This is a genomic window from Deltaproteobacteria bacterium PRO3, from assembly GCA_030263375.1.
Classification (GTDB): domain Bacteria; phylum UBA10199; class UBA10199; order DSSB01; family DSSB01; genus DSSB01.
Genome location: SZOV01000057.1, coordinates 1 through 41,915, shown reverse-complemented (window position 1 = coordinate 41,915; position 41,915 = coordinate 1). Strand labels below are relative to the sequence as shown.

The 41,915-nt window shown below is 57.7% G+C and carries 31 protein-coding genes and 1 pseudogene; 18 read left to right on the top strand and 14 right to left on the bottom strand.

Going from position 1 to position 41,915, the window contains the following annotated elements; genetic code table 11:
• The 5 genes from FBR05_09840 to FBR05_09820 form a co-directional block, all read right to left on the bottom strand.
• Positions 1-603 (bottom strand): hypothetical protein (locus FBR05_09840; protein MDL1872497.1); only part of this gene is annotated, 603 nt, incomplete at its 3' end.
• A 178-nt stretch (positions 604-781) separates the two neighbouring features.
• Positions 782-1,153 (bottom strand): hypothetical protein, encoded by a 372-nt coding sequence (locus FBR05_09835; protein MDL1872496.1) that lies wholly within the window; start codon positions 1,151-1,153, stop codon positions 782-784.
• Positions 1,154-1,305: 152 nt separating this feature from the next.
• Positions 1,306-1,701 carry a hypothetical protein gene (locus tag FBR05_09830; protein MDL1872495.1) on the bottom strand — a complete coding sequence of 132 codons (396 nt, stop codon included), beginning with the start codon at positions 1,699-1,701 and terminating at the stop codon, positions 1,306-1,308.
• A gap of 204 nt (positions 1,702-1,905) precedes the next feature.
• Entirely contained in the window at positions 1,906-3,297 is a 1,392-nt protein-coding gene (locus FBR05_09825; protein ID MDL1872494.1) for a hypothetical protein, read from the bottom strand.
• Entirely contained in the window at positions 3,281-3,469 is a 189-nt protein-coding gene (locus tag FBR05_09820; protein ID MDL1872493.1) for a hypothetical protein, read from the bottom strand. Before FBR05_09820 ends, FBR05_09825 begins: the two co-directional genes overlap by 17 nt.
• Before the next feature lie 108 nt (positions 3,470-3,577).
• Between FBR05_09820 and FBR05_09815 the strand changes: the two genes are divergently transcribed.
• The 7 genes from FBR05_09815 to FBR05_09785 all read left to right on the top strand — a co-directional run bounded on the left by FBR05_09815 (position 3,578) and on the right by FBR05_09785 (position 21,277).
• On the top strand, positions 3,578-4,756 hold the full coding sequence (locus FBR05_09815; protein ID MDL1872492.1) for a pyridoxal phosphate-dependent aminotransferase: 1,179 nt from the start codon (positions 3,578-3,580) through the stop codon (positions 4,754-4,756).
• A 315-nt stretch (positions 4,757-5,071) separates the two neighbouring features.
• Complete coding sequence (locus FBR05_09810; protein MDL1872491.1) at positions 5,072-17,944, top strand: hypothetical protein; 12,873 nt, start codon at positions 5,072-5,074, stop codon at positions 17,942-17,944.
• 46 nt (positions 17,945-17,990) lie between these two features.
• Positions 17,991-18,944, top strand: a complete 954-nt coding sequence (locus FBR05_09805) for a hypothetical protein (protein MDL1872490.1) — start codon at positions 17,991-17,993, stop codon at positions 18,942-18,944.
• A gap of 21 nt (positions 18,945-18,965) precedes the next feature.
• On the top strand, positions 18,966-19,232 hold the full coding sequence (locus FBR05_09800) for a hypothetical protein (GenBank protein ID MDL1872489.1): 267 nt from the start codon (positions 18,966-18,968) through the stop codon (positions 19,230-19,232).
• Between the two features lie 76 nt (positions 19,233-19,308).
• Entirely contained in the window at positions 19,309-20,430 is a 1,122-nt protein-coding gene (locus FBR05_09795; GenBank protein ID MDL1872488.1) for an ATP-binding protein, read from the top strand.
• Positions 20,431-20,714: 284 nt separating this feature from the next.
• A complete protein-coding gene (locus tag FBR05_09790) occupies positions 20,715-20,918 on the top strand; it encodes a type II toxin-antitoxin system VapB family antitoxin (protein ID MDL1872487.1) in 204 nt (67 codons plus the stop codon).
• Positions 20,915-21,277 carry a type II toxin-antitoxin system VapC family toxin gene (locus FBR05_09785; protein MDL1872486.1) on the top strand — a complete coding sequence of 121 codons (363 nt, stop codon included), beginning with the start codon at positions 20,915-20,917 and terminating at the stop codon, positions 21,275-21,277. The genes FBR05_09790 and FBR05_09785 overlap by 4 nt, the downstream gene beginning before the upstream one ends.
• Before the next feature lie 64 nt (positions 21,278-21,341).
• Here FBR05_09785 and FBR05_09780 read toward each other — a convergent pair whose 3' ends face one another.
• Both FBR05_09780 and FBR05_09775 read right to left on the bottom strand, forming a co-directional pair.
• Entirely contained in the window at positions 21,342-21,674 is a 333-nt protein-coding gene (locus FBR05_09780; protein ID MDL1872485.1) for a hypothetical protein, read from the bottom strand.
• A 28-nt stretch (positions 21,675-21,702) separates the two neighbouring features.
• The gene (locus tag FBR05_09775; GenBank protein ID MDL1872484.1) at positions 21,703-22,077 is read right to left on the bottom strand and encodes a hypothetical protein; all 375 of its coding nucleotides are present in this window, start codon (positions 22,075-22,077) and stop codon (positions 21,703-21,705) included.
• 320 nt (positions 22,078-22,397) lie between these two features.
• Here FBR05_09775 and FBR05_09770 point away from each other — a divergent pair.
• Positions 22,398-22,755 (top strand): annotated as a pseudogene (locus FBR05_09770) (VapC toxin family PIN domain ribonuclease).
• A 22-nt stretch (positions 22,756-22,777) separates the two neighbouring features.
• Here the strand turns inward: FBR05_09770 and FBR05_09765 are convergent.
• Complete coding sequence (locus FBR05_09765; protein MDL1872483.1) at positions 22,778-23,440, bottom strand: hypothetical protein; 663 nt, start codon at positions 23,438-23,440, stop codon at positions 22,778-22,780.
• Positions 23,441-24,276: 836 nt separating this feature from the next.
• Between FBR05_09765 and FBR05_09760 the strand changes: the two genes are divergently transcribed.
• Together FBR05_09760 and FBR05_09755 are read left to right on the top strand one after the other, a co-directional pair.
• A complete protein-coding gene (locus tag FBR05_09760) occupies positions 24,277-24,798 on the top strand; it encodes a helix-turn-helix transcriptional regulator (GenBank protein ID MDL1872482.1) in 522 nt (173 codons plus the stop codon).
• A gap of 212 nt (positions 24,799-25,010) precedes the next feature.
• Positions 25,011-25,628 carry a response regulator transcription factor gene (locus FBR05_09755; GenBank protein MDL1872481.1) on the top strand — a complete coding sequence of 206 codons (618 nt, stop codon included), beginning with the start codon at positions 25,011-25,013 and terminating at the stop codon, positions 25,626-25,628.
• A gap of 99 nt (positions 25,629-25,727) precedes the next feature.
• Here the strand turns inward: FBR05_09755 and FBR05_09750 are convergent, their stop codons facing one another.
• Positions 25,728-26,117 (bottom strand): hypothetical protein, encoded by a 390-nt coding sequence (locus FBR05_09750; protein MDL1872480.1) that lies wholly within the window; start codon positions 26,115-26,117, stop codon positions 25,728-25,730.
• Between the two features lie 36 nt (positions 26,118-26,153).
• Positions 26,154-28,622, bottom strand: a complete 2,469-nt coding sequence (locus FBR05_09745) for a hypothetical protein (GenBank protein MDL1872479.1) — start codon at positions 28,620-28,622, stop codon at positions 26,154-26,156.
• A gap of 272 nt (positions 28,623-28,894) precedes the next feature.
• Here FBR05_09745 and FBR05_09740 point away from each other — a divergent pair, with 272 nt between their 5' ends.
• Complete coding sequence (locus tag FBR05_09740; GenBank protein MDL1872478.1) at positions 28,895-29,215, top strand: hypothetical protein; 321 nt, start codon at positions 28,895-28,897, stop codon at positions 29,213-29,215.
• A gap of 189 nt (positions 29,216-29,404) precedes the next feature.
• Positions 29,405-29,716 carry a hypothetical protein gene (locus tag FBR05_09735; GenBank protein ID MDL1872477.1) on the top strand — a complete coding sequence of 104 codons (312 nt, stop codon included), beginning with the start codon at positions 29,405-29,407 and terminating at the stop codon, positions 29,714-29,716.
• 37 nt (positions 29,717-29,753) lie between these two features.
• Here the strand turns inward: FBR05_09735 and FBR05_09730 are convergent, their stop codons facing one another.
• Together FBR05_09730 and FBR05_09725 are read right to left on the bottom strand one after the other, a co-directional pair.
• Positions 29,754-30,296: a hypothetical protein gene (locus FBR05_09730; protein ID MDL1872476.1), complete on the bottom strand. Its 543-nt coding sequence runs from the start codon at positions 30,294-30,296 to the stop codon at positions 29,754-29,756.
• A 139-nt stretch (positions 30,297-30,435) separates the two neighbouring features.
• Complete coding sequence (locus FBR05_09725; GenBank protein ID MDL1872475.1) at positions 30,436-30,648, bottom strand: hypothetical protein; 213 nt, start codon at positions 30,646-30,648, stop codon at positions 30,436-30,438.
• A gap of 530 nt (positions 30,649-31,178) precedes the next feature.
• Here FBR05_09725 and FBR05_09720 point away from each other — a divergent pair.
• Positions 31,179-32,744, top strand: a complete 1,566-nt coding sequence (locus FBR05_09720; GenBank protein MDL1872474.1) for a hypothetical protein — start codon at positions 31,179-31,181, stop codon at positions 32,742-32,744.
• Positions 32,745-33,029: 285 nt separating this feature from the next.
• Positions 33,030-34,475, top strand: a complete 1,446-nt coding sequence (locus tag FBR05_09715; GenBank protein ID MDL1872473.1) for a hypothetical protein — start codon at positions 33,030-33,032, stop codon at positions 34,473-34,475.
• Positions 34,476-34,478: 3 nt separating this feature from the next.
• On the opposite strand, the gene murD is transcribed toward FBR05_09715, so the two are convergent.
• The gene (gene murD, locus FBR05_09710; protein ID MDL1872472.1) at positions 34,479-35,888 is read right to left on the bottom strand and encodes a UDP-N-acetylmuramoyl-L-alanine--D-glutamate ligase; all 1,410 of its coding nucleotides are present in this window, start codon (positions 35,886-35,888) and stop codon (positions 34,479-34,481) included.
• 44 nt (positions 35,889-35,932) lie between these two features.
• Here murD and FBR05_09705 point away from each other — a divergent pair, with 44 nt between their 5' ends.
• Positions 35,933-37,624, top strand: a complete 1,692-nt coding sequence (locus tag FBR05_09705; protein ID MDL1872471.1) for a hypothetical protein — start codon at positions 35,933-35,935, stop codon at positions 37,622-37,624.
• Here FBR05_09705 and FBR05_09700 read toward each other — a convergent pair.
• Positions 37,621-38,904, bottom strand: coding sequence for a hypothetical protein (locus tag FBR05_09700; protein ID MDL1872470.1), 1,284 nt, complete (start codon positions 38,902-38,904; stop codon positions 37,621-37,623). The genes FBR05_09705 and FBR05_09700 overlap by 4 nt on opposite strands.
• Before the next feature lie 73 nt (positions 38,905-38,977).
• On the opposite strand from FBR05_09700, the gene FBR05_09695 reads away from it, so the two are divergent.
• From FBR05_09695 to FBR05_09685, 3 genes are all read left to right on the top strand, one after another.
• Positions 38,978-39,487, top strand: a complete 510-nt coding sequence (locus FBR05_09695; protein MDL1872469.1) for a hypothetical protein — start codon at positions 38,978-38,980, stop codon at positions 39,485-39,487.
• Positions 39,488-39,630: 143 nt separating this feature from the next.
• Positions 39,631-40,662, top strand: coding sequence for a hypothetical protein (locus FBR05_09690; protein MDL1872468.1), 1,032 nt, complete (start codon positions 39,631-39,633; stop codon positions 40,660-40,662).
• Between the two features lie 323 nt (positions 40,663-40,985).
• The coding region (locus FBR05_09685) for a serine/threonine protein kinase (GenBank protein MDL1872467.1) at positions 40,986-41,915 on the top strand (930 nt) is incomplete at its 3' end.

Below are 41,915 nucleotides of genomic sequence, written 5' to 3'. Positions count from 1 at the left end.
CAACTTCAACCCTCCCAACACCAAATAGCTCGAGGCCAAATCCCTGCCGACGGCGCCCGGGCCCCAATCCTGCTCCCGGCCCAAGGCCTGGTTGGCCAGGCGCCCGGCGAAGGTGAAGGCCGGGGCCTCGAGGGCAAAGCCGGCCAAGGACGCCGCGGCCCTGGCGCCGAAGCCTCGCGTGAACAGATTCGCCGCCGGACTGGCGCTCAACCGCGCCAGGCTCGCCAGCCGAGCCAATCGAAACACGGTGACGGCCGTGCCCATCGCGAACAAGGCCGCCGGATCGCTCGCTTCGCCCGCCAGGCGCCGGAGCAGGAATTCCGCGCGCGGCCCCGCGGCGCCGCGCCCTACCATCGCGTCCAAGCGGCGCGCGGCACGGCGGGAGAATTCCTCCGGAGCGGCTTCCTGGATACGCGCGTAGACGCGGGCGGCGGCCTCGATCTCGCCGGCGGATTCGCGGCGCAGGCCGTAGGACAGCAAGGACTCGAAAAACAATTCGGGATCCGACTCGCGCGCCAAGGCGCGCAGCTCGGGGTTGGAGCCCAGGCCGGAAAGCCAGGATTGCGGCGCGAAGCCGGTATTTATGGGAACGACCGTCGACATCTTTCACCCGGAACCTAAGACAGGGAATGCCTTAAATTCGGGCCAAGATGGCGGAAGTTGCGCGATTTGCCTAGCGATTCGGGAAACTGAAATAGGAGGCGGCCACCGAAAGTCCGACCAGGACGGCGGCGAAGATCCAAAGGGCGGTCGTGGAAAAGAGGGGAAACATCGTGGCCTCTCAGTTGTTGGACACCAGGTTGGGGACTTTCAAGAGGGACTTCAGGGTGGCGCCGAAGAAATCGAAGACCTGGTTCATCAGGTCGGTGGCGCCGGCGTTCTTGGCCTTCAGGTGGCGGGCCAGCTCGAGGTAGATCGTCTGGATCTCGTGCTTGAGGCCCCGCGAGAAGAACAGGGCCGTGGGGTCCTGTTGCATCGCCGCGTGGTAGCCGCGGAAGGCCTGGCTGAACTTTTTGTGGAATTCGAGGGTAAAGAGCGCCTTGGCCATTTCCTCGGGGCAGAGGTCTTGGAGCCTGCTGACCAAGTCTTCGATTTCGATGGGGTTTTTCGGCTCACTGGAGCCGCGGTTTTCGCCTAATTCCCGTATCGCCATGAAAGGCCTCCCACGATGAATTTATCGGGGCTTTTTGGGAATCGTTGCTCGCTCTTAAACTTGGATAATATCGGAAATAGCCTCAAAACCGCGCTTAGGTCTCGACCGGAAGAAAGTTTTGAGCCAACGTGATGAAAGGACTGTATTTTGAGTCAGCGTATCGAAGAGTGGTGAAACACAAAATATGCCGCGCCAATAGGCCCGATAGAATAAGCCAGAGGGTCGATCCAGCATCCCGCCGCCTCTTCGTCGCTGAAATTGCGGAACCAATCACCGGGCCAAACCAGGGTCCCTCCTCCCTCCTGAATAGTATTTCCGGCCGCGTCGGTGATGTCGTAGCCCATACTATCCTGCCAGGCCTGTTGGGCCCGCAAGCGCATCCCACTGTCTCCGGAATCTCTCCGCAAGGAGTGCAGGATTGCCCGAGCGGCCTCGTAATTCGCGAGGGAGCGCAATTCTTGGGCACAATCGAACATCCGACTCTCGACGCGGGATGGATCTTCCCCACCCTGAATGCTGCAGAGGGACTCCATTTCCTCCCGAGTCATAGAGGGATCGCCCCGATCAGCAAGGTCCACTGCTTCCGGTTCATGGGGCGCAGGAGGGGAAAAATATTCGGAAATAGCTCGTTGAATTTGAGACCAGCTGGGAAAGGGCATGTGGCACTCCCTAAGACGGGTGCCCTTCCCAATATTATCGCTAGCGGCGGATCAAGAGTTGCGCCGTAATGGTTTTATCTCAATAACCTGAAATCATTCGTAATTTAATCGATAGTCGCGCCGCATCAAGTCTTGCACCGTGCTGCCGCCCGAGTTGCCGCTGCGGATCCAGCTGATCGTGAAGACCCCGTCGTCGGAGACGTGGGCCTGGACGTTGGAGTTGGTGTTGCCGGAGGCGATGACCGAGAAATCCGCCGGCGTCGTGAAGCTGCTGGTACCGTTGTAGACCCGCGCGAGGATCTGCCCGCCCTGCTCCCAGGCGAAGAGGAAGTTGCCTCGGTGGTCGTTGGCGATCGACATGGTATTGGCGAGCCCGCTCGAGGTGATGCGGAAGGGGCTCTCGCCGGCCGGGCCGCCGAGGACGGCGCCGAAAATGCCGCCGCCTTGGGCGTTCCAAGCGGTCATGATGGAGCCTTCCTCGTTGATCGCGACGCTCAGGCTGGCGGTGGAGGAGAATCCGGAGGTACTGATGTTTTGGTCGACGTCGCCGGGCGTCACGCCGTGGAAGCTGCGGACGTGAACTTGGTTGGAGCCGCTGATCTCCGCCAGGACCCAGGTATCGCCCTCGCCTCGGGCCACCGCGTAGTGGCTGCGGGAGGCGGGCTCGGAACCCAGATTGAGCGAACCGGTCTGCGTGCCGTCGGCATTGAACGAAGTTGCCACCAGCTGCCCATTGCCGTCGCGGTAGACGGCGACGAAGCCGCTGCCGGTCGAGACAACCTGCGCATCGGGGACGTTGGCGCGGTCGGCCGCGCCGACCAGGGTGATGTCGCCGCCGATCGGGCTGCCCGAGCTGGAGATGCGCCGCGCGACGATGCGGGCGGTGCCGGGATCGCCGTCGGTGCGGGTGTAGACGACGACGGTCTCGCCGTTGTCGAGCATGGCCGCCGAGGTGTTCAGGTGCCGGGCCGTGGCCTCGTTGCTGACCGTCGAGACGCTGCCGCCGGTGCCGCCGCTGCGGACGAAGGCGAAAGTGCCGGTATTGGCGGGCGTCGTCGAATCGAAGACCGACCAGGCCACCGCATTGCGGGCGCCGGCGCCGGTCAAGTCGACGCCGTCGAGGTTGCCCGCCAGGGGCGCGGCGTTCATCGCCGACTCGGGGCCCAAGGGGCTGGCCGAGGAGATGGGATCACCCGGGGGCGGCGGCTCGCTGGGCGCGCCGCAGCCGGTCAGCAGGGACGGAATCGCCAAAAGGGAATACTGATAGGGAGATTCGCTCCACAGGGGGTTCACCCGGCGCGAGGGACCGAAGGCGTCGTTCAGCAGTTGGGAGCGGGAGACGGTCGCCAGCGAGGAGACCTCGCCGCCGAGGGCCGCGGGCTCGGGAGCCGCCGTGCAGACCTGCTCTTCCTCGGGAATCAGGCGGCAGACGCCCTCGACCTCGTCGTAGACTCCGGGAAGGAAAATTTTATTCGGTGGAGACATGTTCGCTGTTTCCTATCAATTGGTGGATGAAGCCGCCCAAGAGTCCGCCGCCCAGGATGAAGACCTCGAGACGCAGGTCGGGCAGAATCGCCCAAGGGGACAGCTTGAGGAACCAGATCGCGATCGTGCTAAAAAGGAGCCCAAAGCAGGCCCCGGATAAAAAGAGCTTCATAATGACCGTCCCTATAAAGATCGGGTGGGAAAGACAAAAGTTGCGGCCGGGGACGGGACGCGTTAGGAAAGTATTTCAAGCACTTAGCCAAAGGAATCGGAAAGCCCCATGCCCGCCAAGGCCGCCCTGCCCTCCTTGTTGTCCCGCCGCTCCCGGCAATTGCGCTCGTTTATCGCGATGGACGTGCTGGAAAAAAGCCAAGGCATGGCACAACTGGGCCACGATGTCATCAGCTTCTCGGTGGGAGAGCCCGACTTCCCGGCGCCGAAGGCGGTGAAAGCGGCCGCCATTCAAGCCTTACGCCGCGATTTCACCAAGTATACTCATTCCTTAGGCCTCCCCGCCCTGCGCGAGGCCATTTGCAAGCACTACCGCAAGCGCTACGGGGTCGCGATCCACCCCGACCAGGTGCTAGTCACCGCCGGCACCTCCCCTGCCATGCTCCTGCTCTTCGGCGCCCTGCTCGAGCCCGGCGAGGAGGTGGTCCTAAGCGATCCCCATTACCCCTGTTACGCCAATTTTTTGCGTTTCGCCGGCGGCAGGCCGGCCTTCGTCCGCGGCCGTGAGGCGGAGGGCTTCCAGCTGAATCCCGAGGCCGTGAAGAAAAAACTGCGGCGCAGGACGAAGGCGATCCTGATCAACTCGCCCGGCAATCCGACCGGGACCTTGCTGGACGCGAAGGCCATGAAGGCGCTGGCCGGGATGGGGAAATACGTGATCAGCGACGAGATCTACCACGGGCTGACCTATGAGGGCGAAGAGCGTTCCATTCTCGAGTTCACCGACCGCGCCTTCGTTTTAAATGGCTTCTCCAAGGCCTACGCGATGACGGGCTTCCGTCTGGGCTGGTGCATCTTCCCGCGGGCCCTCTCGAAGGTCTTCCAGAACATGGCGCAGAACTTTTACATCTCGACCTCGGGCTTCGTGCAGGCCGCGGGGATCGCGGCGCTGACTAAGACGGATAAGGAGCGCGAGGCCATGCGCCGGACCTTTCAAGAGCGACGCCGGGTCATGCTGGAGGGAGTGAAGCGGCTGGGCTTCGGCGTCGCCGCCGAGCCCGGCGGCGCCTTCTACGTCTTCGCAAACGCCAAGCACTACACGCGCGACTCGCACCGCTTCGCCTTCGACATTTTAGAGAAGGCCAAGGTGGGAATCACGCCCGGCATCGACTTCGGTCCCTCCGGCGAGGGCTACGTGCGCTTCTCTTACGCGACCGACGTGAAGAAGATCCGCAAGGGGTTGGGGAGGATCGAGGAATACCTGAGGAAACGGAAACTGCTGGCCTAAAATATCCGACGCCCATCATCCTTTAGGATGATTTTCGCACCTAAGGCCGTTGCAGGACCGTCCAGAACATGATTTTTCTCAACTTATTCGTAGAATAGTCGATACTGATAGCTATCATGAGGGGTCGGCACTGAGGCACAGGTGTCCGAGTCAAAGATCCATGACCTGGGTCTTATCGATGCCCCTTCTTCGTACCCGCAACCTAGAGACGATGAGACCCAACTAGAACAATCTCAAGCGCTTGCGCGGGCGGAAGCCTTTCGCAAGCTGCTGGGCCCCCTTGTCGGCGAGCTCCTACGCGGCCCCGACGGCGGCTTGGATCTCGCCAAGGTTCCCGCCAAAGATTTCAAGGAATTCCAAAAATTCCTCGCCGACCAGGCGGGCCTGAACACCGCGGTCCGGGTCGGCTTCTTAACCATCGACAGCGCTCCTTATCAGCGGCTCTTCTTGGAGGAAAGGTTCCTCCCGCTCTTCAAGCTCCTCTACCGCCAAATCCAAGCCCAGGAATTCGTCAGCCTCCCCGACTCCGAGGCGGAGGCCCTGCTCCAGGATTTCCAAAAAGAGCTCATCGCCATCGACGCCAAGGCCTTCGTCCAGAGCAAGCTCTTTTCGCCGGAGGGCCGGAAGGATCTCTCTTCCCTGCTCGCCGATCCTCGGAAGCTGAGCGACGAGCTGCGGGCCGACCTGATCCGCGGCGTCACTTATGTCATGAAGGACCGGGGGCAACTCAGCGACCTGGAGTATTACCAGGTTTCCCAACTCTCGGCCTTGGGTCCCCTTCAAGCCTTGGACTTTTTCAGCCTCTTCGACTCGAAGGCCGGCCTGGATCCTGCCACGCGCGGGGCCTTGAGCCTGATCGATTCGGTCGCCTTCTTCGAGCGGGAGGCGGAGGCGAAGCGCAAGGCATTCCAATCCAGCCCGGAACGGAAGGCCACCTTGACGATCGAGGGTAAATTTCAAGCCATCGACCCGAAGGAAGTCGAACGCTTCGAAAAGCTCGCCGCTGAAAAGTCCTCCCAGCCAGACCTGGCGAGCCGCGCTCAGGGGGAATTGTCAAGGCTATGGCTGATGGCGGCCGACCGGCAGCCTTGGGACGCCGACCTCCTGGGCACCGCGGAGGCGGACCGGATGCGCCTCCACGTCATGAAGGGGGCGGAGGCCTACCTGGACCGGGCAGCCAAACTGGAGACCCGGAAGGAGTTTGAGCTCTTCGCCCGGGACCTGCGGGCCTTTCTGGAGGCCGAGGTCGACCCGGCGAGGGCGGGCCTGGACTCGCCGCTCCAGAACTTGATTCAGAAGCTCCCCAGCGATCGGCGCTCTTCCTTCGATACCCTAAAGCACCTGGCCGATACCTGGATTCACTCCATCGAGATGGGGGAATGGATCGCGGTGGGCCCCTCCTCCATGAAAATGGGAGATAAGGAGCTGAGGCAAAAAACGGCGCTCATGATCCAAGGCCTGGAGCAGACCAAGCACGAGCTTTGGTACGGCTATAAGCAGCATAAGTTGGCTTCCAGAATCGGATCCGAGGTGGCCGACTGGTTTGGGGGCGGCGATCGCGAAGATATTCGGCGGGCGAATCAAGCGATCAACCAGCTCATCCATCGCTTAAGCGAGGCTGAATCCCAGAAAGACCTCGAAGCGATCGCCGGACAATTGTTCGAATCGCTCAAGGAGGGCGGGGACCTCTTCAAGGGGCTCAAGGCCTCCCGCATGGACTTCAACGAGCAATTGATCGGCCTGGGGCAGACCATCGCCATCATGGCGGCCCTGGGCTTGGCGACGCGGGGCTTGAGCCTCTTGGGCCAAGGCGGGGCGGCCCTGCTGCGCTCGGCGGGGGTGTTGCGCGGCGCCGCCGCGGCGGAGACAGCCTTGGCCACAACTGTGACGACGGCGGAGACCGCCACCATGGCCGAGCGGGTGGTGAACGGATTTAGCTTGGGGGCGAAGATTTCCCTGGCCGAGAACGCCGTCGCCCTGGCCTCCAGCGAGGTCCGACACGGGCCCGAGACCGCGGCAGGCTGGGCCAAGGACGCCTTGGCGACCGGCACCTCGATGGCCTTCACCGGGATGCTGCCGATCTCCCACGCGGCGACGGCGAATCCCCTGAAGAACGTCTGGGCGCGCTACACGGCGGGCACCGTGCAGGGCGCGAAGTTTCTTGCGATGGATACGGCGGTCGAGGCCTTTGAGGAAGGCATCGACGATCTGGCGCGCCGGGCGTTGGACGGAGACTTCATGGCGATCGACCCCACGCAGGCGCGCCACATCTTGGCCCTGACATTGGCGGGCGGCGGCGCCAAGGTCGGCACCGCGGCGGAGATCATTCGTGGGAAAGTTCCGGAGACCAATCCCGAGGCGCGGCAGGAATCCAAGCCGGGCCCGCATCCCTTGACCCATCCCCTCTTGGCGCCGGCGCTGATGCTGCTGGGCGCCGATGGCATGGGCGGGCAGGGAAAACCTCCCGGGAACAGGAACCTCAAGGAAAAAGGGAAACAGCTCATTGAGGAATTGAAGGCTTTCGTCTCCGGAAAAACCGTTCCGACCGTCGAGACTATTTTGGATCTTTATGGGCATCACCTCGACTATGCCAAATTATGTGGGGAATTGAATGCCCTCAATGACGCCACGCTTAAACAAGCGCGTGAGATATTTGAGAGATTCGTCATCCCACGACTGAACCTTCAGGAAGTAGCCCGAGTGGCCGAAATTGCCAAGCAGAGCGGACACAAGCAGGAATGGGACGCCTCGCTATTACTGAGCGAAATAGAAGACGATCACCCGGATCCAAAAATTCGAGCCTTCGCGGAAAAGATCTCACTCTCGGAACAAGAAAGACGGTCGCTTGAGGAAACCTTGCGTGTCTCCGAGCTGATCGATTTAATATTCGAAAAAGAGGGAATGGCCGGAATTCTTTCGGCCATTACCGAGTCCCTTCAACGAGGTCGCTTTGAAGATGCCAAACTCATTGCCTCAAAAATATTCACGAAGGTTACCAGTCATTCCCGATGGGATGTCGTTGGCCAACAGCAATTACTCAATTTTCCCCACCCACTGATTCGCTACGATTTATATGAGCTGGTCATCGACTTCAGCTCCATTCACTCTAACCCTAAATTCTCCGCCATCAGGGAGACTCTATGGCGGAATGAAGAACCCCTGCTCGCCTCCGATTTGACCTCGAAAGATCCGCTGCGGCGCGAATACGCGGACAAGATCACGAAATTGCTCGCTGAAAGACTGCCTCCCCAGGAGAAACCGAAAGGCCAGTTGAACGCCTTCGCCGCTCCCGCCATCGGCCTCATCCATGCCTTCGCCGGGGGCAATCCTTCAACTTCGCTAATGATCGCCGGCCTCGCGACCTTGGCTTCCGCCGGGATGGTATCGGGAGTTTTCTCCAGGATGGCCGAATGGGCGAAAGGCCGGTGGTTGGGAGACGGAAACACGGAGGCCGACGACACCTTCGCCCTGGGCTTCACCTCCGAGTCTCATTCGCAAAGCGATTCTTCCGCTCAGGAAGAGGAGCCGGACCTCACTTCTACCCAAGACCTTTCGGAAACCGGGACCGAAGCGAAGCAGGATCCTTCGAAGTTTATTAAGAAAGGAGATTTGTCCCGCTTGTTAGAAAACCCCTTCCTCGCGCCCTTCTGGATGTCAATGGGGGCGGAAGGTTTGGGAGGCGGCGGAAATTCTAGAATGTCCGCCGCTCAAGAGGTGGAAGAATTGGCAAACGAGGCGTTAAAGATCGTGGATGCCCAATTTCGCTCTTTCGATGATGGTCATGTGTGGAGCCGGATTCGCGCTGAAATTAATACCCTCTTCATTCCGTTAAAACCGAAGGCCCGCCTAAGCTTGGCTCTAAAACTTCTGGAAAAGTCCGGTCAAAGATGGGGTGACGCCCCCGTCTTCCCATTCGCTGAAATCTTCCCTTTGTTGACTCCGAAGGACCGGGTCCGATTCGCCCGGGAGACCGAGATACTGTTGGATCATGACGACTTAGACATCAGGAATTTCGCGCTGCAAGTGCTGAGATGTTTTTTGCCGTATTTAGACCTCGAAGAGTTGCGGCCCCGCCTTGTCCGCCTTGCGGAACTCTCCCTCTACGGAAACCCGGTAGAAGGTCTTAAGGCCAGTCTCATCCTGCCCTATGCCTTGGGGAGAGAAGTCGTTCTGGAAGCGGAATTATCGGATCAGCTGGCGATCCTCGCCATGGCCGATCAGGCAAGAGGAGATGTTTCCGGTAGTTTGTGGGAGGAAATCCAAAATAAGTTTTCTCATTTGGGTTATGACCCCCACGACCTGTCTCAAATCCGGGACCTCGCCAAGCAGGCCAAAATCGATCTCCTCAGCCTGCAGGCCCTGGGACACCTCGGTAAAATCACTTCTCCCAACGAACTCTCGGAATACGCGAGCGCGGCGTTGAAATACTTGGATGTCCGCGAATGGGAGCATCGCGCCTCGGGTCAAGGTGAAGCGGCGGAAGACGCGCAAGTCGCGCTGGACGCTCTGATGGAGGCCGGCAATTCCCGGGCCGCGCAGGCCGCGGCGAGGGTTTTTCGCCGAACCCCTACCGGCGATTCCGACGCCGGAAGCGCCCCGCCAAGCGGCTCGGCCCTGGCTTTCAGCGCCCTGCCCGGCATCCTGGGGATCGATTTCTTGAGCCACCACGGCAACTTCACTCCCGAGGGCCTAGGTCTCGCGGGACTGGTCTCGCTCGCTTCGATGTGGATGGCCTTAGGAATTTTCTCGAAAGACGGCAAGAAAGCGGAGCTGAGCCCTTACCGAGTCGCCGAGAGCCCTCTGGATGCCGCTGAGCTTCGTCTCCTCGACTCAAACCTCAGCAAGAAACAACGGTCCCAAGCCTTAAAAGAGTACCTCCGTCTCCTCGAAGGGCTTCCCAAAGGCTCTGCGAAATTCGACCAGAGTTTTTTGCTGCTGCTGGAGCTTACCCTGCAACGGAAAATCACAGATTCTCCGGAATTTTGCCTATGGTTGGCGCAAGCCAGCCGTGACACTTCCTTTGACCCGGTGCTTCAAGATCGATTGTTTGAGCTGATTACCCACGCATCCTCATGGTCCACCTCTCAACTCTCCGATTGGATGGTGCTGGCCTGCTTACCCGTGGAGATCCTCAGCCTAGCCGCTTTGGTGGTTGCGGGAGCGCCTGCCCTCGTCTTGCTAGGGGGCATGGCGGTATGCGGGATGCTTAACTATAGTGTTCTTCCCCCAACGGTCGCCAATATCATGAAACGACGGCTTGAGGGTCAGCGACTGTGGACCCTGCTGGAGATTTTAAAAAATGACGCCGGACGATCTCTTGCTGCTAGCAAAGTGCAAAGAATCAAAATCTCAGAAAGCGAATCGGAATCGGCTCAGAGACGCGTCCAAATAATAAGTATCCTTAATGCTGAACCCATGGATGCTCTTGAGGTGGAAGCCAAACAGGAGTCGGACGCAGAAAGAAGGCAAAGCGAAGAAGAAACGATTCAACACACCAAGCGGAACGGAGACTCAGGGGAAAATCTCAACGCCCTCGCCGCCCCGGCCCTTTTCGGCCTGGATTTCCTCGTCAACGGCCAGCCTACCGCCACCGGTGCCTTGGTCGCCGGGGTGGCGATGTTAGCTTCGAGCGGGATGCTGTTGGGCGTATTTCGCCGATTGGGGGATTGGCTGGAGGAAAAAAAGGATCGATGGTTCGGCAAAAAGGAAGAAAGTCCAGCCTCCGATCCATCGATCACCGCAACTCTGGGCGCGACACCCAGGCAGCATCCAAACACCCCCTTTCGGAAAAACGCCTCTGAGGACGCGGAGCTCGAGGGCTGGCTCGCTCTATTGAAAAGCGAGAATGAATACGATTGCGAGATCGCCGCGCGGAAACTGGCGGAATCGAAATCTCCCCGTGCGAAGGGAGAGCTAAGGGCCTGGCTTGAATCCGAAACACGGCCCTTCGTTCATTTAGCGATCCTGATGCACCTCGGGGAGAGGGAAGATATCGATGCCATCAAGGGGATGCTGAGAGACGACCAATTGGACGATGCCTGCCGAATGGAGGCCATGCGCCGACTTCCTTACGTGGCTCCAGCAGAGGCTTCCGAAGAGCTGCGGATGCTTTTGAAAAATCCGGGAATCCATTCTTCCCGACTGATTCGGTGCGCCGTGGATTGTCTGCAGAGCCTTGACTTTGGAGACCTCGCAACGATGCGACCCCTTTTGCAAACTTATTATGATTCGGAAGAAGTACTGATCTCCGTGGTGAGAGCCCTGAGAAATATCGGAGACAAGCGGGCGATCAAAGACCTAAGGCCCCTGTTGAAGCACTGGTCCGGGATGGTTCAACATGAGGCCTTCCATGAGCTGATTTTCTTTGGGGAGTCCTCGGAAGCATTGGAGGTTTTGCGAAAACGGTTGAGGGGTGACAATCGAGGCGATCGCTTTTGGGCGCTGGACGAACTCCGCAGGAATTTCTTTTGGAATGGGATGAAGGAGGATCACCGAGAGGCCTTAACAGGAGAACTCCGGAATATCTTAAGGGACGCCGATACGGAAGTCGCGTATCAAGCGGCCGCCGTCTTATCGCGGCGGGGGGATGTCCAGGGAGTCGAGCATTTAACAGAGCTATTAAAGGACCCGGAAATGCGCGCCCGTGCCGCGGCGGAACTCATATCCCAGGGACAAGGGCATTCGATCCCCGTTTCCGAACTGCGCGCTATGTTGAAGGAGAAAATTTTCAGGTTTACGAGCCTTGAACAGATCCTTCTGATATTGGCCGATCTTGAGGCAACCGAGGCCATCGACGAGATCCAAGCGTTCTTGCGTGACAACAACGAGCATGTGCGCGCCGCCGCCCAAGTGGCGCTGGATATCCTTTTACCACTTCGCGAGCGAGCATCCCATTCCGGCGAATCCGCCGGCACTCCCATGGATAAGGACGCAAGGAAAGATCCTTCATCCACCTATGCCTTCGCCGCCCCGGCACTGGGACTCCTCCATGCCTTCGCCGGCGGCGACAGTTCGACTTCGCTGTGGATCGCCGGCCTAGCGACCCTCGCCTCCGCAGGCATCGTGACCGGGGTCTTCGCCAAAATGACCGATTGGGCGAAGGACATCTTCCTGGCTCCCTTTTGGCTCTTCATGGGGGCGACGGGAGGCTTTCCGGGGATGCGGGAGGGCCGGCTCTTGGGGAAACCCGCCTTCAGGGGTATCGACGAGGCCCTGGAAGATTTTTCTCGGCTGGAAGCGCGGATCCAAAAACAATTCCTCACGATCCTCGGCAAGATCGACGAGGAAACGATCCGAGCCTATCAGGAGGAGCTTACATGCATCGAACAGCGCCGGAGCTTTTGGCGGCAACAGGAAGAACACCTGAAAGATCTAATGAACGAGGAGCGGGAACGCTTCGCTCAGGACATCGAGATCGGCCTGAACCTGTTGCGGGAGAAATTACTGCGAGTCGGGGCGGAGATCTTCCAAGAGCCGCTGGAGCATGAAAGGCGCCCCCGTTGGGGCCTGCGCTTTAAGCCCGATAAGCCCGAGACGGAGCCTAGCGAGAGAAAGGAGCGCCCTCCGCCCAAGCCGCCCAGCGATGCCCTTACTGCCCTGGTCAACCGGGATGTGGGCTATGGCAAAGAGCTAAGCTTACGAGATCATCAGATCGCCGCCCTCCACGCTCTGCGCGGTCGTCTGCGCCTCTTGCAGTCCTTTATCTCCGACGGCACCGAGCCCCCACCCGAGGCCCTGGTGGGCAGCCTCGTGATGCCGGTGGGCGGGGGCAAGACGCGAACGATGGTGGCGGGCTTCGCGGCCGCCATCGAGTTGGGGTGGATGAACCCGAAGGCCGGCGACAAGCTGATCATCCTCAACCATACGGACCAGATCCACGGCCAGAATCTCAAGGTGGCCGGGCTGCTGAGCGGGTATTTTAAAAAGCAGACCGGACGTTCGCTCAAGATCAGCGAATACAAGGCGGATAAGAAGGATGTCCGAGGGGACGTGATCGTGGTCAGCATCCCCAGCATCGCGGATCCCGTCAAACGAGAGGCCTTTCAAGCACGGCTCAAACAGGCCCTAGGTATAGAGGGCAAGGTAGCGATGGTGGCGGTGGACGAGGTGCACCACCTAGGCCTTGGCCAGGGCAAGAGCCGAGAGACCTGGGCGCAGGCGATCCAGAGTATCCGAGAACTATCTCCGCAATTATTTCAGATTGGCTTCACCGCGACACCGACGGGCAAGGAAGCGGGACGCTTGTTTACGGTTCGGGAGCGAGAACTGATGCAGGCGGGGGTGACGCCGCGGACTTATCTGGTCAAGGTAGACGGGATCGACCTAAGTCAACTCAAAGTCACCAGCTCAGGGGAATTTGAAGGGCGATCCTTGCAAAGCACCCTGCTAGACCGTCCCGAGCGCAACGCCAGGATCTACGCGGCCCTAAACGAACGCGGGATGCGTGCAGAAAACCCCAGCCCCAGCGGAAGAACGAAATTAGAGGCGGTGTTGGGCTTTGGACAGGATTTAAGGCACGCCGAAGCCCTCGCCGAGGACTATGTCGGGTATTTTGAAAAGGAGAAAGGGGATCTGGGGGGCCGCCGTCTCCTGGTGCTGGGCAAGAACCGCGGCAAGATCACCGCTACGGAATTGCAAGCGGCCCTGACGCAATACCGCGAGGGCAAGATCGACGGGATCGTGGCCTTGGTGAGCGGGATTACCAAGGGACAGAAGGATCCAGTGCTGCAGGCGGTGGTGCAAAGTAAGATCGAGGCAGTGTTCACAGTCGACGCCCTAGTCGAGGGCGCCGATCTCTACATGTTCTCCCATCAGATCGGGGCTCGGCCGACCTTTTCAAGACATAAGAAGGGCCAGGAGCGAGGCCGCATCAACCGGCGGGGCCCGGACGAGACCAGCCCCGACGGAAAATTACTCAAAGACCCGCCCAAGATCCTGTTTGACGTAGTGGACCGTTACCATGGCGAGACCCCGCTGATTCGTTACGGCGATATCTTGGGCATCGGCGGTCACGTCCAAATGAAGAATGGCGAGATGCTGGATGCCCTCAGTGGAGAAGCCAGCCAAGAGGTGGATCGAACAGGCAAGAATATTTTGCGTCACAAAGCGGGAGCTAGCCCTCAGCCCCCTCAACCGCGACCCAAGCCACTCGATCCCGATTGGGCGCCCCTGATCGAGCAATTAGAAAAGATCTTGTCGGAACAATACCGAGGAGATCTCGAGTCCCTAGCCTTGGACCTTGGGGAAACAGAGGGCTTCGTGACCGAGATGCTCGAGGGTCGCGCTTGGGAAAATAGTCGTTGGTTCTTAAAACGCCTAGGTACCTTGCTTTACCAGGAGCGCCAGGGCTTTGTGCGGCTCTATCGAGAGCCTTACTTGGCGGCCTTTCGCCAGGCCCTGGCTCAGATCGAGGCGGAGGGGAAAGAGGTGAACTATCGGGCCGTGGTCGATCTCGCCTGGCGGTTCTACGGAAAGGGTCTCCCCGAGGGTGAGCGTCCGGGTCGAGGGACCTTTCGGCACTTGGTCAGCGGATCAAGTGCCGATCCCGAGGTGCTGGCGCTATTGTCGGCCTCGGCCTTGGTGAGCAAACAAAGACAAACTGCGCTCAAGCAAGAGGGAGTGCTGGATTCCTTTCGTCAGGCCCTCGCTCTGATCGAGGCGAAGGGGAGAGAGGTGCGTTTTCGAGCTGTGGCCGATCTCGCCTGGCGGTTCTACGGAGAGGGGCTCCCCGAGGGTGAGCGTCCGAGTCTAAATACCTTTCAAGGATTGGTCAGCGGATCAAGGATAGATCCTGAAGTGCTGAAGGTTTTGTCGGCCTCGGCCTTGGTGAATAAACGAAGTAAAACGGCGCTTAAGCGAGGGGGCGTGTTGGATTCCTTTCGTCAGGCCTTGGCTCAGATCAAGGTGGAGGGGAAAGAGGTGAGTTGTCGGGCCGCGGCCGATCTCGCCTGGCGGATCTACGGGGAGGGCCTTTCCGAGGGAGAGCGTCCGGCTCAGGAGACCTTTCGAAACTCGGTCAGCGGCTCAAGGGCCGATCCCGAGGTGCTGGCGCTCTTATCGGCCTCGGCCTTGGTGAGTAAACAAAGCAAAACCGCGCTGAAGCGAGAGAGGATGCTGGAGTCATTTCGTCAGGCCTTGGCTCAGATCGAGGCGGAGGGGAAAGAGGTGAATTATACGGCCGTGGCCGATCTCGCCAGGCGGTTCTACGGAGCGGGCCTCCCCAAGGGTGAGAGATCGGGTCGAGGGACTTTTCGAGGCTTGGTCAGTGGCTCAAGTGCCGACCCCGAGGTGCTGAAGCTCTTGTCGGCCTCGACCTTGGTGAGTAAACGAAAACAAACCGCGCTCCAGCGAGAGGGCGTGCTGGAGTCTTTTCGTCAGGCCTTGGCTCAGATCGAGGCGGAGGGGAGAGCCGTTACTCCACAGGCCCTAGCCAAACGGGTCCATCAGATTTATTGCAGGAACCTTCCGGAGAGCGAGCGACCGGGCCCAAATGTCTTTTGGAAAATAGCGAGCGGGTATAAGGTCGTTCCCGAGCTGGCATCCCTCTTGACGGGATCGAGATTCATAAGGAAGAATAATTCCGGAGAGAGCTCGGGTGGAGGGCTTAACGCCTTCGCCGCCCCGACCCTGGGCCTCATCCATTCCTTCGCCGGCGGCGACAGTTCGACTTCGCTGTGGATCGCCGGCCTCGCAACCCTCGCCTCTGCAGGCGTCGTGACCGGGGTCTTCGCCAAATTGGCCGATTGGGCGAAGGACATCTTCCTGGCTCCCTTTTGGCTGTTGATGGGCGCAGAGGGCGGCGGCGATCCTATCGGCAAGGGATTGCCTCTTTCAATAGAACGCTTGGAATTGCTGATCTGCGATCCCAAGCAGGCGACTTCCGGCGACATCGAGCAAATCCTTCAACAGATCGAGTCCCAGGACGAGAACGAAGAATATTTTAACCGCCTGTGTAGCGCCTTGTGGGGCATCGTTAACCGGAATCAAGATTACTTTCCCCTGTTGCTGTCTCGCCTCCCCAACTTGGAATCGAAAACGCTATATCGGTTCCTCGATCAAATCGGCCGGTGGCTGGGGGAGAGCCCTAAGGTTCTGGGGGCCCCGAAAATGGCGGCGGATTTTCTCTCGGCCCTTTCCGCGCATCGCCTAATCTCCCCGGAATACTTCGAGGATCTTGACAAATGGGACCCCTCGACAAGGAAGGCAAGGGCTCAGATTCTCTTGAGGGTCCTCAGTGAGGAGAATCACCAGCTCTATCTCAATTTAGCCCTTCAGTGGCTTGGCAGGGCCGATTCCGAGACATGGGCCGACCTCTCCCCCATTCTCTCGGGAGGAATTTTCTCTTATATGGAGGACCCGGGACTCTTAGTCGCGGTCCTCGGGCAACTTCTCGCGGACCCGACCCATTTCAAGGCCCAAGGAAATGTCCTGACCACCTTTGAGGAACTTTTGCACTTGCCGCGGAACAACGCCACGCAACGGCAACTCGTTCGACATCTGGCGAGACGATTGGAAGATGAAAATGATTGGATCCGCCAAAAGACCATTCGAATCTTAACCGACGCAGCTCCTCGCTTGCGCCCCGCCATTTTGAAAGTGGCGGCCGATCAACTCAAGCACCAAATGAAATGGTCCGCTCATCCCGGCGTCATCGAGGCCAACCGATTGGTCTTGGAGGCGATGAAAGAGGCCTCCCCTGAAGAGGACCGAACTGGCGGGCTTAACGCCGTCGCCGCCCCCGCGGCCTTATTGGGGATCGATTTTCTCATTCACGGCGATCAGGTCTCGACCGGAGGCATTTTGCTCGCGGGGGCCGCAGCGCTGGCCGCCAGTGGCACCTTTACGACCCTTATTGCGAGCCTTAGCAAGCGCTTCAAAGAAATCCTGCTCGCCCCGCTGTGGATGTTCTTAGGCGCGGGCGGCATCGGCGGTATGGGAGGCGAATCCGATACGGAGGCCCGAATCCTCACCGAATCGGAGTTCGACGTCTTGCTCGAAACGACTCTTCAGGGAAGCCGAGAGGCTCAATTGGAGAAATTAAAATCGACCCTGAAAATTCCTTTGTCCCGGGAGCAATTGCACCGCGTCATCCGGGAACTGAGAGGCCTGAACTTTGACAGTTGCGATCTGTTCTGGCAGCTCGGCAAAGTCGCGACGGATGAGGATTTCGAAGGCGATGCCGATCTATTTGTAGAAGTTATCGCCGAGCTGGAGGGAAGGCCTCACCATAAAGTTCAAGCCTGGACTATCATGGCTCACGACCCCAACTTTAACGGAAATTTTCACCGCCTGATGGATCTGGTATTAAGCGCGAACACACCGCCTTACTGGCAGTTCGAGGCATTCTCCCACATTGCCTCGCATCCCAATTTCAAAGGTGATTTTAGCAAGCTGCGTAGCCGCTGGTGGGCCTTATGGGTGGGGCATCGAGATTTCCACTGGGATACCGCCAATATGGACCATTCCCCGGAATCCTTCATCGGCGCCAATCCCAACTATGCCGGCGACCTGCTGCAATTACGCCGCGTCATTGAAACGCAATATATCGACCGCGATTTCCCTCGGCGCCTGCACGTCGCGCGCTTAGGTTTAAACCCCCGCTTTGCGCCCCATCTCAAGCAAGCCCTCGAGGAATTGAAGGAGGATATGTTCGAGGAAGACGCAGCCGGCCTGGTTCGACAAATGATGTTGAGACCGGGGCTTTCGGTCGACTTCTGGTATTTGCTGGATCTCTACGTCTCCTCTCCCTCCTGCAACATCTTCAAGAGACGCTGGCGGGACTTGGGCAATGATCCGCGCTTTGTGGATTTTCTACCTTTTCTGAATGAAGTCGAAAAGGAATCCACGGGCGATAGTTTTTGCTTGGAACTCACCGCCCGAATCTTCGCCCAACTCGCGGGAGAGCTGATGAGCGCCGAAGGATCCGAGGCCGAATATAAGCGTGAGGCCATCCTCGACGCCATTTTGGGCGCCTTCGATCACTCCAATCCCAAGGTCCGCAAGGCCTTTATTCGGATGACTCCGGTTGTCCATTACGACCCGGCTCTTCCCGTGGAAATAAGAACGATCTATTTGAATAGAACCCTCGACCAACTCAAAGATTCCGACCGCCTGGTCCGCAAGGCCGCTCGAAGGGCCTTAGACCAGATCCCGGACGCGGATCTGCCGATGAGGCCCTCTGCCCGATAAATTTTTCTAGCGGCCAGGAAAATTTTTTCAAAAAAGGGAGATTCGAATGAATAGGATAAATTCAATCGGCGCAGGCGGGGCGCCCGCCTATTTTCCCGTTCCGGAGACGCTCGGTGCCGAAGGCGGACCCGGAAACGTGGACGCCTATGTCCCTCCTCAAGAGACCGGCCTTATCGACGAAATTTTAGGTTTCGCGGGCTCCTGGCTAAGATCGATTTTCTCCGGCCCCTTAGGTTGCGCGCCCGCCTATCAAGTGGGAACCGTTTACAGCTCTTCGAAGAACCCGGAAATCAGGCTCCGCATCGACATGGCGGGTGACCCTGCGGTCGGGACTGTTTATCATATCCGGCAGTTTCATTTGCCGCCGCCATTTTTAAGCGACGAAAATCCGACTCTGGACACTTATGAAACCATCGGAGCTTACCATAAAGAAATGCTTGGGGCCCTCGAGGGCCTAAAACAAAGACATATCTTTGTGGAGGGGCTCGCCTTCGACATCCCCGCCAATATCCCGCGGGAGCAAATGATGGATTTATTGAGGAGGAATTTTCCGGAGGCGGTCGGCTATCTCGAAAAACAAGATCCCGTCGAGACGAGGCATCAAAAAGACACCATCCTGACGGCTTTGATCGGCGCCGACTTTCTATACGCCTTTCACCATCCGGAGGTCACGTTGCATAAAACCTTAACTCTTTCCGAAGCGGAATTCACGCTTCGCAAGGTCGACGAGATCAAGAAAAGACACGGCGGCAACTTGAGGTTAGTGGCTCAGGATCCGGAATTTCTCGACCTTGCCTTGGACCGGAGGGAAGATTGGGCGACCCGGGAAATGATACAATTCTTAAAAGAACATCCGGGAGAAAGCCTGGTTTTGGTCTATGGGGGAGCCCACCGCTTTTGCGATGACTTCGTAAGTGCCGGCCTCGCCCCACGGATGATTTCTGTTTGGTGGAAGAAGCCGGGGGGATACGAAATGCCTGTCCCGAGCTCTTGCTTTTAGGCAATTCCACAGGAGAAGCCCATGACGGCTAAATCCATATTTTTCGTTTTACTTGCTATTTCGCTTCTTGGTTGCGGCATCCGTAAAGATCAACCCACAAGCATCGGCCAGGCTACCATGGAGCGCGACGGAACCATCGTCTTGGACCTACGAGCCGAGGGTCCGAAGGGAGCCATAGGAGAGGGACGTCTGGTGTATCCGCCATCCCATGCGCAATATAAGAAAATCCTGCAGCATCTCGGCGGACTTAAGCCGGGCGAGGTCAAGCCTGTGCCTCCTTGGGAGTGACGATTTATTCTGACTATTTTGAAGCTCTATTCCAAATAGTCTTGACTATTTTGCAATTCTATTCCAAATAGTCAATATGCGCCGCTGGCTCACCCCTTACCTAAAAAAAGATCTCGGCGAGAAAATCGTCTTATTGTGCGGTCCCCGCCAAGTCGGCAAAACCACCTTAGGTCAAGCCTTATTCAAGAATTACGACTACTTCAATTTCGATTCCGGAGAGGACCGGAAACTCCTCTTTCAAAAAAAGTGGAACCGTAAGGCCGACCTGGTCATCTTTGACGAGCTTCACAAGATGAAAAAGTGGAAATCGTGGCTCAAAGGGATCTATGACACCGAAAAACGTCCTCCCGCCTTGTTGGTGACGGGATCCGCCCGCCTGGATACATACAAAAAAGGCGGCGATTCCCTCGCGGGCCGGCATTTTACTTTCCGCCTGCACCCTTTCACCGTCAAGGAATTAAAGGGTCAAATCAGCCCCAACGAGTGTCTGCGAAGGCTGCTCAAGGTCGGCGGTTTCCCCGAACCGTTTTTGAAAAATTCGGAGACGGAGGCCCGGCGCTGGCAACGCGGGCATTTGGATGTCATTTTGCGGGAGGACCTTCTCGACCTGGAGAGGATCCGGGATATTAAATCCATCGAGATTCTCATCGATCTGTTGAGATCCCGCGTAGGATCTCCTGTTTCCTACAGTTCTTTAGCAGGGGACTTGCAAGTCTCGGTTCACACGGTGAAAAAATGGCTGTCGGTTTTGGAAAATCTCTACGTCATTTTTCCGGTGAGGACCTATCACAAAAATATCGCCCGGAGTATTTTGAAGGACACCAAATACTATTTTTTCGACAGCGCCCAAGTCGAGGGCGATCTCGGCAGGCGCTTGGAAAACGTGGTGGCCTGCGCCTTACTCGCGGAGCTTCAGGGGATGGAAGACACTGCCGGGAGTAAAACCTCCCTTCACTTCCTCCGGGACAAAGAAAAAAGGGAAATCGATTTTCTGACCGTCGTCGACGGCCGACCGACGGCCATGGTCGAGGTTAAATGGGACGACCAGGAGATTTCAAAGAACTTCAAGGGATTCCTCAAACAGTTAGGCTCCCTTCCCTCCTATCAAGTGGTACATGAGCTCAAACGTCCGCTCTCGACGCCGCACGTATCCTTGGTCGGAGCTGCGGAATTTTTGGCAAATCTCGATCTGCGCTGAGGGTCGCCATCATTTCGCGCAACAATTTTCCCCGCAAGCCTGCGCCAGGCCGGCGAGGTTGGAACCCTCCGAGACGCAGGTGGCGATTTCCTTCGCCGGGTCGTATTTCTTGCAATCTTCCGGGGCGTTATCCTTGAAGCAAAAGCTGGGATCTTTCACGTGAAATATTGACGGTGACAAGCCCGGGTTGAGGCAAGAATCTTTCGGCAACTTGCTCACTTGGCAGTCGGAGCTTCCGGCTCGAACCCTTGACAAGCGAAGATAAAACATACATATAAATATGCATGCGAACGAACCTAATCCTTAAAGACGAACTTCTCAAAAGAGCCGCCGAACTGACCCAAATCACCGAAAAAACGGCTCTCGTTCACGCGGGCCTTCAAGCCTTGATCGAAAAGTACGCCCGGGCCCGCTTGGCGGCCTTGGGCGGAACCGAGAAAAAACTTCGCCCCATCCGCCGGCGGCGTACGGTGCGGAGAAGTTCATGATCCTCGCGGACACCTCCGTCTGGGTGGATCACTTTCGCCGCGGCAATTCCAGGCTCATTCACTGTTTGGAGGAAGGCGTAGTCGGATGCCACGACTTCGTAATCGGCGAACTCGCCTGCGGCACCTTCAAAAACAGACAAGAGACCCTGACCTTGCTCGGCGAGCTCCCCAGGCTGGCGCCGGCGCAACATGAGGAAGCCTTGGAGTTCGTCGATGCCCACCGCCTGTATGGAAAAGGCATTGGTTGGATCGACATCCATCTCTTGGCCGCCGCTCGATTGAATCGGGTAAAGCTTTGGACCCTCGATAAAAGACTGGAAACCGTTGCCGCCGCACTCGATATCTCGGCGTCGAGATAATAGAGAATAGACCGACCAAAAAAACCTATGGCAGGATAAATTTTCCCTGGGAGAGATATTTTTCTTATGGTTTTGACTGGGAGCGTGGGGCCGTGTGTTCCATCGAAACTACGGCCGAACTCGCTATTCGGCTATGACCTTCGGTATCCGGCTCTTTAGTCAAATCGACCGTCTCCCCTTCCACGATGGTCCATGCATGCCCCAGCCCGATCACAATCTCGGTACGATAACCCCGGCCGGAAAAGTATGCGCCGGCCAGGATGGCAAGATCTTCGCAATCGCCGCCGTAGCGGAGGGTTTCGGTCGGAGAGAGAACGTAATAATCCACACCGTGAACATCCGTCATAGGGTCATTTACATAATATTTCCGCGACTCGAAACCGAGCAGATCTTTCAATCGGGCCGTTTCTTCTTGGACGCTACCTTTATTGAAAACGCCGGCTTGCCGCAGCAGTTTCTGGATCGGGGCATCTTGGCCGTGCCACTTTACAATATCCGCCAGTTTGGCGGCTTCGGTGAGATAGGATATCTGGATCCCCGGATTGGTACCCCATCAGAAACCTATAATCGACCGCAACATCTTCGGCCTTTCGCCCTCCTTCGAATTCGTCTTCCACCCTAAGGATCACCGGATTCCGGTTGTGGATCTTTAGATCCATTTCGGGTGCGAAAAATTCCGATTTCCAACGGGTCTTTTTTCCCGCATCAGTCTCCTCTTGGCGTTCCAATTTGTCCTCGGGATGCGTGGTTTTCACACCGATGAGTCGCGCCCCGTTTGGGACCTCCAGGGCGATTTCCAAGGTGATCCGGGTTCCTCGGGGTCCTGGATCGCAGGAAGGATCGAGCGGGATACCCGTGTTTTTCAAGGGAGTCCAAAATGTATCGGGAATTGCGCTGACACAACCCAACCGAGTACGTTGTGCCTCAACCTCTCGAACCAAGGCCGTGACTCCCTTAGCCTCCGCTTCCCAGGCCTGGATGCTTGGGCGACTGCGCAAATTAGGAAAGAAGGTAGGTTCGACGGCGCTGGAAACGAAAGGCTGGTTCGAGCCTGGTTGGGGCGGGGTCATGGGGCCTCCGGTTCGACAACCCCAAGCCAGTATTAATATTATCGAGAGATGTGGCTGCGAGTTGTCCCCTTCTATTGGGAAAACTGGTTTATCTCCCGTTCCTTTCGCGATATTTGGAGGAAGGCGTAGTCGGATGCCACGACTTCGTGATCGGAGAACTCGCTTGCGGCACCTTCAAAAACAGACAGGAGACACTTACCTTAGCTCGGCGAGCTTCCCAGGCTGGCGCCGACGCAACATGAAGAAGCCTTGGAGTTCGTCGATGCCCACCGCCTGTATGGAAAAGGCATCGGCTGGATCGGCATCCATCTCTTGGCTTCTGCTCGATTGAATCGGGTGAAGCTTTGGACCCTCGATAAAAGACTGAAAACCCTTGCCGCAGCACTCGATATCTCGGCGTCGAGATAATAGAGAATAGCCGAGCTATCCCCTATTTCGAGCAACAATTTTCCCCGCAGGCCTGCGCCAGGCCGGCGAGATTGGAACCCGTCACAACGCAGGTGGCGAGTTCCTTCGTCGGATCGTATTTCTTGCAATCTTCCGGGGCGAAATCCTTGAAGCAATAGCTGGGATCTTTCAGGTAAATTATTTGCGGTGACAAGTCGGGATTGATGCAAGAATCTTTCGGCAACTTGCTCACTTGGTCATTGCCATCCTTGGCGCATTCCCAATAAAGTTTGTTTAAGGCCCCGGTATACGGATCCATCCAGATTTCTTTCGGCAGCGGTATGCACATGACATCGATCTTTTTATCAAAGGCAATTCCATCCGAGACGGTGGAATTCCAAGCATTGGGCGCGGCCATGATGAAGCTCAGAGACAAAAGGCCATAAAACTTGCTGCAGGCCTCCATACGACACTCCTGATCCATATTGAACATACAGGCTGTCTTTTTGATAAAGGCGGGGTTTAACTTGAGGATTTCGAAGCTCCGCCGGGACGCGTCCGCCACAACCTCCGGTCGTTGCGACGGGGCCAGGCCCCTTGACTCGACGGCCCCAAGTGGCTGGCTGATTAGCAAAATAGATGCCGATAAAAGCGGAACTAAGCGATAAAGGGGGCGGAAAATCCATATAATGCTATTTTTTCCCATAAAAACAACCTTTCCAGAAAACACGATTTCCTAGAAAAATGGAATTCGCGCAATTCATCGACCCTCCCGTTTCAAATTCTACCGACACGGCCCTTTTCCCGAATCATCCTTTGGGATGATTTTTCATTCCCACCCCACGCTCTTCGTATCCAGCCTTGACATTCAGCGAGGTAAACCCGCATTATTTTGTCGAAAAATCGATTTATATTCATGAAGAGATGGGCTCGGCATCCGGGAGGGGCGGCATGAGTTCCGGGAAATGCGGCCGCAGGAAATAAATGCCGGCGGCCTTAACGAAACAGCGGCTGGTTGGCGAAATCTTACGCGCTTCGCACGAAGCGGTCAGCTTGGAGAACTTCGGCGTTGAAGTCCTTCCCCTGCTCGATAACCTTTTCGACACCAGCGCCTCCCTCCTCTACCGCTGCGACGGGCCGGCCCCTTTGACCCCGATCTCCGGAACCCTGATGGAGTGCTGCCCGCAATACGGGCGTGATTACTATTCCATCGACCCGCTCCATCCCGAAGAACGCCGCCTAAATCCGCCGATTTCCTATATTTCTCGTTTTCCGGTGTGGAAGAGCTATCTCCGATCCGCTGTCTACAACGACTTCATGCACCGACGCGACGCCGACTATTTGGTACACCTGCGCCTCACCGACACGGATTATCATGTGCCCGGCATGGTCGGTTTGCTGCTGGCGCGTTCCACTCGCCAATCGGATTTCGGCAAAGCCGAGCAAACCATATTGAATCGGCTATTCGGAGCCTTTCAAGCCGTGGCGAAGCGAAGCGCGCGGCTCCAGGAAAAGATCGATCTAACTTCGGCCCTTGAAGCGATGCTCGACGCCCGATGCCGCGGCGAGATCGCCTTGACTTTGAACGGGGGCTTGCTCTGGGCCTCGAAAATGGCGGCCGAATGGTTGAATTTGCGCGGTGGCGGAAGGGACAAACTCCCTCCCGCCCTCATTGCCTCGACCCGCCAGCTCGGCGACCTCGTCCGCGGCAAAATCCTTTCCTTGAATAACAACGCCGCTCAAATCACGATCCCCCAGGACGACGGACGGCGGCTCCAGGCTCAACTTCGCCTCGCCCGCACGGCCACCGGCGCTTATTTCGTGATCGCGGAGCTGGAGATCGAGGGTTTCTCCCCCGAAACGACAAGGAGGCTAGCCCCCTTCCGTCTCACACCCACGGAAATCAAGGTGCTCGATTTAATCACCCAAGGCCTCTCGGACCGCGAAATCGGCCGAAAATTGTTCGTCTCTCGCCCAACGGTGCGAACGCACATCGGTCGCATCTTAGAAAAGCTGGGCGTCTCCTCCCGCCTCCAAGCGGCCTTGCTGGTACATTCCCCTTGAGGTGACCCAGTCCGGCGAGATACCCTAACCCTTTGCCCAAATCATCCTTTAGGATGATTTTTCATCGCTACCCCCGGCTCTTGGTATCCAAACTTGACATTCAGCGAGGTGCGCCCGCAGTATTTTGGCGAATAATTGATTTAAATGAAGAGGTGGGCTCGGCATCAGGGAGGGGCGTCGTGAGTTCCGGGAATCTCGGCCGCCGCATATAAATGCCGGCGGCTTTAAAAAAACAGCGGCAGCAAGGGCCTACGAAGCGGAGCACCCGACTGCGGGAAACGATCGGGTTGACCTCCACCTTCAAAGCGATGCTGGAGGCAAGCCGTCGCGGCGCGCTCGCTATGACTTTGAGCGGAAGCTTGCTTTGGGCCTCCAAAACAGCGGCCGAATGGCTTAATCTTCGCAAAGGCCGCCGGCGCGACCTTCCACCCGCCCTAGTCACCGCTTCCCGGCAGCTAGGCGACCTCGTCCGGGGCAAAGACATTTCCTCGACCACCAACGCCGCTCAAATCACGATCCCTCAGGAGGGCGGGAGGCGGCTCAAGGCCCAACTCCGGCTGGTCCGTTCGACAGCCAGCGGCTACTTCGTGATCGCGGAACTGGAAATCGAGGGGCTCTCCCCCGAAACGACAAGGAAGCTAGCCCCCTTCCGTCTCACCCCCACGGAAATCAAGGTGCTCGATTTAATCACCCAAGGCCTCTCGGACCGCGAAATCGGCCAAAGATTGTTCGTGTCCCGTCCAACGGTGCGGACGCATATCGGTCGCATCTTGGGAAAGCTGGGAGTCTCGTCCCGTCTCCAAGCGGCCTTGCTCGCGAATTCCCTTTGAAGGTCCTATTTCGGAATACGGCCTCGAGCCCCCTGAAAAAAGAAAACTAGGGCTCAAGCCCTAGTTTTCCTGTGGTCCTAGCATGGACTATGCCTGTTCTCATCGAGGGGTGTGGGGAAAAGGTAGACAGGCCCCGCCGCGAACTACGCCGGGAATGCTGTAGAGCGGCACCACCAAACCGTTGCGGCTCGTGGCCTCGACAACGACGTCGTAGGCACCCGTCTCGGCATTCGGCCTTAATACGGCACTCACCGTGGAATTTCCGGACAAGGCGACGTTATTGGTCTCCACCCTGCCCGTCCAATCGACCGAGTACAAGGGAACGTCCAACGAGGGATCGTTGGGAAGCGAATAGAGAGGAACTGCCAGTGTGCCCGTCCCCGCCATTTGGTATTCCAACAAGTCTTGGGCCTTTGCCGGGGTGGAAAAACACAGCCCCAGCAAGGCCGCCACGCTTACCGCCAGGAAATTAATTTTGATGATTTTCATCGGAGATCCTCCTTTTGGATTGGAAATGAGAAAATTTTACCGGCCACAACTCGGGTGCGCGGCGCAATTTGGCTCGCTCAAGCAGCAGTCGGCGCTCGAGGCGCAGTCGGCGAGGCAGTTCGCCGGCAGCGGATCGATGTCCGTACTCCCGGTGATCGCTTGGCCCGCGCCGGCCTCGGCCCCTTGGAAGAGGGAGAGGTCCCAGTTCATGGTGGCACCGCCCGCGGCGACTCCCACCGGAGTCAGGAGAGGGGTCACGTCCACCTCCACGCGGCCCGCGCTGCCCGCTGCGAGGGTCATGAGGCAGGAAATTCCGCCGTCGCTGTCGAAGGGGACGCAAGTTGCAACCTCGTCCCCGTCTTGTCGCACCGCACCGGTTCGCATGGTGCAATTTTGTTGGCGACCCACACGGCAGGCATCGGTCGTGAAACGAATTTCAACCTCTTCCTCGGAGCGACCGCTGTTGTCGTACTGACCGCCGAAGATGACGGTCGATCCGCTCGTCACCCGCACCGGATTGGGGCGCAGGGGGTCTTCGATAAACCGCGTCCCGTTGTCCACAAAGACGGTGATGGAATCGGAAACCGTCTGGCCGTCCTGACGGTAGCCCGTCACCGTCAACAGGTAATCGCCGTTGGCCAAGCCCGTGCTGTCGAAGAAACAGGACCCCGTCGGCGGCTGCTCGTCGCAAAGCAAGCGCTCGTCGAGGTGGGTGGTCGCCCGGACGATATTGGCGGAATGGTCGTAAAGAACGAAGGTGGGGCCGTCCAACTCCGTATTGGGAGCGGGCTGCGTGATGTTCACGAAAAACTCCTCCCGTTCCCGGATGGAAACGGCGGGGGCGACGGCCTGCGCCAGCGCCAAAAATTCACCTTCGGCGCCCGTATCCGCGGTGACCACGCCAGGTTGGGTCGCGACGACGGTGACCCTCACCTCCACCTCGTCCTGGGGACGCAAGGATTCAAAACGCGCCACCACCTCGGTCTCGCGTACGGCCACGATCTCTCCTCCTTCGCTGGTCGTTCCTTTGATGACGGTGCTCGCACCGGAGGGCTCGTTGGTGATGCGGACGGTGACCGTCACGGCATCCGGAGGAAGAATACTGTCGTTGCGGACCTTCGCCGTGAATTCGGCGGCCTCGCCGATGACAATCTCGGTCGGGCTTTCGATCCTGACGCTCAAGCCCGAGGCCGGCTGCGGCCGGACGAGAACGGTGCCGGAATTGTCCCGCGCGTCGTTGTCCCCGGCGCCTCCGAAAACTTTCCACGAGAGGTCGTCTTCGCTCACCCGGTCCGCCACGGCCGTAAGGGCAATGGCGCGGCTCTCTCCCGAATCCAAAGGGGAAAAGGCGGCTGCGTAGAGGGAACCCACTTGGGCGATGGGGCCGGATGTCGCTGGATCCGCATCAACCAAGCGTACTCCCGCGGGCGCCTGGACCAGCAAGAGGAAGTCCTCCTCCGATCTCACCCCGGTGTTGGTGGCCGTGACGGTCACGGTGAAAGGGCTTCCCACCTGCGGAGTCCCGTTGGAAACGGTCGTGATCACGCCGTATTCGGGCCGGGCGGCGGGCTCTTGGAGCTGGCGATTGAAGGTCCGCAGCGACCGAAGGGCGCTTCGGGCCAATCGTCGGTCGCCCTCCAGACTCAGATCCGCCTGCAGCAGGATGTTGTCGAGGAGCACCTTGTACACTAGTGAGAAGGAAGGAACCGGCGGCTTGGTCTCCGGGGGCAATTCTTCAATGGGCGCCGGCGGATCCAAGGCGATGACCGGATTGTTGAGCAAGAATGTCAAGAACTGCGATTCCAAACGGGCCCTCAGATGACAATGTTCGTCGTCCCTGTCCTGCGGGTCGCAGTCCGGTCGCAGGATCTCCAGGGCCCTCGCCTTTAATTGGGTATTGTCGCCCGCGAATCGGCCCCAAAAGGATTGGATCACGGGACTTGCGTTCAAGGTCCGAAGGGTTTCGTAAAAACGGTCGTTGATCAGTTCCGCTCGATTTTTCCGAATGGCCTTGATCCAAACGTTCCTCGTAAAGGCCCCCGTCCCCTCGATGCCGCGATCGCGCACCGCTTGAGCCAACGATTCAAAATCCACCGGAGGCGCCGACAAGGTAAAAACGGGATCCTGAAGACGCGCTTCGGCGGATGCCGATCGGACAAACTCGAAATATATGGGACTGAAGGGGGCGAAGGGAGACCACAGCTCTTCCCCGGAACCGCCCGAGATCGCGGTCCATACGCCGACTCCCTGCGGAACGATCAACCTTGCGATGCCGTCCAAATCCGTTTGGGCGCTGTCCAGAATCGTCGCCCCATCCAGGACCGCGACATAGCCGCCGGGCTGGGGGACGAGTATCCTGCCGCTGCCGTCGACGTCGATTTGGAGGCTCCCGGTAAGCTCAATGGCCGTGGCCGCGCGCGCTTGGGCTTGCGAAAGGATCAAAGAACAAAAAGAAACGAAGGGAATTAATACCGCAATTCCCAAACGGATGAAAAAGCGACTCATAACTCCTCCCATGCTTCGGAGTCATTCATCCGAATTTTTTAAATGAATAATGACTGTGCAGATTTTACGCCGAGCCCGTCCCGCCCCGCGTCATCCCTAAGGATGATTTTATTTTGAAGAGGCTGAACCCAAAGCTTCCGGATTGAAATGCTTTGAATTCCCCGAGCTTCTCGTTAAAATTCCTTCGGGTCCTTGCTCCTGGAAAGGCGGAAGCCATGGTTTCTTCATCCAGACCTCCGGTAGTGAAATGGTTCAAAGCCTACTGCGGGTTTATGATTTTTCTCTACGCGGTCATCGCCCTGGCCTCCGTCGCGGCATTTTTCATTCCCCAGGAGGAGATCCCAACAACGCCGGACGGCCCGCCGATCTGGCTCTTTTCTTTCCTGGTCACCGTGATGCTGACCGTCAGCCTGGGGCTCGTCGTCATTTTCGCCCTACCCTGGATCAGCGCGCCGAAGCCCTGGATTTGGACCTTGGGGACAGTCTTGATCTGCATCGGCTTCCTCAACGGGCTGACGATCGTTGCTTCGCTCTTTCTGCTTATCTATTGGTTGAAGCCCGAAACCCGGCTGTATTTTGGCAAGTCGGCTTGAAGACGATAGGGATTATTTCGTGAGTTCTTTATGAATCATTCGTTAAAAAGACTGGTCGCAAAATTTTTCTGTGTAACTTTTGCCGGGATTTTATTTTACCTGATCTCAACCCCGGCCCAGGCACTCAGCCCTCCCCTGTCCTCGGAGCAATTAGAAAAAGATTCGGACTTAATCGTCGAAAGCGAGGCCTTGCAATCGATTCGCTGCCTGGAGAAGGTGGAATCCAACCGCTGCAGCGACGTCTATCGCTACGAGATCCCGGTCGTGATCCGCAAGGTGCTTAAAGGTAAGTTCAAGGCGGGTGAAAAAATTACCGTCACTTTCATTCACTATGACTACGGCAAATCCGGTTGCGTGGGAGACCAGGGGCCAATCATCCTGCCCGGACTAGAAGGGCTATTTTATCTTCGGAGCCAATCCGAAAAGGTCTATAACGCCTTCCATTGGAGCGCGGTAAAAACCGCCCGTCCCGGTTCGGGATCCCTCCCGAAATGCCGGTAGGCGCCGAAACCGCCGGGCTGCAAAAAAAAATTGTCGCTTAATTCGTCGCCGAATCCGCTTCCGCCGGCTGCTTCGAGAGATTTTTCCGCTCGGCCTGCCTGGGCATGTCGTTGCCGACCGCGTCGAGCTCGTCGGAGATGGGGTCGCGCGCGGAGGTCGCCGCTTCTCCGGTTTCTTCGGTGACGCCGCTCAGGTCGCTCTCTTCCACGTCACCTTCCTTTTTACCGAGGAAGTAATCGCGAATGGAACGGCCGGCCTTCTTGAAGCCCTTGGCCATCGTATGGCCGGCGGTCTTGAAGGCCTTGCCGGTGACTTTGGCCCCCTTGACGAAGCCCTGGCCGATGCTGCCTGCGCCGGAGGAGAAATCCTTGCCGGCCGAGGAGGCCAAATCTTCATCGGGATGGGAGGGAGTCACGGTTTGCGTTGCATCGGCAGCCGGGGCGGTCGGCAAGGCTTGCAGGGACTTGTCACCCACCGCCTCGTTGGCACCCAGGGCCTTGGCCACCGCCCCCACCGAACCTAAAAAGGTCAGGGCGAAGACGAGACCCCAAAATCGTTTGGAAAAATTGGACTTGTCCACAGGACCTCCTTTCGGGTCTTCACTTCAGATTTCATGGACTTATCACAAGTTATCCCAAATGGGAAGAAAATGCCTTGTGGACAATAAAAAAAATGCCCCAGAAGGATTCTGGGGCCATTTTTGGCAGGTGATGGTGCAATCAGATGCCGAGGACTTTGTCGGAATGACTGAAAAAGAAATCGCTCACGAAGGGCGTGGCCTTGGACTCTTCGACGTGCCACTGAGGGGCGCCCGTCACGCACGGCGTCTTGGCCGCGGCAGCCGCCTTCGGCTCGTTCTCCGCTCGGGATTCCTCGCAGAGGAGCTTTTCAAGAACCTTGGAATCTTGGGCTTTGTCTTTTTCGGTGGCCATGGGAGTGCTCGCTTTCCAAATTGCTTTGGAGAACCTATGGAAAAATCGTGCATAAAACAGGCCACTGGGGGTCCTTGGGGAAAATATTTAAAATATTAAGTATTATTAAATAGATAGTAAGATATGAGGCTGTGAGTGAGAAAGGCCCGCCGCCCTATTTTGGGGCCTGAGCCCCCCAAGACGGCGAATTTCTGGGTGTCCCAGCCTCCAGTTTGAAAAACTTCTGTACTCAAAATGACTGTGGATATCCCAAATAAAGGCCCATTTTTGCCTGATTTTAAGGCAAATGTCGGCCTTTTTGACGCCGTCGGCCCTTGAAATCTAGGCCCCGTCTCCAAAAAGAGGAGTCGCCACCCCAATCGACCTAGGAAAAATTATTTCACATGTGAACAAAAACAGCTCCTAGAACAAAGCCAACCGGAAGGGATTATTTCAAAATAAATATAATAAAAACAATAAGTTATAAAATTTATTTTCATGGCATCCAAATTGCTTTTCCTAGATTTTGGACTCTGAGGAGGGTCTTTTGGATGGAAAGCAATTTCTCTTCTACCGTCTCGCAACCTTCGTATCAAAATCCGGTCTCTCAATCGGCCCCAAGCAAGGCCTTAGGGACTCACTCCCCCGCGACCAAGTCCTTGGGGCAAGGCAGCGCCGCCAATTCCGAGCTGGCCGCTTGGTACGAGCAGGCCTACGCCTATTACAACGCCGTCATGGCGGGCGATCCCAACACCCCCAAGCCTGACGCCCAAGCATGGAGCGCCTTCCTCGCCCAGATGCAGTGGGCTGCAGGCCAGCTCAACCTCGGCACTTGGGACCCCGGTATTTCTCAAGCCCCGAATGGCGGCGTCGGAGTGAACCAGGTTCAGAGCAATCAGTTCGGCGGCATGACCGGCACCATGGACAACTGGGTATACACCGATGAGAAGAACAGCGTCGGCTTCACCGGCGACGGCACCCACGACCTCTGGGGCAACGACGTCACCATCAACGTCGCGCCCACCTCGGCCGACGTCACCGTCGAGACCACGACGGACACCCGCTTCCAACCCGCGGAGACCGTCGTGAAGATCACCGTCACCGACCCGGCCACCGGCACCCAGGCGGTCTACTTCGTCCACGACTACGACCCCGCCAACGGCGACAAGATCAAGATCAACACGCCCAACTCGGATCAGCAGGTCGTCAACAATACCGGCGATCCCAACATCACCACCGGCAAATTCACCGGCGGCGCCGAGGGCGCGGGCGGCAAACCCGACGCCAGCATCGAGGGCGTGGTCCAGGAGGACGGCACGATTCTCTACGAGCCCGAATTCGCCGGCGGCACCATCGACTTCTGGGCCAATCCGGGCGAGAGCCAGACGCATGTCGTCTACTCCGACGCCAACATCTCGGTGAAGCCCTCCGACGAGGTCGTCGTCACGCAGAAGCCCGACGGCACCATCGAGGTCGCGGTCAAGCACAAGGACGGCAGCACCGACACCTATCTCGTCCAGAAGGGTTACAAGGTGAACGTCAACGCCAACGCCGAGTACATTAAGTTCGGCACGACGCCAGGCACCGAGGGCGTCCCCGCCGAGATGAGCGAGCGCGTCACCCTGAACGGCGGCGTCAACGACGCGACCGCCTCGGGCGGCGTCGACGCGGACGCGATGATCCAGGGCCTGATGGAGCTGTCCGGAAAGACGGAGGCGCAGTTGCTCGCCGGGCTCAAGGCCCAGGGCTTCGAGTTCAAGGACATCGCGGAACTGAAGAAGGCGATCCAGGAAAAGAAGTTCCCTCCGGAAAAGCTCGCCAATCCCACCCCCGGACAGCCGGAAACCAAAGACTCCGATCTCTATAGAATGCTCAACTTCTTCGCCATGATCGACCCGGAGATTCAGGAGGAACTGAATAAGAGCGCGGATAAGACCGACTACAAGGCGATCAACGATCGTTTCGTCGAGTACTTCCAAAAGCTCTACCCCGACGCCATCGTCCAAAACTCCGGCGAGGGCTATGCCCAGGGCTATATCACCATCGTCGGGGTCAGCGAGGGAGAGCTGCACTGGCAAAGCACGCCGGACTATATTGGAGTCACCTTCTCCAAATAATGCGGGTCCGGACGAAGGTCCTTGACCCCAAAATGACGAATTTATTTAGAGAAATCCACAACACCCGAGGACGGAAAATCGAAAATAATAGTGTCGCAAGAATGGGCCTCGGGGGCGGAGACACGATGAATTGCTTGGCTATTCCCTCCTCCCCCGTTACCCGTAACAATCAGAATGCCACAGAGACCTCGGCCGATTGGGTTCCCGGCCGATTAGTCACTGGACAATAAAAACCAAAGGATTCAGAATACTTGAGATTGTTTCTCTCGAGGAGGATCGAATATCATGGCCAACCCCATCAAAAACAATCAAGTCCCGCCCCAAGATCCCTACGCGAACAGCTACGGCAAAGGCGGCCCCGATCCTTACGCGAAGAACCAAAGCACTGGCGGTCCCGCGCCCGACCCTTATGGCGATTCCGGCTACGACCCGGGCATGGGCGGCGATGACTATGGGATGGACGGCGGCTACGAGGACGAGTTTATCGGCGGCGAATACGAGGGTGGCGACGAGGCGGGCGGCGCCCCGGTAGGCGGCTATTCGGTCGCGGACCTTCGCGAGATGGTCACCTCCATGAAAGGCACGCTCAGCGCCGATCAGTACGCCAGCTTCATGGGGCGCATCAACGCAGCGGCCGGCATGAGCCCGGAAAAACAAGAGGCCGAGCTCGCCAAGATCGCCAACGAGCTGAACATGATCGCCAATCCCCAGGCCGGCATGGAAGGCATGGAGGGCGAGGAAGGCGGCGCCAGCAATGAGGCGATGCAGAAGCAGGTCGATGACTTCAAAAAAGAGCTGAAAAGCTATCGTGACGACGTCGAGGGCATGGAAAACCTCACCGAGGATGAAAAGACCGAATTCTTGGGCGCCATCGACAAGATGATCAACGACATTGAACTGGCCGAGAAAGACCCGGCCCGCCTGGCCGAACTGGACATCGAGTCGATGAAGGGCGAGCTCGGCGAGCTTAAAGAGGCCGTCGACACCGGCAACCAGCACTCGCAAGGAGTGAAGAGCCTCGCGGAGCTCTCCGGCATGACGCCCGAGCAGCTGGCGGCCAAGGCCGAGGCGAAGGGCATCGATTTGAACAACGTATCCATCCCGCCCAGCGCGGAGCTCTTCGAGTTCCTAAAAGAAATTTCGCCGGAGCTTAAGCAGAAGATCGAGGCTGTCGAGACCGCCGTCAACGAGCGCCGCAAATTTTACGAAGACACCCTACGCGCGGCGAAAAAGCAGGACGACGACAACAACAACAACGACACGTCTTCCCAAGACAATACCGACATGACGAACTGGCAAAATCTGCTGGATCTGCGCTACCACCAAGACGACAAGAGCAAGGCGGTGAAAGACGCCATGAAGGCCGTGGCCGAAGAGCTGAAGCCGCTCTTCGAGGCCCTCTATCCCGGGCAAGAGGTTAAACTCGTGGAGACGATGGGCAAGTCCGGTTGGGAAAAGGACCATCAAGACTTCCTGAACGCCGACAAGATGACGATCGGCGGCACGCAAATCGACCTCTTCAGCGCCACCGACGGAAAGATCCACTCCAGCACCACCGCGGACGAGCCCGATCCCAAAAGCGAGATCGAGATCCCGGTCATCCACTACGACGGCTCGGGCGATGGCGCCTGGAAACCCGCCAAATCCTGGTTCAGCCTCTACGGGGAAAGCGACCTCGCGACCTCTCCGACCGACGAAGCTGAAGACTACAGCGGAAATGGCTTGGCTTAAGGCTTATACGCGAAAATTGAGAGCCCGGCGGGTCTGAAGAATTCCTATGTTCTTGAGGACCGTTTCACGGAAGACGTCGCTCCGCTTGCGATCCCCGGCGTGGACCGTCCGGTCCGCCTTGGCGGCGGGTGAGAAGAGCACGTTGTTGCCCTTTTCGGCGCTGTTGATGGCGATTTTCACAGCCTCCTCCAAATCCACAACCGTAAAAATTTCGGTGGTATCCTTCCATAACTTGAAAAATTTATCGCGGTATTGGCCGAAGATAATCAGGCAACGCACCTTGGTCTCCAACATCGGACGCAGCGCCTTGTAAAATTGCTGCCGAAGGAAATCACCCCCGGCGATCAAGATGACGCTGCGGTCCGGAAAAGCGGACAGGGCCTGCAGGGTCGCCGCCACGTTCACTGACCTGGAGTCGTCGTAGAATTTCACCCCCTCGGCCTTGTGGAATAACTCCAGGCGACGCGGCATGGGCCGCATCGAAGGAATGGTCGCCCGAATAGTATCGTCCGGGATTTTCAAAAACTTCGCGGCGCAGATTACCGCCATTAAATTTTCGACGTAATGCAGGCCCTCCAGCGGGTAGTTTTTCAGCGAAAACCGGGATTCATTTCCTTCCCCGTATCTATAAACAATCTCTCTGTCGGCTTCGGAATAGAATGCCCCGTGGCGAACCTCCCGCTCCAGGGAAAATCGAAACCGTCGAGCCTGAGTTCCGACCTGTCGAATCAGGTCCACGATATCGTGCGAATATTGGTAAATCAGCGCGTCCTCGGGGCCTTGCTCGGCGAAGATCCTGGATTTCGCCAGGCCGTACTCTTGAAAAGTCTCGTAGCGCTCCCCGTGACCGGGATAAAGGTTGAGGAAAATCGCGACGTGCGGTTTGAAATGCGTCGTTTTTTGCAACCGCGTGCTACTCAGCTCCAACAGGTGGTAATCCGGAACGGGCGAGATATCCTCAAAAAAATGCGAATAATCCCCACCCGCCAACTTGAGCCTTTTCCCCGCAGCCTCAAACAGCGTTTTCAACATCGACATGACGCTCGACTTGCCGTTGGTTCCGGTCACCGCGATGATGGGTGCCTTATAAAAATGACAGGCCAGTTCTAAATCCGACAATACCGGGACACGCCGCGCCTTGGCCGCCTCGACGAAGGGATCAAACAGCTTCCCTCCCGTCGTCGACACAACCAAGTCGGAATCCAGTAATTCGGAGCCGCGCGCCTCGTCGACGACAAGATCGATACCGGTGCCCTTGAGGACCTTCTCGGCTCGAGCCAAATCTGCCGGGACGGCGAATCCGAATCCCTTGGCCTTGGCTCCCTGCTTGTGCAGAAATTTGAGGGTTGCAATGCCGGCCAGCCCGAGCCCGATGACACCCACTTTTTTATTTCGGAGCTGGATCATAGGCATTATAATTAATAATATTACTAATAAATACAAGCGGTATCGCCAATATGTCCCCTTCCGAGCCTTTTGCCGAAAGCTTCGGCCCCTACTGGCTGCTTCGCACGGTGGGTTCCGGCGCCTATTCCGAGATCTTTTTAGTCGAGAAGGAAGCTGGGATTCGTTCTTGTTTAAAACGCAATCTGCGCCACTATCGCTATGACCGAGAGGTCTATGAGGTCCTCGACCAGGAGGCGGCGATCCTCAGCCGGTTGAACGGTTCCCCTTATTTCCCGCGCCTCCTGCAGAGCGGCATCATCGACGATTGCCATTACATCGAAATGGAATATATTGAGGGGCTGTCTCTATTCCACATGGTGCAAAAGAAAGGGGGGTGCCTTTCTCCTGAACTGTCGGCCTTCATCACCCTGGAAATCTGCCGCGCCTTGGAAGTCCTTCACGGCCTGACCCTGAAGGACGGCAGACCCGTCGTCCACGGCGACGTCAAGACCGAGAACGTCATGGTGGATGTCCATGGACAGGTCAAGATCATCGACCTCGGGCTCCATGGCGCCACCTTCCGCTTCATGCCTTTGGAGCGCCTCCATGACGATATCATCACCCCCTACTCCGATTTATACGCCACCGGTCATATCCTTTTCGAAATGACCCACGGCAGACACCTCTTCGAGAAGGCCGGAAAATTCGAGACCTATGTCAAGATGAGGGAGACCCGCATCGAGGAATCCACCTTTCGGGAAGATCTTCCCGCAGCCCTGAAGAAGATCCTGACCCGTGCCCTAAAACAGGACGCCGAGGATCGCTTCCACTCCGCCTCGGAGCTGCGGACTGTCCTGGAGGAATTCTTGAGATCCGCGAATCCGCCTATGAGTCCCTCGACGCTCGCGGCCTGGGTTCGAAAGCTGCAACGTCCCGTGATCGAGATCAAGCCGATGGGGCGATTTTTGGAAATGGACGCCGAGGGATACCTCGTCAACGACTCGGACAAAGAAAAGCTGGTCTCGCCTTGGAAGGAGGCCGTCGAAGACGTCCGCCGCACTTACCTGGAGCATCTCGGCCCCGCCTTGCACAGCGTTTACCTGCGGGGCAGCGTGGCCCGCGGCAAGGGGATTCAGGGAATCTCCGACATCGACACCTTCGCCGTGTGCCAAGGCCCTAAGGATAAGATCCCGACGGAATGGGCGCCGCAATACTACCGGCGTTTCATGGACAAATACCCCTTCGCCAAAGGCCTCGATATCCAATTCATCCACCTCGACGATCTGTTCCGCGGAATATCGCATTACTCTTATCGCTTCATAATCAAAGTGCTGGCGACTTGCATTCACGGCCCCGACTTGGCCGAACGCATCGGTCACTTCAAACCTACGCTCAAGGTCGCCTTCTTTTACAGCGGAAACCTGCGGGAGGTGCTCAACGAGTGCCTGGCGAAGATCGAGGGCGCCCAAGATACCGAACGGATCGAAGTCTGGTCGAATTACGCCCTTCGCCGCATCCTTCGCCTGGGCTTCGCCATCAATATCGAGAAGGAAAAGGCCTATACCCGGGATCTTTACCCCTGCTACCAAGTTTTTTCGAAATACTATCCCGAACGGGAGCCCGACATGCGGCGAGTCCTGCACTTGGCCCTCAATCTTCCCACCACGAAGGAGGAAATATTGCCCTTGCTGCGCGATTTCGGGGGTTGGCTCGTCCTAGAAAGCGAGAGGATCTTTGCGGGCCGCCCGCCATCGCAGTCCTAAGGACTCTTCCAGCGGGACATCTCGCCCAATTCCCCCACGCATCGCCGAAAATCCGCCTCGCGATTTTCGCAAGACCCGTGGACTTCAGGATCGGGAGCGAGGGCCGGCGAAAACAACACCACATCCCCGGGCCGGGCCACGTGATAGGACTTTTCCACGGCGTCCTTCAATTCTTGCCCGGTCAAGCAGACGGCAAGATGCCGCCAGGCGGCGGCCAACTCGCGACGCCCTTCGCCGAAGAAGAAGGCGCCCGCTAGGGGAAGTGCGCTTCTCGCCAATTTTTCCAACTCGGACGCCTGAGCGCCGCCGGCAATCCAAAAAACTCGACGCCCTTCCCATGTCGCAAGGGCTTCTCGCAAGTCCTGGACGGATTGGGAATGAGCGTCGTTAATGAACGTGACGCCAAGGATTTCCGTCGTCTCTAGGCTTCGATTTCGCCCCCCGTCCCCGGCGGCACCTCGAGACGCCGCAGATTTTGCAATCCCACCGGGCAATAAGTCCTTATAATGCTCATGTTCATAAAGAGATGAGAACAGGTCTGAGATGGGAGATCCAGCCGGCGTGCGGTCGAAGCCCCAACGCAGAATAAACTTCGATTCGGCGTTGAGTCGATCGACATAACGCCGCGACAAGGATGAAAGGTCCAACGGCAGATTCTCCATTTTTATGAATTTATAGGCATAGGGTCCGCCGCGTTCATAACGAGTCACCTCGACATGGATTCCCAATCCGGAAAGATATTCCCGAAACCACGGTTTTGGAAGCAGCAGTTTCGCGTCGTCCACGTATGCAATACTGCCCGGCCTAAGCGAATTCAAAAACACCTCAACAGCCGCGAATGACTGCACGCTATAAACAAAGGCCCCTCTGGCGGATATTCCGAGGTCAAAATTGCCTTCCGGCAGGAAAGACTCGAGGATTCCTACTCGCTGACGCAAGCCTTTTATCTCTTTAAGCCCGTCATAGAAAGTCAACCTCATCCCCTCCGCGCGCAGCCGTCCCGCAAACCTGTGCAGTAACTCACGACAAAAAAATCCACGCCCCATCCCGGCCTCGAACAGCGCCACCTCTCCAACCTCCACCCTCCTTTCAATCCAAGCCTCCAGGTAAGTCGGCAAGATACCAAGGCAAAAAAAATACTCCCTGATGCCGCGGGATTGGGATCTCCAACCCTTGATGCTCGATTGACCCCGGTCCTTGCGGCGGGCTTCGATGAGATACCTAGCGAGAGTCCGCCGCAGCTCGGGCTTTAGACCGTCGAATGTCTCTTTGCGTCTCATGAAGAATCGAACCCTCCAACAGGATCGCACTTCCCGATAGCATAAAACCAGGAAAGAATTGGCTTGAGAGTATATGTTTACGGAAAGGGACAGTTATGAAAAAATTGCGGGAATGTGGTTAATCCCTCTCATCTTGCTGGTAGCGGTCGCAATTCATCACCGCCTACGCATATACCGCCTCGGCCAAACCCCTTGGAAAGGCGGCAGCTTCTCCATGTTCTCCGAGATAAGCCAAGGCGCCCCGGTCACCGAAATCACGGTTCGAGAAACCCAGGGCGGTGTGACCCGGCTCCGAATCGTCGGCCAAGGGGAAAATCCCCTGCTGCAAAAAGCCGCCGCCGTCCCAACCGAGAAAAATTCGCTCGAATGGGCGAGAGCAGTAAACGAAATGGAATGGAAACGCTGCGGTAATTTCGCCCACGCCCCGCTCGGTCCCCAGGAAAGCACCCCCATGAGGATAACCGAAGTCATCGTGCGCTATCGACGCGTCGAATTCGATATCCGGACCGGCCGTTACTCCGCGAAGGACTTTAAAACCTTTCGTCTCGATCTGCCGAACGAGACGCAGCGAGCGTCCCAATGACGGCAGAATTGCACGACCTGCTCTCCGCCCCTTCCCTGGAATGGGCGCCGCGACTCACCGCACTGTTCCTATTGGCCGTGCGCCCCTGGCGCCAGTACGAGCCCGCGGGGAGCTTCGCCTACCTCCTCGGCAAGGTTTACCTCGTGTCGCTGATGACGGCCCTGCTGCTGCCGAAGGTCGCCGGGGCCCCGAGTTTTTGGTTCTTCCTGACGCTCGTGCATTTTTCGTGGATCTATCTGGCCTATGCGGTCGCGGACAATCACCGTTACCTTGAAGGGTACTGGTGCCTTTCGATGGCCCTCGCGCTCATGGCCGGCGACCCGGAAGGAGCCCGGTATTTGGCGCTGGATGCCCGTCTCCTGATCGGCCTTTGCTTTTTGCTCGCCGTCTTATGGAAAGTATGGAGCCGGAACTACCGCGAGGGAGGATTTTTCGTCGACCGATTGTGCTTTGAGCGCCGCTTCTTACCCATCGCCTCGGGAGCCGCCGGGCTCACCCCGGATATTCAGATAAAACATATGGAGGCCAGGAGGAAGCTGGTCGGCGGTGAGACGACGACGGCCCAGGCCCCGGTGCCCAAGCGATTGCGATGCGTCGCATGGACCATGGCATGGTGGACCGTCGCCATCGAGTCCTTGGTGGCGATTCTGTTCCTGCTGCCATTGCCGCATCTCGATCTTTGGAGAACAGTCGCATTGGGAGTCTTTGTGATCACCACCTACCTGCTGGTGCCCGTTCCCAGCTTCGGACAAATCCTGCTGCTCATGGCACTGGTCGCCGTCGAGGATGTCGAACTTCGGATATTCCTTCTTGCGCTCGCCTTGGCCGTCGCCGTCTTTGCGGGAATCGCCCACCTCCTCGGAAAAATGGCCCGGCGCCGGATGAGGCGTTTGCAGAAAAAAAGTCGAATCCCCAAAATTTCATGGACCGCGCGAGCCGCTCAGCGGCGCCTGGAGCAAGAAGGAAACTCTTGGCGCTTGGTCTTTCCCTCGGTACCACTCTCACTTTACGTCAAGTCAGGCTGGATCCCCCAATTTCAAGACCTATTGGCAAGCGACCAAGGCTTCCCGGCCGGAGAGCTTTTTTCCAGCGTCCCCGAGACGGAACAGTCCGATTTAAAGGAACTCCTTTCCATCCTTCTCACCTTGAAATTAATCTCTCACTCCAGGAGATGATTTCCTTAATTTGCGGGTTTACTATGGGGCTTAAGTGAGTACTAAAAGTACACATAATAGGCTCTATCTATTCTCGAAAAACCACGTCCATTAATAATTTCTACTAATGGACCTCAATCAGACTTAAATATCCCAAGTATTTTCATATACTTATTTATCCGTTTGAAAATAGGCCCATTGGCACCGCCTTTGCTTATATAAATCAATAGAAAATAAATAGCCCCAACCCTTCAGCAGAGGCCCTACGCAAGTAGGGCCTTTGTTTTTCTAGTCGCAAAATAGGAATGTTTGACTCTCCTATTACACAGCCATAAAATCGCAATATGTCCGAAATTGTTCCCGATCGCATTTTGGGAACGGGTTCCATGGGTGCTGTCCACCTGGCCCACGGACCTGGGGGCAAGACCTACGCCCTCAAGGTCCTGAAGGCCGACTCGCCCGCGCTGCTCCCCATGTTCGAGTCTGAGGTGGGCATCCTCTCCAAGCTCCAGCACCCTCGCCTCGTCTCCATCGAGGGCTTCAGCAAATCCGGCGAAGGCGTCGCCGGGATTGAAGGCTCACCCTGCTTCTGGATGGAATACGTCGACGGCCTCCCCATTCTCGAAGCGGCTAAGCAGGCCGGGCCCCAGCAAATCCTCGATTGGTTCCGCGAGTGCCTCGAGGCCCTCGACTACCTGCACACCCAAGGCATCCTCCACGGCGACTTGAAACCCGCCAACATCCTCGTCGACCGCGAGGGCCACACCAAGCTGGTCGACTTCGGGCTGGCCACCTTGACCCGCAACCTCGAGGGCGGCAAGCGAGCCGCCGGCTCCCTGCCCTATCTCGCCCCCGAGGTGGTCAACGGCGAGCGGCTCCCGGCTAGCGACCTCTTCGCCCTGGGCACCATCTTCTACCAGGCCCTCAGCGGCTCGCACCCGCGTGCCGGCGCGAAGAACCTGCAACAGCTCTTCTCCCCCGACGTCAAGCCCCTCGCCGCCGCCGGCCGGAATATCCCGCGCCGGACCGCCCGCGTCCTCGAGCGCCTGATCGAGCCCGAGCTTGCGCGGCGCCTCAAGACGGCGCGCGACGCCTTGGCCGCCCTCGAAGAGAGCGGCCTCGAGCCCGAGGAGCCCGGCGAGTCCGAGTCCTTCCACTCCTTCGAGATGTTCGGCGTGCGGGAGAGCCGCGCCGCCTTCGATCGCTTCTTCGCCGCCCTCCGCGCGGAGGGTCGGCACGGCCTGGCCCTGCTCCACGGCCAGCCGGGCGTCGGC

Bases quoted from the DNA above. Each gene is read 5' to 3' on its own strand.
- FBR05_09695 (MDL1872469.1), top strand. From the start codon at position 38,978: ATGTTTACGGAAAGGGACAGTTATGAAAAAATTGCGGGAATGTGGTTA.
- FBR05_09815 (MDL1872492.1), top strand. From the start codon at position 3,578: ATGCCCGCCAAGGCCGCCCTGCCCTCCTTGTTGTCCCGCCGCTCCCGG.
- murD (MDL1872472.1), bottom strand. From the start codon at position 35,888: ATGCCTATGATCCAGCTCCGAAATAAAAAAGTGGGTGTCATCGGGCTC.
- FBR05_09820 (MDL1872493.1), bottom strand. From the start codon at position 3,469: ATGAAGCTCTTTTTATCCGGGGCCTGCTTTGGGCTCCTTTTTAGCACG.
- FBR05_09760 (MDL1872482.1), top strand. From the start codon at position 24,277: ATGCTCGACGCCCGATGCCGCGGCGAGATCGCCTTGACTTTGAACGGG.
- FBR05_09765 (MDL1872483.1), bottom strand. From the start codon at position 23,440: ATGGGAAAAAATAGCATTATATGGATTTTCCGCCCCCTTTATCGCTTA.
- FBR05_09720 (MDL1872474.1), top strand. From the start codon at position 31,179: ATGGAAAGCAATTTCTCTTCTACCGTCTCGCAACCTTCGTATCAAAAT.
- FBR05_09715 (MDL1872473.1), top strand. From the start codon at position 33,030: ATGGCCAACCCCATCAAAAACAATCAAGTCCCGCCCCAAGATCCCTAC.
- FBR05_09740 (MDL1872478.1), top strand. From the start codon at position 28,895: ATGATTTTTCTCTACGCGGTCATCGCCCTGGCCTCCGTCGCGGCATTT.
- FBR05_09725 (MDL1872475.1), bottom strand. From the start codon at position 30,648: ATGGCCACCGAAAAAGACAAAGCCCAAGATTCCAAGGTTCTTGAAAAG.
- FBR05_09700 (MDL1872470.1), bottom strand. From the start codon at position 38,904: ATGAGACGCAAAGAGACATTCGACGGTCTAAAGCCCGAGCTGCGGCGG.
- FBR05_09800 (MDL1872489.1), top strand. From the start codon at position 18,966: ATGACGGCTAAATCCATATTTTTCGTTTTACTTGCTATTTCGCTTCTT.
- FBR05_09805 (MDL1872490.1), top strand. From the start codon at position 17,991: ATGAATAGGATAAATTCAATCGGCGCAGGCGGGGCGCCCGCCTATTTT.
- FBR05_09825 (MDL1872494.1), bottom strand. From the start codon at position 3,297: ATGTCTCCACCGAATAAAATTTTCCTTCCCGGAGTCTACGACGAGGTC.
- FBR05_09795 (MDL1872488.1), top strand. From the start codon at position 19,309: ATGCGCCGCTGGCTCACCCCTTACCTAAAAAAAGATCTCGGCGAGAAA.
- FBR05_09745 (MDL1872479.1), bottom strand. From the start codon at position 28,622: ATGAGTCGCTTTTTCATCCGTTTGGGAATTGCGGTATTAATTCCCTTC.
- FBR05_09790 (MDL1872487.1), top strand. From the start codon at position 20,715: ATGCGAACGAACCTAATCCTTAAAGACGAACTTCTCAAAAGAGCCGCC.
- FBR05_09755 (MDL1872481.1), top strand. From the start codon at position 25,011: ATGCCGGCGGCTTTAAAAAAACAGCGGCAGCAAGGGCCTACGAAGCGG.
- FBR05_09830 (MDL1872495.1), bottom strand. From the start codon at position 1,701: ATGACTCGGGAGGAAATGGAGTCCCTCTGCAGCATTCAGGGTGGGGAA.
- FBR05_09750 (MDL1872480.1), bottom strand. From the start codon at position 26,117: ATGAAAATCATCAAAATTAATTTCCTGGCGGTAAGCGTGGCGGCCTTG.
- FBR05_09835 (MDL1872496.1), bottom strand. From the start codon at position 1,153: ATGGCGATACGGGAATTAGGCGAAAACCGCGGCTCCAGTGAGCCGAAA.
- FBR05_09705 (MDL1872471.1), top strand. From the start codon at position 35,933: ATGTCCCCTTCCGAGCCTTTTGCCGAAAGCTTCGGCCCCTACTGGCTG.
- FBR05_09785 (MDL1872486.1), top strand. From the start codon at position 20,915: ATGATCCTCGCGGACACCTCCGTCTGGGTGGATCACTTTCGCCGCGGC.